General features: G+C 57.3%; 56 protein-coding genes and 1 pseudogene (1 of these 57 only partly in view). 28 read left to right on the top strand and 29 right to left on the bottom strand.

Features of this window, described 5'->3' with window-relative positions; genetic code table 11:
* Positions 1–814, bottom strand: partial view of an MFS transporter gene (locus tag MXF20_RS21500; RefSeq protein WP_325971351.1) — the 5' portion only. It extends 569 nt beyond the left edge of the window; the window shows 814 of its 1383 coding nt (coding positions 1–814); it begins with the start codon at positions 812–814; its stop codon lies off the left edge, out of view.
* Between the two features lie 164 nt (positions 815–978).
* On the opposite strand from MXF20_RS21500, the gene kdgR reads away from it, so the two are divergent.
* Entirely contained in the window at positions 979–1770 is a 792-nt protein-coding gene (gene kdgR / locus MXF20_RS21495; protein ID WP_325971349.1) for a DNA-binding transcriptional regulator KdgR, read from the top strand.
* A 40-nt stretch (positions 1771–1810) separates the two neighbouring features.
* Here kdgR and MXF20_RS21490 read toward each other — a convergent pair whose 3' ends face one another.
* Positions 1811–2047 (bottom strand): YobH family protein, encoded by a 237-nt coding sequence (locus tag MXF20_RS21490; protein WP_325971347.1) that lies wholly within the window; start codon positions 2045–2047, stop codon positions 1811–1813.
* Between the two features lie 218 nt (positions 2048–2265).
* On the opposite strand from MXF20_RS21490, the gene MXF20_RS21485 reads away from it, so the two are divergent.
* The 5 genes from MXF20_RS21485 (at position 2266) to rlmA (ending at position 5412) form a co-directional block, all read left to right on the top strand.
* Positions 2266–2541, top strand: coding sequence for a YebO family protein (locus MXF20_RS21485; RefSeq protein WP_325971345.1), 276 nt, complete (start codon positions 2266–2268; stop codon positions 2539–2541).
* An 18-nt stretch (positions 2542–2559) separates the two neighbouring features.
* Positions 2560–3570: an MBL fold metallo-hydrolase gene (locus MXF20_RS21480; protein ID WP_325971344.1), complete on the top strand. Its 1011-nt coding sequence runs from the start codon at positions 2560–2562 to the stop codon at positions 3568–3570.
* Positions 3571–4098: 528 nt separating this feature from the next.
* Entirely contained in the window at positions 4099–4173 is a 75-nt protein-coding gene (locus tag MXF20_RS21475) for a DUF2627 domain-containing protein (RefSeq protein ID WP_418936869.1), read from the top strand.
* An 83-nt stretch (positions 4174–4256) separates the two neighbouring features.
* A complete protein-coding gene (cspE, locus tag MXF20_RS21470; protein ID WP_021510024.1) occupies positions 4257–4466 on the top strand; it encodes a transcription antiterminator/RNA stability regulator CspE in 210 nt (69 codons plus the stop codon).
* 139 nt (positions 4467–4605) lie between these two features.
* Positions 4606–5412 (top strand): 23S rRNA (guanine(745)-N(1))-methyltransferase, encoded by an 807-nt coding sequence (gene rlmA / locus MXF20_RS21465; RefSeq protein WP_325971343.1) that lies wholly within the window; start codon positions 4606–4608, stop codon positions 5410–5412.
* Here rlmA and MXF20_RS21460 read toward each other — a convergent pair.
* The 4 genes from MXF20_RS21460 to manX all read right to left on the bottom strand — a co-directional run bounded on the left by MXF20_RS21460 (position 5409) and on the right by manX (position 8641).
* On the bottom strand, positions 5409–5867 hold the full coding sequence (locus MXF20_RS21460; protein ID WP_325971342.1) for a DUF986 family protein: 459 nt from the start codon (positions 5865–5867) through the stop codon (positions 5409–5411). The genes rlmA and MXF20_RS21460 overlap by 4 nt on opposite strands.
* Before the next feature lie 93 nt (positions 5868–5960).
* Complete coding sequence (locus MXF20_RS21455; RefSeq protein ID WP_021510027.1) at positions 5961–6806, bottom strand: PTS mannose transporter subunit IID; 846 nt, start codon at positions 6804–6806, stop codon at positions 5961–5963.
* Positions 6807–6820: 14 nt separating this feature from the next.
* Complete coding sequence (locus MXF20_RS21450; RefSeq protein ID WP_325971341.1) at positions 6821–7621, bottom strand: PTS mannose/fructose/sorbose transporter subunit IIC; 801 nt, start codon at positions 7619–7621, stop codon at positions 6821–6823.
* A gap of 57 nt (positions 7622–7678) precedes the next feature.
* The gene (gene manX, locus MXF20_RS21445) at positions 7679–8641 is read right to left on the bottom strand and encodes a PTS mannose transporter subunit IIAB (protein ID WP_325971340.1); all 963 of its coding nucleotides are present in this window, start codon (positions 8639–8641) and stop codon (positions 7679–7681) included.
* A gap of 509 nt (positions 8642–9150) precedes the next feature.
* Between manX and MXF20_RS21440 the strand changes: the two genes are divergently transcribed.
* Complete coding sequence (locus MXF20_RS21440) at positions 9151–10719, top strand: TerC family protein (RefSeq protein WP_325971339.1); 1569 nt, start codon at positions 9151–9153, stop codon at positions 10717–10719.
* A 12-nt stretch (positions 10720–10731) separates the two neighbouring features.
* Here MXF20_RS21440 and MXF20_RS21435 read toward each other — a convergent pair whose 3' ends face one another.
* The 4 genes from MXF20_RS21435 to pabB form a co-directional block, all read right to left on the bottom strand.
* Positions 10732–12294, bottom strand: a complete 1563-nt coding sequence (locus MXF20_RS21435; protein WP_325971338.1) for an EAL domain-containing protein — start codon at positions 12292–12294, stop codon at positions 10732–10734.
* 234 nt (positions 12295–12528) lie between these two features.
* Complete coding sequence (gene sdaA, locus MXF20_RS21430) at positions 12529–13893, bottom strand: L-serine ammonia-lyase (RefSeq protein ID WP_325971337.1); 1365 nt, start codon at positions 13891–13893, stop codon at positions 12529–12531.
* Between the two features lie 189 nt (positions 13894–14082).
* Positions 14083–14652 carry a CoA pyrophosphatase gene (locus MXF20_RS21425; protein ID WP_325971336.1) on the bottom strand — a complete coding sequence of 190 codons (570 nt, stop codon included), beginning with the start codon at positions 14650–14652 and terminating at the stop codon, positions 14083–14085.
* 1 nt (position 14653) lies between these two features.
* Positions 14654–16009 carry an aminodeoxychorismate synthase component 1 gene (pabB, locus tag MXF20_RS21420; RefSeq protein WP_325971436.1) on the bottom strand — a complete coding sequence of 452 codons (1356 nt, stop codon included), beginning with the start codon at positions 16007–16009 and terminating at the stop codon, positions 14654–14656.
* Positions 16010–16124: 115 nt separating this feature from the next.
* Between pabB and MXF20_RS21415 the strand changes: the two genes are divergently transcribed.
* Complete coding sequence (locus MXF20_RS21415) at positions 16125–16310, top strand: YoaH family protein (RefSeq protein ID WP_325971334.1); 186 nt, start codon at positions 16125–16127, stop codon at positions 16308–16310.
* 13 nt (positions 16311–16323) lie between these two features.
* Here MXF20_RS21415 and MXF20_RS21410 read toward each other — a convergent pair whose 3' ends face one another.
* On the bottom strand, positions 16324–16668 hold the full coding sequence (locus MXF20_RS21410; RefSeq protein ID WP_325971333.1) for a RidA family protein: 345 nt from the start codon (positions 16666–16668) through the stop codon (positions 16324–16326).
* 125 nt (positions 16669–16793) lie between these two features.
* On the opposite strand from MXF20_RS21410, the gene MXF20_RS21405 reads away from it, so the two are divergent.
* The 5 genes from MXF20_RS21405 (at position 16794) to rnd (ending at position 23221) form a co-directional block, all read left to right on the top strand.
* Positions 16794–18704 carry an ATP-dependent DNA helicase gene (locus MXF20_RS21405; protein WP_325971332.1) on the top strand — a complete coding sequence of 637 codons (1911 nt, stop codon included), beginning with the start codon at positions 16794–16796 and terminating at the stop codon, positions 18702–18704.
* 52 nt (positions 18705–18756) lie between these two features.
* Positions 18757–19458: a tRNA (adenosine(37)-N6)-threonylcarbamoyltransferase complex dimerization subunit type 1 TsaB gene (tsaB, locus tag MXF20_RS21400; RefSeq protein ID WP_325971331.1), complete on the top strand. Its 702-nt coding sequence runs from the start codon at positions 18757–18759 to the stop codon at positions 19456–19458.
* A gap of 60 nt (positions 19459–19518) precedes the next feature.
* The gene (locus tag MXF20_RS21395) at positions 19519–20112 is read left to right on the top strand and encodes a Slp family lipoprotein (protein WP_325971330.1); all 594 of its coding nucleotides are present in this window, start codon (positions 19519–19521) and stop codon (positions 20110–20112) included.
* Between the two features lie 208 nt (positions 20113–20320).
* Positions 20321–21994: a long-chain-fatty-acid--CoA ligase FadD gene (gene fadD / locus MXF20_RS21390; RefSeq protein WP_325971329.1), complete on the top strand. Its 1674-nt coding sequence runs from the start codon at positions 20321–20323 to the stop codon at positions 21992–21994.
* 105 nt (positions 21995–22099) lie between these two features.
* Entirely contained in the window at positions 22100–23221 is a 1122-nt protein-coding gene (gene rnd / locus MXF20_RS21385) for a ribonuclease D (protein ID WP_325971328.1), read from the top strand.
* A gap of 55 nt (positions 23222–23276) precedes the next feature.
* On the opposite strand, the gene minE is transcribed toward rnd, so the two are convergent.
* From minE to minC, 3 genes are read right to left on the bottom strand one after another with little or no spacing between them, the layout of a single operon-like run.
* The gene (gene minE, locus MXF20_RS21380) at positions 23277–23546 is read right to left on the bottom strand and encodes a cell division topological specificity factor MinE (protein WP_010616394.1); all 270 of its coding nucleotides are present in this window, start codon (positions 23544–23546) and stop codon (positions 23277–23279) included.
* 3 nt (positions 23547–23549) lie between these two features.
* On the bottom strand, positions 23550–24362 hold the full coding sequence (gene minD, locus MXF20_RS21375) for a septum site-determining protein MinD (protein WP_136546488.1): 813 nt from the start codon (positions 24360–24362) through the stop codon (positions 23550–23552).
* 33 nt (positions 24363–24395) lie between these two features.
* On the bottom strand, positions 24396–25103 hold the full coding sequence (gene minC / locus MXF20_RS21370; protein WP_325971326.1) for a septum site-determining protein MinC: 708 nt from the start codon (positions 25101–25103) through the stop codon (positions 24396–24398).
* A 154-nt stretch (positions 25104–25257) separates the two neighbouring features.
* On the opposite strand from minC, the gene MXF20_RS21365 reads away from it, so the two are divergent.
* The 3 genes from MXF20_RS21365 (at position 25258) to MXF20_RS21355 (ending at position 26973) form a co-directional block, all read left to right on the top strand.
* Positions 25258–25533 carry a YcgL domain-containing protein gene (locus MXF20_RS21365; protein WP_325971325.1) on the top strand — a complete coding sequence of 92 codons (276 nt, stop codon included), beginning with the start codon at positions 25258–25260 and terminating at the stop codon, positions 25531–25533.
* Positions 25534–25801: 268 nt separating this feature from the next.
* Positions 25802–26461, top strand: a complete 660-nt coding sequence (locus tag MXF20_RS21360) for a fumarylacetoacetate hydrolase family protein (RefSeq protein WP_021510045.1) — start codon at positions 25802–25804, stop codon at positions 26459–26461.
* Between the two features lie 65 nt (positions 26462–26526).
* Positions 26527–26973 carry a YcgN family cysteine cluster protein gene (locus MXF20_RS21355; RefSeq protein ID WP_325971324.1) on the top strand — a complete coding sequence of 149 codons (447 nt, stop codon included), beginning with the start codon at positions 26527–26529 and terminating at the stop codon, positions 26971–26973.
* 57 nt (positions 26974–27030) lie between these two features.
* Here MXF20_RS21355 and dsbB read toward each other — a convergent pair whose 3' ends face one another.
* A complete protein-coding gene (gene dsbB, locus MXF20_RS21350; protein ID WP_325971323.1) occupies positions 27031–27561 on the bottom strand; it encodes a disulfide bond formation protein DsbB in 531 nt (176 codons plus the stop codon).
* 309 nt (positions 27562–27870) lie between these two features.
* On the opposite strand from dsbB, the gene fadR reads away from it, so the two are divergent.
* Positions 27871–28590 carry a fatty acid metabolism transcriptional regulator FadR gene (gene fadR / locus MXF20_RS21345; RefSeq protein ID WP_325971322.1) on the top strand — a complete coding sequence of 240 codons (720 nt, stop codon included), beginning with the start codon at positions 27871–27873 and terminating at the stop codon, positions 28588–28590.
* Positions 28591–28911: 321 nt separating this feature from the next.
* Here fadR and MXF20_RS21340 read toward each other — a convergent pair whose 3' ends face one another.
* Complete coding sequence (locus MXF20_RS21340) at positions 28912–30447, bottom strand: SpoVR family protein (RefSeq protein WP_325971320.1); 1536 nt, start codon at positions 30445–30447, stop codon at positions 28912–28914.
* Between the two features lie 259 nt (positions 30448–30706).
* On the opposite strand from MXF20_RS21340, the gene MXF20_RS21335 reads away from it, so the two are divergent.
* The 3 genes from MXF20_RS21335 to dadX all read left to right on the top strand — a co-directional run bounded on the left by MXF20_RS21335 (position 30707) and on the right by dadX (position 33340).
* Complete coding sequence (locus MXF20_RS21335; RefSeq protein ID WP_325971319.1) at positions 30707–30856, top strand: hypothetical protein; 150 nt, start codon at positions 30707–30709, stop codon at positions 30854–30856.
* 90 nt (positions 30857–30946) lie between these two features.
* Positions 30947–32248, top strand: coding sequence for a D-amino acid dehydrogenase (locus MXF20_RS21330; protein ID WP_325971318.1), 1302 nt, complete (start codon positions 30947–30949; stop codon positions 32246–32248).
* A gap of 21 nt (positions 32249–32269) precedes the next feature.
* Entirely contained in the window at positions 32270–33340 is a 1071-nt protein-coding gene (dadX, locus tag MXF20_RS21325; protein WP_325971316.1) for a catabolic alanine racemase DadX, read from the top strand.
* Here dadX and MXF20_RS21320 read toward each other — a convergent pair.
* From MXF20_RS21320 to yeaG, 6 genes are all read right to left on the bottom strand, one after another.
* Entirely contained in the window at positions 33333–34526 is a 1194-nt protein-coding gene (locus MXF20_RS21320; protein ID WP_325971315.1) for a multidrug effflux MFS transporter, read from the bottom strand. The genes dadX and MXF20_RS21320 overlap by 8 nt on opposite strands.
* A 120-nt stretch (positions 34527–34646) precedes the next feature.
* Complete coding sequence (gene wbaP / locus MXF20_RS21315) at positions 34647–36113, bottom strand: undecaprenyl-phosphate galactose phosphotransferase WbaP (protein WP_325971314.1); 1467 nt, start codon at positions 36111–36113, stop codon at positions 34647–34649.
* A 378-nt stretch (positions 36114–36491) separates the two neighbouring features.
* Entirely contained in the window at positions 36492–36725 is a 234-nt protein-coding gene (locus MXF20_RS21310; RefSeq protein ID WP_325971434.1) for a DUF1480 family protein, read from the bottom strand.
* 75 nt (positions 36726–36800) lie between these two features.
* Positions 36801–38528, bottom strand: coding sequence for a potassium/proton antiporter (locus MXF20_RS21305; protein ID WP_325971312.1), 1728 nt, complete (start codon positions 38526–38528; stop codon positions 36801–36803).
* Positions 38529–38759: 231 nt separating this feature from the next.
* Positions 38760–40034: a YeaH/YhbH family protein gene (locus MXF20_RS21300; protein ID WP_058757723.1), complete on the bottom strand. Its 1275-nt coding sequence runs from the start codon at positions 40032–40034 to the stop codon at positions 38760–38762.
* A 90-nt stretch (positions 40035–40124) separates the two neighbouring features.
* Positions 40125–42059 carry a protein kinase YeaG gene (yeaG, locus tag MXF20_RS21295; RefSeq protein WP_325971311.1) on the bottom strand — a complete coding sequence of 645 codons (1935 nt, stop codon included), beginning with the start codon at positions 42057–42059 and terminating at the stop codon, positions 40125–40127.
* A 409-nt stretch (positions 42060–42468) separates the two neighbouring features.
* Between yeaG and MXF20_RS21290 the strand changes: the two genes are divergently transcribed.
* Positions 42469–43218, top strand: a complete 750-nt coding sequence (locus MXF20_RS21290; RefSeq protein ID WP_325971310.1) for a MipA/OmpV family protein — start codon at positions 42469–42471, stop codon at positions 43216–43218.
* Between the two features lie 83 nt (positions 43219–43301).
* On the top strand, positions 43302–44150 hold the full coding sequence (locus MXF20_RS21285; protein WP_325971309.1) for an aldo/keto reductase: 849 nt from the start codon (positions 43302–43304) through the stop codon (positions 44148–44150).
* 24 nt (positions 44151–44174) lie between these two features.
* Here MXF20_RS21285 and MXF20_RS21280 read toward each other — a convergent pair whose 3' ends face one another.
* Positions 44175–45050: a D-hexose-6-phosphate mutarotase gene (locus MXF20_RS21280; protein ID WP_325971308.1), complete on the bottom strand. Its 876-nt coding sequence runs from the start codon at positions 45048–45050 to the stop codon at positions 44175–44177.
* A gap of 74 nt (positions 45051–45124) precedes the next feature.
* Positions 45125–46123, bottom strand: coding sequence for a glyceraldehyde-3-phosphate dehydrogenase (gene gapA / locus MXF20_RS21275; protein ID WP_325971307.1), 999 nt, complete (start codon positions 46121–46123; stop codon positions 45125–45127).
* 338 nt (positions 46124–46461) lie between these two features.
* Between gapA and msrB the strand changes: the two genes are divergently transcribed.
* The gene (msrB, locus tag MXF20_RS21270; protein ID WP_325971306.1) at positions 46462–46872 is read left to right on the top strand and encodes a peptide-methionine (R)-S-oxide reductase MsrB; all 411 of its coding nucleotides are present in this window, start codon (positions 46462–46464) and stop codon (positions 46870–46872) included.
* A gap of 2 nt (positions 46873–46874) precedes the next feature.
* Positions 46875–47156 (top strand): YeaC family protein, encoded by a 282-nt coding sequence (locus tag MXF20_RS21265; RefSeq protein ID WP_325971304.1) that lies wholly within the window; start codon positions 46875–46877, stop codon positions 47154–47156.
* 35 nt (positions 47157–47191) lie between these two features.
* On the opposite strand, the gene pncA is transcribed toward MXF20_RS21265, so the two are convergent.
* From pncA to sppA, 3 genes are all read right to left on the bottom strand, one after another.
* Positions 47192–47800 carry a bifunctional nicotinamidase/pyrazinamidase gene (gene pncA / locus MXF20_RS21260; RefSeq protein WP_325971302.1) on the bottom strand — a complete coding sequence of 203 codons (609 nt, stop codon included), beginning with the start codon at positions 47798–47800 and terminating at the stop codon, positions 47192–47194.
* Positions 47801–47816: 16 nt separating this feature from the next.
* On the bottom strand, positions 47817–48830 hold the full coding sequence (gene ansA / locus MXF20_RS21255; protein WP_325971300.1) for an asparaginase: 1014 nt from the start codon (positions 48828–48830) through the stop codon (positions 47817–47819).
* An 85-nt stretch (positions 48831–48915) separates the two neighbouring features.
* Positions 48916–50772 (bottom strand): signal peptide peptidase SppA, encoded by a 1857-nt coding sequence (gene sppA / locus MXF20_RS21250; protein ID WP_325971299.1) that lies wholly within the window; start codon positions 50770–50772, stop codon positions 48916–48918.
* 171 nt (positions 50773–50943) lie between these two features.
* Between sppA and MXF20_RS21245 the strand changes: the two genes are divergently transcribed.
* From MXF20_RS21245 to MXF20_RS21230, 4 genes are all read left to right on the top strand, one after another.
* Entirely contained in the window at positions 50944–51495 is a 552-nt protein-coding gene (locus MXF20_RS21245; protein ID WP_325971297.1) for an NAD(P)H nitroreductase, read from the top strand.
* Between the two features lie 153 nt (positions 51496–51648).
* Positions 51649–52692: a selenide, water dikinase SelD gene (gene selD / locus MXF20_RS21240; RefSeq protein ID WP_325971295.1), complete on the top strand. Its 1044-nt coding sequence runs from the start codon at positions 51649–51651 to the stop codon at positions 52690–52692.
* 21 nt (positions 52693–52713) lie between these two features.
* Positions 52714–54636 (top strand): DNA topoisomerase III, encoded by a 1923-nt coding sequence (locus MXF20_RS21235; RefSeq protein ID WP_325971293.1) that lies wholly within the window; start codon positions 52714–52716, stop codon positions 54634–54636.
* Complete coding sequence (locus MXF20_RS21230) at positions 54636–54932, top strand: YnjH family protein (protein WP_325971292.1); 297 nt, start codon at positions 54636–54638, stop codon at positions 54930–54932. The genes MXF20_RS21235 and MXF20_RS21230 overlap by 1 nt, the downstream gene beginning before the upstream one ends.
* 33 nt (positions 54933–54965) lie before the next feature.
* Here the strand turns inward: MXF20_RS21230 and xthA are convergent, their stop codons facing one another.
* Positions 54966–55772, bottom strand: coding sequence for an exodeoxyribonuclease III (xthA, locus tag MXF20_RS21225; protein WP_325971291.1), 807 nt, complete (start codon positions 55770–55772; stop codon positions 54966–54968).
* A gap of 393 nt (positions 55773–56165) precedes the next feature.
* A pseudogene (locus tag MXF20_RS21220) lies at positions 56166–56271 on the bottom strand (IS110 family transposase); the annotation flags it as partial.

The following is a 56271-nucleotide window of genomic DNA, read 5'->3' as shown; positions in this document are numbered from 1 at the left end:
AAAACACCGGAATGCGCAGCAAATCCACCGGCAGTAGCGGCACCGGCATCGCCAGCTGACGCCGTACAAACACCACGCCGACCAGCAGCAGCGCCAGCAGCATCCCCGCAATCACCCAGCCATTTTCCCCCTGCGCGAAGCCGGTCAGCGCCGAAATCAGCAGGCCGAAAAACAGCGCATTCATGATGGCGCTCGGCACATCAAATTTCTGCTGCTTCGCTTTCTGGGTGTTATCCGGCAGGAAGCGCAGCGCCAGCCACAGCGCCACCACACCCAGCGGCACGTTAATCAGAAACAGCCATTGCCAGCTGGCAATCGACAGGATCGCCGCCGCCACCGTCGGACCGGCAGCGCTGGAGACGGCCACGATCAGCGAGTTGATCGCCATGCCGCGTCCCAGGAAGCGCTGCGGGTAAATGATACGGATTAGCGCCGTGTTGACGCTCATCAGCGCCGCACCGCCGAAGCCCTGCAGCACGCGCGCCACGGTAAGCATATTCAGCGACGAGGAGAGGGCGCAGAACAGCGAGGTGAACACAAACAGCACCAGCCCGACCTGATAGACGCGCCGGTAGCCGAACATATCGCCCAGAAACGACAACGACAGCAGCGAAATCACGATAGCGATTTGGTAGGCGTTGACGATCCAGATCGATTCCGCCGGGCTGGCGTTCAGCTCACGCGCAATGGTGGGCAGCGCTACGTTGGCAATTGCGCCGTCCAGCACCGCCATCATGATGCCAAGCGCAATGGTAATTATTGCGCCGTAGCGCTGTGGAACGGGTAATCCATCCTGAGACACGGTAGGAGACATAGGCAGGGAGAAGTGAAGTAAGTGAATATCATCATGCTAATCAATTTTCTGTCTGAAATCACCGCATTGATGGACAAAAATTACGAGTGGATGTGTCGTTGCCGCCGTCCGGCGGAAACGCCTATACTGGCGTTTTTTGCAATAGCGTTGAAAGGAAGTACAGCATGGCGAGCCGCGATAACGATAAACAGCCGGATGCCGTTTCATCGGTAACGAAAGTGTTTGGCATTTTGCAGGCGCTGGGTGAAGAGCGCGATCACGGTATCACCGAATTATCGCAGCGGGTCATGATGTCGAAAAGCACGGTTTACCGCTTTCTGCAGACCATGAAATCGCTCGGCTATGTGGCGCAGGAAGGCGAGAGCGAAAAATATTCGCTGACACTCAAGCTGTTTGAACTCGGTGCGCACGCGCTGCAGAACGTGGATCTGATTCGCAGCGCTGACGTCGAGATGCGTGAGCTGTCGCGTCTGACCAAAGAGACCATTCACCTCGGCGCGCTGGAAGAAGACAGCATCATCTATATCCATAAAATTGACTCGTTGTATAACCTGCGCATGTATTCGCGCATCGGCCGCCGCAATCCGCTGCACAGTACCGCCATTGGCAAAGTGCTGCTGGCGTGGCGTGAGCGCAGGGAAGTGCACGATATTTTGCGTGAGGTCGAGTTCCGTCGCAGCACCGCCAACACCATCGTCAGCGCACAGGCGCTGTTGCCGGTGCTCGATCAGGTCAGGCTGCAGGGTTTTGGCGAAGATAACGAAGAGCAGGAGGCGGGCATACGCTGTCTGGCGGTGCCGGTATTTGATCGCTTCGGCGTGGTGATTGCCGGACTCAGTCTCTCTTTCCCGACGATACGTTTTTCGGAAGCGGCGAAACAGGAACATGTGGCGATGCTTCATCGTGCGGCGCGCAGGTTATCTGAGCAGCTGGGCTATCACGACTATCCGTTCTGAACGCTCACGGGCTGCTGCCAGCCCGTGAGAAGAAACGCACTTAATTGTCGACCACTTCGCCGCTTTTCTTCAGCAACGGGCAATCGGTGACGCCGACGATGCCGCTGTCGGTATGCAGATACTGAGCGGTAATCACTCCACGCGCGGTCAGGTAACTACACTGTAAACCCAGCCCCGCGGCATTTTTATTGCTGCCGGTTAACACGCCGTAACCGGTAAACAGCATGGCCAGCCATACCACGGCCAGCACCATGACCGCACGAATCAGTAGTTTCATTTTTATCTCCTTGTGATACATAACGCAGCTGTTCCCGCGATGCTGCGAACTCTATAGTAGCAGCATGCCTCGCTTTTCTCGCCGGATCGATCAGAGATAACTGAAAGCGGTGCGCAGGCGGGATAATCTGCTTTATCTCCGCAACCATATCTTTTCCGCACGCAACGAGTAGAATCAGCGGCGATGTACCTGAATGATGTTTGAGGATTGATGCAGTTATGAACGAATTAGCCGCCAGTACCGGTCCGCTGTTTAACTATGGCGTGCTGGCCATCATTGTGATCGTGGCCTTTATTGCCTGGTTTTTTGTCAACCGGGCCAGCGTGCGCGCCAGTGAACAGCTTCAGCTGCTGGAAGCGCTGCTGGAAGAACAAAAGAAACAGAACGCGCTGCTGCGCCGTATTGCTGAGGCGCAACCTGTGGTTGAAAAAGCGCAGGATGCGCAGGACGCCACGGATAAGCGCGACTTCATTCGCCTGATCCCGGAACGTTAAGTCCACAACGGAGAGGCCATGGCCTGGCAAAATCCCTGGTATGACGCTGCGCTGGCGCATCATACGCCGCACGGTTTTCGTAATCCGGAAGAGGAGCTCCGTCAGCCGGGCGATTTACAGCGCTGGCGGCGCGAGCGCAAGCAGCAGAACTTGCCGCAGCCTCCGCAATCCGGCTATGCGGCATTCACCGCCAGCTGGTGCCAGCAGGCTGATCTGAGTGGCGACGATGATCGTATCTGGTGGCTGGGCCATGCCGCGCTGCTGCTGCGCCTCAATCAGCGCTATATTTTAATCGACCCGGCACTTTCGACGCGCGCCTCGCCGCTGCCTTTTGCCGGGCCGCAACGTAAAACTCCGGCGCCGCTCAGCGTGGCACAGCTGCCGCATCTTGATTATGTGCTGATCTCGCATAACCATTACGATCATCTGGATCGGCCCACGGTGAAACGCATCGCCCGCCGCTTTCCTGCCGCGCAGTTTCTGGTACCGCTGGGGATGGCCAACTGGTGCCGCCGGCGTGGCGTGCGCTCCGTCACCGAACTGGACTGGTGGCAGCAGGTGCAACTGGGCGGCATCAGCTTCACAGCCGTTCCCGCGCGCCACTGGAGCATGCGCACCTTTTGGGATCGCAACCGGTCGCTGTGGTGCGGCTGGGTAGTGCGGAATGAGAATCTCAATTTCTGGTTCTCCGGGGATAGCGGCTACAGCGATAATTTGTGTGCCATCGCCCGGCGGCTCGGTCCGTTTAATCTTGCCGCGTTACCCATTGGCGCCTATGCACCAAAATGGTTCATGCGCGGTCAGCATATGGATCCGGAGCAGGCGGTGCAGCTGTGGCAGCAGATTGGCCGGCCGCTGACGGTCCCCATCCACTGGGGCGTGTTCGAGCTGGCCGATGAATCCCTGGACGATCCGCCGGCGGTGCTGGCGCTGGCGCTGCAGCAGGCTGACGAGGTAAACGCCGCGTTTGCGCCGTGGCGAATTGGCGAAAGCCGCAGCCTGATGAATATTGATTCGGACTTATCCTAAGCCATTTTTGTTAAATGCCAGCGGCTTCCGCGCTTTTTTAACAGGTAATTGTTGAGTGTTTAGAAAAAAATGAGATAAATGCCAGCATGCAGCCTGCCTATATTTGGGGCAACGGTGATTATATTTTCCTGATTTTGGTGCAAAACTATTTTTAACTTGTACTGCTGCGAATTTATTGTACAAGATTTGAGCGCCGGGCAGATATGTTGCACATTGCACGACGGGCAGTGAAATAGCTTATCTGTGCCATATTAATGCAATATTTTTTGCCTAAACTTATTCGGTTTAAATGCGAGAAAAACAGTGTTTGCCGCTGCGCTTGACGAAACGTGAGTCTGGGGCTAACTATACTGACGCATAAACTTTTTTGCACATGCTGAGGCGTTGCTGTCACTAACGTTATCCCCCTTTCGGCGTCGGTTTCAGGTAATTATGTGCGGCAGGTCGATCACTGTTTAAAAATGGCTTGCCATTAATTAGCGGATATGTGATAACGATTCGTGGGTCAAACGAGGTACAGTTCTGTTTATGTATGGCATCTTCAGTAAAGAAGTTACGAGTAAAGACGTTGTCGTTGAATACCGCTTCCTTGCCGAACCTTAAATTAGTGCCTCATTCAGTAATGTCTCTGGTTTCTCTGTAAGACTGCCTGCGGGCAATATAAACACTCTAAGGAATTTGCAAAAATGGCAAAAATTAAAGGTCAGGTTAAGTGGTTCAACGAGTCTAAAGGTTTTGGTTTTATTACCCCAGCTGACGGCAGCAAAGATGTGTTCGTACACTTCTCTGCTATCCAGGGCAACGGTTTTAAAACCCTGGCCGAAGGTCAACAAGTTGAGTTTGAAATTCAGGACGGCCAGAAAGGCCCGGCAGCCGTTAACGTTACTGCTATCTGATTTCGCGCTCAGGCTCGGTGTCATGCACCGCTGAAACGAATCCTAAAGCCCTGCTCATTGAGCGGGGCTTTTCTTTATCCTTTCTGTTACCGGATGATCAGGGTAAACTGCGCCGCGAATCGCTAACCCGGAGTTATCTATGTCGTTGATTTGCCCGCTTTGCCACCTCGCTTTGCAGCTGCACGCCAGCAGTTATCGCTGTGCGTCCGGTCACCAGTTCGATCGGGCCAAAGAAGGGTACGTCAACCTGCTACCGGTGCAGCATAAAGGCTCGCGTGAACCGGGCGACAGCGCAGAGATGCTGCAGGCGCGCCGTGCTTTTCTTGAGGCCGGACACTATCAGCCGCTGCGCGATCGGGTGGCACAACGCCTTGCTCAGTTGCTGACGACGCAGCCGGCGCAGCTGCTGGATATCGGTTGTGGCGAGGGCTATTACACCGCCGCACTGGCCGCCGCGTTGCCCGACAGCCAGCTGTACGGTCTGGATGTGGCCAAAGCCGCAGTGCGCATGGCGGCGAAGCGCTATCGCTCGGTCAACTTCTGTGTCGCTTCCAGCCAGCGCCTGCCGTTTGCCGACGACTCACTGGACGCTGTCGTGCGTATTTATGCGCCCTGTAACGAGCAGGAGCTGAGCCGTGTGATCAAGCCCGGCGGCTATCTGCTGACGGTGACGCCGGGGCCGCACCATCTGCAGCAGTTTAAGGCGTTGATCTATCGCGAAGTGCAGCTGCATACGGCGGAAGAGAAAAGCTATGCGGGATTTGTGCAGATCGATCAGCAAAACCTTAATTACGCGATGACGCTGAGCGGGGCGGAAGCGGTGAGCCTGCTACAGATGACGCCGTTTGCCTGGCGCGCACGGGAAGACGTGTGGCAGCAGCTGGCATCGCGCGTCACCTTTAGCTGTGACGCGGATTTCACCCTGACGCTGTGGCAGCGCGCTTAACGCACATCGACCAGCGTGTGATAAATTTTCTCCAGGTCGTCAAGCTGTTTCACTGCAATCAACAGGCGACGCTGCTCCAGCTGCATCACCAGAATGCCATCTTCTGACAGGTTCATACTTTGTATCCGCCGGTAGTCGATCCATACGCTGGCAAAGAACAGCCCATCATTTTTCATCAGCAGCCGCGGGCTGCGCACCCAGAACAGCCAGATGGCCATAAAGCACAGCACCATCAGTAAGGTAGTGGTGAGCTGCGGGCCGTGATGGCTGACGTTGTTCCACAGCAGAATCAGCAGCAGCACGATGAAAATGCCACTGTCGATTTTATGGCGGCGGCGCAGGCTGACGCGCAGCCGGGTCGGGCCGTTACGGCGCGGCAGGATCAGATCATCATAGATCACGAACAGCGCGAGCGCGGCGATCAGCAGGGCAATCAGGGCGTCAGTCAATGACATACGGGGTTATTCCTCAACCGAAGTGACCTCAGCGTGGGCGCTCAGGTCACGCCGTTCAAAAAAACGCCGGGAGTCTGACTCCCGGCGGTGAGATTACAGACCGAGCAGGCCGATCCAGTAACCAAAGATACCGATGGCGAAGAAGCCGACGATAATCCACAGCGCGTTGACTTTGCGGCGCAGCAGCCACATACAACCGAAGGTCAGCAGCAGGGGAATCAGCCCCGGCATCAGCTGGTCGAGAATCGACTGCACGGTGGTGACGGTGGTTTTACCGGTCTGGTCGGTGATGCGGGACACCACCAGCGGCACGTTAACGTGCGTCCACTTGTTGACCAGCGCCCCCATGACAAACAGCCCGAGTATTGATGCCCCCTCGGTGAGTTTTTGCAGGAAGCCGCCGCCCATATCGCTGACGATGTCCACCCCTTTGCGATAGCCATAGGCCACGCCGTAGTAGCGGGTCAGCATGCGCGCAATGTTAAACAGGAAGAAGAACAGCAGCGGACCGAGCAGGCTACCGCTCATCGCGATACCGGCACCCAGCGCGGCAAATACCGGACGCACCGTCCCCCAGAAAATCGGGTCGCCCACGCCCGCCAGCGGTCCCATCAGGCCCACTTTGATCCCGTTAATGGCACCGTCATCAATTGCTGCACCGTTGGCGCGCTGCTCTTCCATCGCCATGGTGACGCCGAGTACCGGTGCCGCCACATAAGGATGGGTGTTAAAGAACTCCAGGTGACGCTTGATCGCCTGCTTGCGCTCGTCGTTGTTTTCCGGGTACAGGCGACGGATCACCGGCACCATTGAGAAGCAGAAGCCCAGCGCCTGCATGCGTTCAAAGTTCCACGAACCCTGAAACAGGTTGGAGCGCAGAAACACACCGCGCACGTCACCGGGGGTGAGTTTCTTTGGAGTATTGGTTGTATCTACCATGATGTCACCTGTTCCTAGTCGAGTTCGTTGTCGAGGTCGTTGTTAGCCGGACCTGCCGTAGCAGCGCCTGCAACGCGGTTATATTTTGGCGCCAGCTGGATGTACAGCACGGCCATTACCACGCCAATCACGCCCAGCGCCACCAGGTTGAAGTTGGTGAAGGCGGCGGTGACAAAGCCAAGATAGAAGAACGGCATCAGATAACCGGCACGCATCATGTTGATGACCATCGCGTAACCGACCACCACGATCATGCCGCCGGCGATGTTCAGGCCGTTGGTGACCACTTCCGGAATGGAACTCAGCAGGCTGTGTACCGCGCTGGTACCGACCGAAACCGCCACAATCAGCGCTGGGATAGCAATACGCATCGCCTGCAGCAGCAGGGCAGAGACGTGAATCCACGAAATCGCCGTCAGGTTGCCTTTCTCAGCAGCTTTATCCGCTGCGTGCTGGAACGCCACGGTGATGGTACGCACGATGATGGTTAACACCTGACCGGCTGCCGCCAGCGGAATGGCCAGCGCGATACCGGCACCGACGCTTTGCCCGCCGGCAATCACCAGAATGGTGGAGATGATGGAAGCCAGCGCCGCATCCGGCGCGACGGCCGCACCGATGTTCATCCAGCCCAGCGCGATCATCTCCAGCGTACCGCCGATGATGATGCCGGTTTTCATATCACCCAGCACGGCACCAATCAGCGTACAGGCCACTAATGGCCGGTGGAACTGAAACTCATCGAGTATCGATCCCATCCCGGCAATACAGGCCACAATAAATATCAACACAATTTGTAGCGAGGTTATTTCCATTGCATTTCTCCTCAGCAAGGTCAGAACAATTCGCCCGCACGTGCAGGCAAAGGCGAATCAGGGATTGACCTTCGCAATCAGGTCCATCATTTTCAGTTTCGGATCGTTGGAGACTTTACGCACTTCCAGTTCGATACCGCGCTCATTCAGCTTGCGGAAGGCAGCAATGTCCTTCTCATCCACCGACACTGCGTTATTGACCTGCGTTTTCCCCTGACGGAAGGCCATACCGCCGATGTTCACCGACTTGATATCCACGCCTTGCTCAACCACGCGTTCGACATCGGTCGGATTGGTAAACAGCAGCATCACGCGATCGGAACCGTACTTCGGGTTGTTCCACACGCGAATCATCTTGGCGATGTCGACCACATGGGCGGTCACGCCCGGCGGCGCCACCTGAGTCAGCAGCGTGCGGCGTACATGATCGTTGGCCACCTCATCACTGACGACGATAATGCGCGTGACGTTGGTCTCTTTGGTCCAGCGAGTTGCCACCTGGCCGTGAATCAGGCGGTCATCGATACGTGCCAGGCCAATTTTCATGTGCTCACCCGGCGCCAGCGGTTTCTGTGGCTGGGCAGGGGCTTTCGCGGCTGGGGCGGGCGCGGCCGGCGCGGCGGATTCCGTTTTGAGCGCTTTGACGCCCTCACGGCCAGCCTCGACGGCAATGTGGATCAGTTCTTCCAGCGACGGATCGTCATCGCGCCCCATCAGGGTTTCCACCAGCATCGGGATGTTAACCCCGGCGATCACGTCATAGCCCGCTTTGTCTACGACGATGCGGCTGGCGGCGTTAAACGGGCTGCCGCCCCAGGTGTCTACCAGAAACAGCACGCCTTTCGACGTGTCGAGCCTGGCCAGCTGCGCCTGATATTTTTCAATGAGCGTTTCTGCATTTTCGCCGGGTACGAAATCAATCCATCCGACATTTTCCTGCTCGCCCAACAGCATTTCCGCTGTTTTTAGCAGCTGTTCTGCCGCCCAGCCATGTGTACCAATTACAAGCGCAATGGTCACTTGCTACCTCCGTTCGCATGAGAGTTCCTGGCGATTGCCGGGAATCATTGAGAATTACCGTTGTTATTTTCGATGGATCGCCTGGGACAAAATTAAGAAAGTCATCAGGAAAAGGCCCAAAACATTCCGCGATACAGCAGTAAGGTCGCGATTTATTTTAGTGAGCGAAAAAATAAATTATGTGATGTTGGTCCGCTATTCAGAGCGTACCGGCTGCCATTGGCATATTTATGGCAGTTTCTTGCGCTGGCGCAGTTATTTGTAAATGTAAGAAAATTTTTTGACGTTATTGATGTAACTGATACATTAGCTTTCTGTTTATTACTCAGGAGTATCGGGCTTTAGCTCACCTTTATGGACCGTCACCGACGTCGCTTCACTAGTTTCCCGCGCCAGGCTGCGCGCACCCTAACACCTGCCGGTGTTGCCCCTCTCGTTAACGCACTCTCGTCTCGCCTCGTGGCGCAGGCTCAATCGCGTTCGCCCTTACGTTGTGCAAGGAGTCATTGATGGAATTTCTCTTCGACCCCTCAATCTGGGCGGGTTTACTGACGCTGATAGTGCTGGAGATTGTGCTCGGCATCGACAACCTGGTGTTTATCGCCATCCTCGCCGACAAGCTGCCGCCAAAACAGCGCGATAAAGCGCGCCTGATTGGTCTGTCGCTGGCGCTGGTGATGCGCCTCGGCCTGTTGTCGCTGATTTCGTGGATGGTGACACTGACGCGCCCCCTGTTCAGCGTAGGCGAATTCAGCTTTTCCGGACGGGATTTAATTCTGCTGGTAGGCGGTTTGTTCCTGTTGTTTAAAGCCACCATGGAACTGCACGAACGGCTGGAAAACCGCGGCATGGAGCATCAGGGCAATAAATCCTATGCCAGCTTCTGGGCGGTGGTAACGCAGATTGTGGTGCTGGATGCGGTGTTCTCGCTGGACGCAGTCATAACCGCCGTGGGGATGGTGAACCATCTGCCGGTAATGATGACAGCGGTGGTGATTGCGATGGGCGTGATGCTGCTGGCCTCGAAACCGCTGACCCGCTTTGTCAACGCGCATCCAACGGTGGTGGTGCTGTGCCTCAGCTTCCTGCTGATGATCGGCCTGTCGCTGGTGGCAGAAGGTTTTGGTTTCCATATTCCGAAGGGCTACCTGTACGCGGCGATTGGCTTCTCAATCCTAATCGAGCTGTTTAACCAGATTGCGCGCCGTAACTTTATCCGTCATCAGGCGCATCGTCCGATGCGTGAACGCACCGCCGAAGCGATTCTGCGTCTGATGGGCGGTCGCCAGCGCAACCAGCCGGCGAACAATGAAGAAGCCGCGCTGACGGAAGCGATGCCGCAGGAAGCGTTTAAAGACGAAGAGCGCTACATGATCAACGGTGTGCTGACGCTGTCGCAGCGTTCGATTCGCAGCATCATGACGCCGCGCGGTGATATCTCATGGGTTGACGTGTCGCGTCCGCTGGATGAGATCCGCATTCAGCTGCTGGATACGCCGCACAGCCTGTTCCCGGTGTGCCGTGGCGAGCTGGATGAGATCATTGGCGTGGTGCGCGCGAAAGAGCTGCTGGTGGCGCTGGAGCACGGCATGGATGTGGCGACGTTTGCTGCCAACACGCCGCCGATCGTGGTACCGGAAACGCTGGATCCGATCAACCTGCTGGGCGTGCTGCGCCGTGCCAAGGGCAGCTTTGTCATCGTCACTAACGAATTCGGCATGGTACAGGGTTTGATTACCCCGCTGGACGTGCTGGAAGCGATTGCCGGTGAATTCCCGGACGAAGACGAGACGCCGGACGTGGTGGCGGATGGCGACGGCTGGCTGGTGAAGGGCGGCACCGATCTGCACTCGCTGCAGCAGTTGCTGGACCATCACGATCTGGTCGACCCCGACGAAGATCACGCGTCGCTGGCTGGCCTGCTGATTGAGCAGAAAGGGCAGCTGCCGCTGCCAGGCGAGATCATCGATCTGCCTCCGCTGCACTTCCAGATTATCGAAGCCACGGATTACCGTATCGATCTGGTGCGTGTCACCAAAGACAAGCCGCACCACGACGAGGAAGAGGACAACGGCTGACGTCGTCCGGCATCAGGCGCTCAGCTGCGCCTGATGCTGCGCCAGCCATTGCGGGAAGTCCTCAATCGGCATCGGGCGCGCATAGTAATACCCCTGCAGATGATCCACGCCGCGCTCGCGCAGATAATGCGCCTGCTCGGCGGTTTCCACGCCTTCCGCCACCAGCGCGATATTCAGTCGCTGCGCCAGTGAAATCACCATATCCGTGACCGTCGCGTTGATCGCATCGGTGCCAATCGCGGCGGTGAAGATCTTATCGATTTTCAGCACGTCCGGCTTGAGGTCTTTCAGATAGGCCAGCGAGCTGTGGCCGGTGCCAAAGTCGTCAATGGCCAGCCGGACGCCAATCTCATGCAGCTGCGCCACCACTGTCTGGTCGATAACCGGCAGCGCATCGCGCTCGGTGAGCTCGACCACCAGTTTCGGCAGCGGATTGGCCGGCCACCAGTAGCGCTGCAAGTCGTCGACAATCAGGCGATCGTGGAAATGGCTGGCCGCCACGTTGATGGCGATATGGAAAGCAGGGCACTGCGGCAGATTGGGTAACTCCTCCACCACTCTGGCAATCACAAAGCGCGTCAGCGGGGCAATCAGGTTCTGGCGCTCGGCCAGCGGAATAAACACGTCCGGCGCAATCCAGCCCTGGCGCGGGTTGTGCCAGCGCAGCAGCAGTTCGATGCCATCGCAGTCACCGCTGCGGGCGTTAATCAGTGGCTGGCAGTAAACCATGAATTCGTTGGCGGTGATGCCATAGCTGATTTGCCAGCTCAGGCTCATGCGGTTGGCGGTCGCCAGCCAGACGATATAGCCCAGCAGCAGGCTCAGCAGCACCGCCAGCGGCAGCTGCGAGGGCAGCGTATTGAGCGCCAGTCGCGCCGGTGATGGGCCGTAGAGCGTAATGCTGTACGGGTAGCGCAGCGACGCCTGATCGTAGGCCACTTCGTCGTCGGATGGCACGGTATGCTCGATCAGCGGATTGCCGTATTCCAGACTTTGTCCTCCCACATTGAAAATCGCGCGCTCCACCCACGGCAGCTGCGGCTCCAGCAGGTAGTTGGTCATCAGTTCGATGTTGATGATCTGCAGCAGGCCATCCTGGTTATCCAGCGACCGGGGCGTCCACAGCAGCAGCACCGGTGAACCTTTCAGTAGATAGTCGTCGGTGGACAGCATCATGCGCTGGTTGTTGATCGCCAACTGCGGATAGGTCTGGCTGAAAGAGATGTTGCGCGGCCCGTAGATGCTGGAACAGTAGATGGTATCGTCCTGCACCAGTAGCACGGTACGCACAGTTTGCAGCGCGGCGATCTTCTCAATCAGCGGATAGCGCACCTGCGCGCACGGCACGCCCACCAGACCCAGCGTGTTGTTGGCGGAGACGTCGAGCGGCGAAAACATGCGATCAAAACGTTCGATCGCGCGGGTAGCAAAATTCAGTGACTGCTGCTCAATGCGTGATTTCTCTTCGATGTAGCGAAAAGTCAGCGTAAGGATGAGAACCAGCGACGCGATCACCAACGCAATAAGCAGGCGCTTACGGCGGAATTGACCCACAAATTGCTGGGGAAGGAGCATCAGTTACCACCTTGCTAAGACAAAGAATGAGGCCAAATTAACGTGAAGGTTATCGGCATGGCGGCGGCCAAATTTAGCGCGGCTGGCGAAAAAAAGCGGCACTAAAAAATCGCGCGACCCTGAGAGGTCGCGCGCAAAAATAATGTATCTGGTTTGATCACGCCGAGGTAGAGCCCGGTGCAGAAATAGTGTCCGATCGCTGCAATTGTCAGCAGCGAAGCGCGAAGCTGGCAATCAGTCGCACTGCACTTTGATCGCCAGGCCACCGCGCGAAGTTTCACGGTATTTGGCGTTCATGTCTTTGCCGGTCTCGTACATGGTTTCGATCACCTTATCCAGCGATACGCGCGGCTCGCTGGTACGGCGCAGCGCCATACGCGCGGCGTTGATCGCTTTCACCGAAGCAATGGCGTTGCGCTCAATACACGGCACCTGCACCTGACCGGCGACCGGATCGCAGGTCAGTCCAAGGTTGTGTTCCATGCCGATTTCAGCGGCCACGCACACCTGCTCCGGACTGGCACCCAGCAGCTCGGCCAGCCCGGCGGCGGCCATGGAGCAGGCCACGCCGACTTCGCCCTGGCAGCCGACTTCGGCGCCGGAAATCGACGCGTTCATTTTGTACAGCACGCCAATCGCGCCCGAGGCAAGGAAGTAGCGGATAAAGATATCTGGCGTCACGGTTTCGATGAAGTGATCGTAATACGCCAGCACCGCCGGCACGATGCCGCAGGCGCCGTTAGTCGGCGCGGTGACCACACGGCCACCGGCTGCGTTTTCTTCATTCACCGCCAGCGCGAACATATTGACCCAGTCGATGACGTTCATCGGATCGTTAGAGTGTTTGGTCGACGACACCAGCAGACGACGCAGCGAGGCCGCACGACGCGGCACGCGCAGTGGCCCCGGCAGCACGCCTTCGGTATTCAGGCCGCGATCGATACACGCCTGCATGGTTTGCCAGATGTTGCCGAAATAAGCGTAAATTTCGTCCCGGCTGTGCAGCGCCAGCTCGTTTTTCATCACCAGCCCGGAAAGCGACATGCCGGTATCGCGGCAGTGGCTGAGTAATTCTCTGGCCGAATGGAACGGATAGGGTACGGCGACCTCGTCCAGCACCGACTGCCCAAAGTGCGCTTCGTCGACAATAAAACCGCCGCCAATCGAGTAATAGGTTTTGCGCTCAACCAGACGGTCGCCGGCAAACGCGTACAGGGTCATGCCGTTTTCATGCAGCGACAGGTTCTCGCTGCGGAACACCATTCCGCCGTCACGCGGAAAATCGACCTCGCGCGCGCCCTGCGCCAGCAGCAGACGCTCGCGCGTTTCCACATCCCTGATAAAGGCCGGAATGCTGTCGATATCAACGCTGGCAGGCTCAAAGCCGGCCAGCCCCATGATGATGGCGATGTCGGTGTGGTGGCCTTTACCGGTGAGCGACAGCGAGCCGTAGACGTCAACCGCCACGCGGGTCACATCCTGCAGTTTGCCCTGCTCGATCAGCAGATCAACAAACTGCTTGCCGGCCTTCATCGGGCCGACGGTATGCGAACTGGACGGGCCGATGCCCACTTTGAACATGTCAAAAACACTTATCACCGGTGATGCTCCTCACAAATCTTCTTTTGACGGCGCAGGCCGTTATTGCGGCTAATAGTAATCGCCAGCGGGCGGCAGCGAGCAGCTTTTCGCATGAAATAAACTAATTATAAACCACAGAAATAGTTATCCATCCCGCAGGGTGTGAAGCGGATCAATTTTTGCGGCAGGATGAAACGGTACGGGGGATCAGGACAGGGCGATCTGCTGGCCGAGCGCGCGCAGGATGCCGGCGGTCATGCCCCAGATAAAATAATCTTCATACCAGGACAGCCACACCTGGTGCTGACGATGACCGCGACGCAGCGTCAGTCCGCTGTAGCGGCCCAGCCGCAGCGCTTCGCCAAGCGGCATGGAAAAGGCGCTTTCAACTTCATCCGGGTTGAGCTGCAGCGGCAGGTGCGGCGGAATGACGCCGACCACCGGCGTGACGGCGAAACCGGTGCTGCTGGTGACCGGCGGTAACACGCCGACCACCCGGACATGCTGCGGCGCGATGCCGACTTCTTCCTGCGCTTCCCGCAGCGCGGTGGCGATCAGCGACTCGTCGCTGGCGTCCATCATGCCGCCGGGAAACGCCACCTGGCCGGCGTGTTTACGCAGCAGCGACGAGCGGCGGGTCAGCAACAGTTCCGGCTGGTGGCCATCAATCACCGGCACCAGCACCGCGGCGCGGCGTCCGCTGATCACGCTGTGCGTGCCGGTCAGCGGCGGCTGCAATACAAAGCGACTGAGAAACTGCTGCAGCGTCAGCTCCATGTTACGCCTCGTCACGCAGGCAGGGCAGAATACGGTTGAGCTTGTGCAGCGTCTCCTGATATTCCGCTTCGGCATCGCTGTCGGCGACCAAACCGCCACCCGCCGCACAGTACAGCTGCTGGTTTTCGGCGATCAGCGTGCGGATAGTGATGCTGCTGTCCATGCGGCCGCACAGGCTGATGTAGCCAATACTGCCGCACCACGCATTGCGCCGCTGCGGTTCGAGTTCCTCGATGATTTCCATGGCGCGGATCTTGGGCGCACCGGTAATGGAGCCGCCAGGGAAACAGGCGCGCAGCAAATCGGTCGCGCAGAGCGCGTCCGGCAATCTGGCGCGCACCGTGCTCACCAGGTGATGCACCGCCGGGAACGGCTCCACCACGAAAAGTTCCGGTACGCTGACGCTGCCCGGCTCGGCGACGCGGCCAATATCATTACGCAGCAGGTCCACAATCATCAGGTTTTCCGCGCGATCTTTTTCGGCGCTGGCCAGTTTCTCCGCCTGTAACCGATCGGCCTGCGGATCGGCCAGACGCGGCAGCGTGCCTTTAATCGGGCGGGTTTCAATCTGCTGCTGCTGCAGCGAGAGAAAACGCTCCGGCGACAGGCTCAGCAACGCACTGTGCGGCAGGCGGATAAAGGCGCTGAACGGCGCACGGTTGGCGCGATTGAGCCGCAGAAACGCCTGCCACTCATCGCCGCGATAGCTGGCCTGGAAGCGCTGCGCCAGATTCACCTGATAGCAGTCGCCCGCCTGAATATAGGCCTGCACCGCATCGAAGCGCTCGGCGTACTGCGCATAGCTCATGTTAGCGTGCCAGTCGCTGGTCAGGGCAAAGGGTTTGGGCTGCGGCACCGCCAGCGCCTGCAGCCACTGCCAGCGCTGCTCCGCGTCGTGCAGGGCAATCAGCGTGAGCGTCTGGCGGTGATGATCGGCAATCAGCGCCCAGTCATAAATGCCCACCGCCATGTCCGGCGTGTGTAAATCCTGCTGCGCGCGCTGCGGCAGGGTTTCAAAACGGCGACCCAGATCGTAACCAAACAGGCCCAGCGCGCCGCCCTGGAACGGCAAATCGGCATCAAATGCCGGCTGAATGCCGAGCGCGTCCAGCTGCTGCTGCACCAGCTGCAGCGGATCCGCGGCGGAATGGCTGATGCGGGTGCCGTCGTCGATGGCGGTGCTGTCACCGCGCGTGGTCAGCGTGACCCGCGGATCGGCGGTGAGAATATCAAAGCGGTTATCCGCGTGTTCGGCCTGGCCGGAGGTCAGCAGCATTGCCCACGGACGGTGCGCCAGCGTGGAAAAACGGTGTAACAGCGTATCGGGCGTATACTGTAGCGAGAGGGTTTTCACGATCGTCAGGATAAATCAGTTCAGCAGGCAGGCGCGTAGCCTGGCATATTTTTTTGCTGCTGGCACCTGTTTGTTCAGCGTGGAATAATGCGTCCCCGAAATTTACCAGGAGTGAACCATGTTTGCAGGTCTTCCGGCTTTATCGCATGAACAGCAGCAACAGGCAGTGGAACGTATTCAGGAACTGATGGCTGGCGGCATGTCCAGCGGCCAGGCGATTGCGCAGGTGGCGCAGGAGATTCGCCAGAACCATCAGGGTGAAGCGATTCGGGCGCGCTTCGAAGAGGACGAAGACGACGAATAGCGCCCGATGGGCGTTATAACGCGGCGATGATTTTGATTTCCACTTTATAACGTGGATTCATCAGGCCGGCCTGCACCGTGCAGCGTACCGGCGCATTACCCGGTGAGACCCACGCATCCCAGGCGCGGTTCATCGCGGCAAAATCCGCTTTGTCCACCAGGAAAATGGTGGCATCCAGAATCTTGCTTTTGTCCGAGCCCACGCGCGTCAGGATGCGGTCGATCACCGCCAGCGCGTTGGCGGTCTGCGCTTCCGCATCGTCATCCAGATTTTCCGGCACGCTGGTGTAATACACGGTCTGGTCATGTACAACCGCTTCAGACATGCGGTGCTCCACATCAATACGCGTAATGGTCATGCTGTTCTCCTTTATTTTAGCTGCGCTAGCCTGCCATATCCGATGGGCGGCTGTCATCTGTTGTGGTCGCCTGCCGCGAATCCTGACATAATTACAGGTGTTTTAAGAGCAACCGGTGAGGATGTGTGGCAGACGATTTTGCAGCGGACGGCGCGTTAGCGCAGGCGATTCCCGGCTTTAAGCCGCGCGCAGCGCAGCGCGAAATGGCGCAGGCAGTGAGTGAGGCGGTGCAGCAGGCGGGCGAGCTGGTGGTCGAGGCCGGCACCGGCACCGGTAAAACCTATGCATATCTGGCGCCAGCGCTGCGGGCGAAGAAAAAAGTCATCGTTTCCACCGGGTCCAAAGCGTTGCAGGATCAGCTGTATAACCGCGATCTGCCGACCATCGCCCGCGCTCTGGCATTCAGCGGTAAAACCGCGCTGCTGAAAGGGCGCTCCAACTATCTGTGTCTTGAACGGCTCGAGCAGCAGAATCAGACCGGCGGCGACCTCAGCGTGCAGGCGCTCGGCGACCTGATTAACGTGCGCAGCTGGTCATCGGAAACCATTGATGGCGACGTCAGCAGCTGCGCCGGCGTTGCGGAAGACAGCCCGGTCTGGCCTTACGTTACCAGCACCAACGATAACTGCCTCGGCAGCGATTGCCCGCTGTATAAAGATTGCTTCGTGGTGAAGGCGCGCAAAAAAGCGATGGATGCCGACGTGGTGGTGGTGAACCATCACCTTTTTCTCGCCGATCTGGTGGTGAAAGAGGGCGGATTTGGCGAGCTGATCCCGGAAGCCGACGTGATGATCTTCGACGAAGCGCACCAGCTGCCGGATATTGCCAGCCAGTACTTTGGTCAGCAGCTGTCGAGCCGGCAACTGCAGGATCTCGCCAAAGACATTATCCTTGCCTACCGCACCGAGGTGCGCGATGTGCAGCAGCTGCAGAAATCCGCCGACCGGCTGGCGCAGTGTGCACAGGATTTCCGCCTGACGCTGGGCGAGCCCGGTTTTCGTGGCAATCTGCGTGACCTGCTCAGCGACAACAACATCATGCGCATGTTTACGCTGCTGGATGATGCGCTGGAGCTGTGTTACGACGTGATTAAGCTGTCGCTGGGCCGTTCCGCGCTGCTGGACGCCGCCTTTGAGCGTGCCGCGCTGTATCGCACCCGGCTCAAGCGGCTGCGTGCGATTGACGAACCGGGCTTCAGCTACTGGTACGAATGCAGCAGCCGGCATTTCACGCTGGCCCTGACGCCGCTGTCGGTCGCGGAGCGCTTCCGCGAAGTGATGGACGGGCGCAAAGCGGCGTGGGTGTTTACCTCGGCGACGCTGGCGGTCAACGAGCAGATGAGCCATTTTGCCAGCCGGCTCGGCGTTGATGATGCCCGTACGCTGATCCTCGAAAGCCCGTTTGATTATGCGCAGCAGGCGTTGCTGTGTGTGCCGCGCAACATGCCGGAACCCAATCATCCTGGCGGTGCGCGTCAGCTGGCGCGCATGATGAAACCGCTGATTGAAGCCAACAAAGGGCGCTGTTTCTTCCTGTGCACCTCGCACAAAATGATGCGCGAGCTGGCTGCGGAGTTCCGCGCTTCCATGACCCTGCCGGTGCTGTTGCAGGGCGAAACCAGCAAAGGCCAGCTGCTTAAACAGTTTCTCGATGCCGGCAACGCACTGCTGGTGGCGACCAGCAGCTTCTGGGAAGGCGTCGACGTGCGCGGCGATGCGCTGTCGCTGGTGATCATCGATAAACTGCCATTTACCTCGCCGGAAGATCCGTTGCTGAAAGCGCGCATGGAGGATTGCCGTCTGCGCGGCGGCGATCCGTTCAACGACGTGCAGCTGCCGGATGCAGTGATCACCCTCAAGCAGGGCGTCGGCCGTCTGATTCGCGATACCGACGACCGTGGTGTGCTGGTGATTTGTGACCAGCGGCTGGTGTCGCGTCCCTATGGCGGGCTGTTCCTGAATAGCCTGCCGCCGACGCCGCGCACCCGCGATTTACAGCGCGCGATTGATTTTGTGCGTCCGCCAGAGCAGCACTAATTTGTGCCAGGCTGTGGTAAGATGCGCGCCATTTTGATTCTCTGAGGTTGTTATGTCCGCCCGAATTTTAGCCCTGGACACCGCGACAGAAGCCTGTTCTGCCGCGCTGCTGAATCAGCAGCAGATCGATGCCCGCTTTGAAATCGCGCCCCGCGATCATACCCAACGTATTCTGCCGCTGGTGCAGGAAGTGCTGCAGGCACAGCAGCTGGCGCTGAGCGCGCTGGACGCGCTGGCGTTTGGCCGCGGCCCTGGCAGCTTTACCGGCGTGCGTATTGGCATTGGTATCGCGCAGGGCCTGGCGCTGGGCGCTGACCTGCCGATGATCGGCGTGTCATCGCTGGCCACCATGGCGCAGGGTGCCTGGCGTTTAACCGGCGCAACGCGCGTGCTGGCGGCAATTGATGCGCGCATGGGTGAAGTTTACTGGGCAGAATATCAGCGTGATGAGCAGGGCGAGTGGCAGGGCGCGGAGAGCGAAGCCGTGCTGAAACCGGAAGCCGCACAGGCGCGCATCGCGCAGCTGAGCGGCGAGTGGGCCACTGTCGGTACCGGCTGGGCGGCTTATCCGCAGCTGCTGGCGACCGTGACCGGCGCGCAACTGCTGACCACCGCGGTTACGCTGCCTGCCGCCGAAGACATGCTGCCGCTGGCGCTCAGCGCCTGGCAGCGCGGCGACAGCGTGGCGGTGGAAAACGCCGAGCCGGTTTATCTGCGCAATGAAGTGGCCTGGAAAAAGTTGCCGGGACGCTAAGCGGCCACGCAACTTATTATTGCGCCTTCAGTCTAACGGAGAAATAACAGGAGAAGTGCTATGCCAATTAGTCGTCAAGGGATGTCTGGCGCTCTGTTAGCCTGTGCGCTGTTGCTCAGCGGCTGCGTGTCGGTGCCGGATGCCATTAAAGGGAGTTCTCAGCTTCCACAGCAGGATTTATTACGCGTGATGAATGCGCCGCAGCTGTATGTCGGCCAGGAGTCGCGTTTCGGCGGCAAGGTCGTGAAGGTCACTAACCTGAACGGCCTGACCCGGCTGGAAATCGCCACTCAGCCGCTGGATGACAGCGCGCGACCGCGCCTCGGTGCGGCCTCGATTGGGCGCATTTATGCCGACATACACGGTTTTGTCGATCCGATTGACCTCAATAATCAGTACGTCACGGTGCTCGGCAACATCAAAGGCACCGAGAAAGGGGAAATTGGCAAGGCCAGCTACAACTTTGTGGTGATTGATGTGCGCGGTTATCAGCGCTGGCATCTGACTCAGCAGGTGATGACGCCGCCACAGCCGATCGATCCATGGATCTGGTACGGGCCGTCGCGCCGTCATCCCGGCTATTGGGGACCGAACCCTTACTGGGGCATGAACACCGGCGGTCCGGCACAGGTGGAAACCATTCTCACCGAATAGTCATTAACCGCTTTTTTTACGGCCCGGTCGCGGTGCTCGCGAACGGGCCTTTTTATTGGGCGCGCAACCGATGCGTGAAATTTAGTGATGAGCCTCGCAACCTGAAAATGCCGGAACAGGCAAACTGGTACAATCAGTTAAAATATTGTTAACAACACTGATTGCAGAGGCGGCGATGGCTACGCAACAAGAATATCGGGGTGAATCTTTGAACAAGGTTTGGCTGAAACGCTATCCGCCAGATGTACCAGCGGAAATTAACGCAGACCGTTATCCCTCTTTGGTCGATCTTTTCGAACACGCAGCGCAACGTTATGCCGATCAGGTGGCTTTCATTAACATGGGCCAGCCGATGACCTACCGTCAGCTGGAGCAGCAGAGCCGTGCCTTTGCGGCCTGGCTGCAGCAGGGTTTAGGCTTGCAGCAGGGGGATCGCGTCGCGCTGATGATGCCGAATCTGCTGCAGTATCCGGTGGCGCTGTTTGGCGTCCTGCGCGCGGGCATGGTGGTAGTGAACGTTAACCCGTTGTACACGCCGCGCGAGCTTAAGCATCAGCTTAACGACAGCGGGGCCAGCGCGATTGTCATCGTCTCCAACTTTGCCCATACGCTGGAAAAAGTGGTCGCGGAAACGCCGGTGAAGCACGTGATGCTGACGCGCATGGGCGATCAGCTGGCGCCGGTGAAAGCCACGCTGGTGAATTTCGTGGTTAAATACGTGAAGAAGCTGGTACCGAAGTACCATCTGCCAGGGGCGGTACCGTTCCGCCATGCGCTGCAGCAGGGCGAGCAGATGCGCTATCACCGTCCTGTGATCAATAATCAGGATCTGGCGTTTCTGCAATACACCGGCGGTACCACCGGCGTGGCGAAAGGCGCGATGCTGACCCACGGCAATATGCAGGCGAATCTGGAGCAGACCAAAGCCACCTACGGTAAGTTGCTGCGTCCTGGCCAGGAGCAGGTGGTGACCGCGCTGCCGCTTTATCACATCTTTGCCCTGACGGTGAACTGTCTATTGTTTCTCGACCTCGGCGGTACCAACCTGCTGATTACCAATCCGCGCGATATTCCCGGCTTCGTTAAAGAGCTGAGTAAATTCCCTTTTACCGCCATCACCGGTGTCAACACGCTGTTTAACGCCCTGCTGAACGATGCCAATTTTAACCAGCTGGATTTCTCCACGCTGCGTCTGTCAGCCGGCGGCGGCATGGCAGTGCAGAAAGCGGTGGCCGAGCGCTGGGAGAAACTCACCGGGCACTATCTGCTGGAGGGCTACGGACTGACCGAATGCTCACCGCTGGTGTCGGTTAACCCGTATGATATTACCTGCCACACCGGCAGCATTGGATTGCCGGTTCCCTCAACCGATGTGCGCATTGTTGATGATGAGGATCGCGACGTGCCACCGGGCGAACCGGGCGAGCTGTGTATTCGCGGGCCGCAGGTGATGACGGGCTACTGGCAGCGGCCGGAAGCCAGCGAGGAAGTGCTGAAAAATGGCTGGCTGCATACCGGTGATATTGTTACCGTGGACGCCGAAGGGTTTATCCGCATCGTCGATCGTAAGAAAGACATGATTCTGGTGTCCGGCTTTAACGTGTATCCTAACGAGATTGAAGATGTGCTGATGCAGCACGCCAAAGTGCGCGAAGCCGCGGCGATTGGCGTGCCGAGCGATCTCTCAGGCGAAGCGGTGAAAGTGTGCATCGTGAAAAAAGATCCGTCACTGACGAAAGAGGAAGTGCTGGATCATTGTCGCCGTCAGCTCACCGGCTATAAAGTGCCGAAGATTATCGAGTTTCGTGATGAGCTGCCGAAGACCAACGTTGGCAAAATTTTACGTCGCGAATTGCGTGACGAGGCGAAGCGCGAAGCTTAGCAACAGCTTGCGTTTTGCGCTCAGGTTAACGCCGGCACCGTCCGGCGTTTTTATTGCTTTTAACATGGAGCGCTGTGCGAGGTTTGCCGCAGCGAGAAAGAAAACGTGAATTACACCCTGATCGACCAAAATGACCAGTTGGCCGCCGTATGCCAGCAGGCCCGTCAGCATCGCGCCGTGGCGCTGGATACCGAATTCGTGCGCACCCGCACTTACTATCCGCAGCTCGGTCTGATCCAGCTGTTTGATGGCGAGCAACTGGTTCTGATCGATCCATTAACCATCAGCGACTGGGCGCCGTTTGTTGCGCTGCTGCAGGATCGTCAGCTGACTAAATTCCTGCACGCCGGCGGTGAAGATCTCGAAGTGTTTTTGCATCGCTTCGGCTGCCTGCCGGAGCCGATGATTGATACGCAGATCCTGGCGGCTTTCGCTGGCCAGCCGCTGTCGTGGGGCTTTGCCGCGATGGTCAATCATTTCAACCAGATTGAGCTGGATAAGAGCGAAGCGCGTACCGACTGGCTGGCGCGTCCGCTTACCGAGCGGCAGTGCCAGTACGCTGCGGCGGATGTGGCTTATCTGCTGCCGATCGCCCATCAGCTGGTGGCGCAAACCGAAGCCGCAGGCAACATGGCGGCGGCGCTGAGTGAATGCGCTACGCTGTGCCAGCGTCGTCTCGACGTGCTGCAGCCGGAAGAAGCGTGGCGCGATATCACCAATGCGTGGCAGCTGCGTCCGCGTCAGCTGGCCGTGCTGCAGCGGCTGGCGGCGTGGCGTCTCAATCTTGCGCGGCAGAAAGACATGGCGGTAAATTTTGTGGTGCGCGAAGAGAATCTGTGGAAAGTGGCGCGCTTTATGCCGGGCAGCCTCGGCGAGCTGGATCACCTAGGTCTGAACGGTCACGAAATCCGCTTCCACGGCAAAGCGCTGGTGGCGATGGTGGCAGAAGCGCAGGCGCTGGATGAAGCGGCATTACCGCCGCCGTTGCCCAATCTGATTGACCATGCGCATTACAAGCAGGCCTTTAAAGCGATTAAAGCGCTGGTACAGCAGGTGAGTGAGCAGACCGGTTACAGTCAGGAACTGCTGGCATCGCGTCGCCAGATTAACCAGGTGCTGAGCGTGCACTGGGGACTGAAAAGCGCCACGCGTCCGCCGGAATTGCTGGCAGGCTGGCGGGGTGAGGTGTTAAAAGCCGGTATCGACGAGATTTTACAGACGCTGTAAGCGGAACGTTTTCCCCTGCGCAACCACGCAGGGGAAAATCAGGAACCCGCTACAATCATTTAGGAACGTCTTCCGTCTCCGGCAGCGTCACGTTGAGCTCGAGGATGGAGATATCATCCCCTTTCTGATCCAGCTGCACCGTGACCATGTCCGGGTCAATTTTCACGTATTTACAGATCACTTCCAAAATATCGCGCTTCAGCTGCGGCAGATAGTGGGGCTCACTGTCGCCCCTTCTGCGTTCAGCCACGATAATCTGCAGCCTTTCCTTGGCTATATTGGCTGTGTTCTTCTTACGGGATAAAAAGAAATCAAGTAATGCCATTGGTTATCCCCCGAACAGGCGTTTCAGGAAACCCTTCTTCTCTTCTTCAATAAAGCGGAAGGGGCGTTCTTCGCCAAGCAGGCGATCTACGGTATCAGCGTAAGCTTTACCGGCGTCAGAGTTTGCGTCGAGGATCACTGGCTCACCCTGGTTAGACGCGCGCAGTACCGACTGATCTTCCGGAATGACACCGACCAGTGGAATGCGTAGAATTTCCAGCACGTCTTCCATGCTCAGCATGTCGCCGCGCGTTACGCGTCCCGGATTGTAGCGGGTCAGTAACAGGTGCTCTTTTACCGGCTCTTCGCTGTTTTCAGCGCGACGCGATTTCGAGGAGATGATGCCAAGAATACGGTCTGAGTCGCGCACGGAAGAGACTTCCGGGTTAGTGGTGATGATGGCTTCATCGGCAAAGTACAGCGCCATCAGCGCACCGGTTTCGATACCGGCCGGCGAGTCGCAGACGATAAAATCAAATTCCATTGCCGCCAGGTCGTTCAGCACTTTTTCCACGCCTTCGCGGGTCAGGGCATCTTTATCACGCGTCTGTGAGGCGGGCAGAATGTAAAGCTGCTCGGTGCGTTTGTCGCGGATCAGCGCCTGGTTCAGCGTGGCATCGCCCTGGATAACGTTGACGAAGTCATACACCACGCGGCGTTCACAGCCCATGATCAGGTCGAGGTTACGCAGACCGATATCGAAATCGATCACCACGGTTTTTTTGCCTTTCTGCGCTAACCCTGTGGCGATGGCCGCGCTTGACGTGGTCTTGCCAACGCCCCCTTTACCCGATGTAACTACAATGATGCGTGCCATAAATGTTGATTTCCTTAACGAAAGAAAAGGGGCCTAATTAAGTGTCTGGATGGTGAGCGCGCCCTCTTTAAGGCACAGGCGCGCGGCTTTACCAAAGAATTCCGCCGGGATCTGGTCCATGATCCAGTACTCGCCGGCGATGGAGACCAACTCTGCTGACAGGTTGGTGCAAAAAATCTGGCAGTCGCGATCGCCGCTGGCACCGGCCAGCGCACGGCCGCGCATCATGCCGTAAATATGAATGTTGCCGTCCGCCACCAGTTCGGCACCGGCGCTGACGCTGCTGGTAACGATCAGGTCGGCGTTGCGCGCGTAAATCTGCTGGCCGGAGCGCACCGGCGTATTGATAATGCGCGTTTTGCTGGCCGGTTCGCTGACCGCTGGCGCGATCGCTTCTGGCTCCGGCGCGGGCGACTCCGCACGTTTGCGGTTCTCTTTACCCTCTGACAGCACCGGCAGGCCAGCGCGGGCAATCATCTTTTTCAGGGCTTCATCTTTGCAGCCGCTTACGCCAACAATGCGTAATCCGGTGGCGCTAACGGCCTGCTGCATCTGCTTCCAGTTGATGTCACCGTTCAGGGCTGACACATTCAGCACCACCGGCGCGTTGTGCAGAAAAGCCGGGGCCTGGTCGATTTTGTCCTGCAGCGCCTGACGAATCACCTCGGGTTGCGAATGGTGCAGATGAACAACTGACAGGGTAAAACTGCTGCCCTTGAATTCGATTGGCGATTGCGACATCTGTCCTGACTCAGTCCTGTTTTCACGACCCTGAAGTGAACGCCGATAAAATCGTCATTAACACTGCCGGGTCAATATTCGAAGTTCTGCAAGCATGTTATAGTTACTGCTATATTCAGGCAAGTGACGCCCTTAGTTAATTCGAGTAAAAAATATGTTTTGTGTGATCTATAGAAGCCCGCAACGCGACCAGACTTATCTGTATGTAGAAAAAAAAGACGATTTTTCGCGCGTGCCGGAAGAGCTGCTGCGCGGCTTTGGTAAACCGCAGCTGGCGATGGTGCTGTCGCTCGAGCAGCGTGACAAGCTGGCCAACGCCGACATCAATAAAGTGAAGCAGGGTTTACGCGAGCAGGGTTATTATTTGCAGATCCCGCCGCCGGTTGAAAGTCTGCTCAACATTCATCTTGAACAGGGTAAAAAAGTTTAATTCAGATTCATCTGTAAAAATATAGCCTGTAAATATAATCAGTGCTTCGGCATTAATTTAATTGCTCACCTTAACCCATTATTGTGAGCAATAATCGCCGTCTTTAGCGTCGGACGTGATGAATGATTAACGGCTTTGACCCTTTCCGCCACGTCCGCCGCGATAAACCCGCTAATATAGTGCTCAGCAGCCTGCCACGTTCCGGCGGCTGATGAGCCATCTTTGCCAGCCCGGCTGGCAGCAAACACAACTCAAGCAGGGGATTAGCATGTATCAGCATCGTAACTGGCAGGGCGCGCTGTTGGATTATCCGGTCAGCAAAGTGGTGTGCGTCGGCAGCAACTATGCAAAGCACATTAAAGAGATGGGCAGCGCTACACCAAGCGAGCCGGTGGTGTTTATCAAACCTGAAACCGCGGTGTGCGATTTGCGCCAGCCGCTGTCAATCCCGGCCAGCTTCGGTGAGGTGCATCATGAAGTAGAGCTGGCGGTACTGATTGGCGCCACCCTGAAGCAGGCCAGTGAAGAGCACGTGGCGAAGGCAATTGCCGGTTATGGCGTGGCGCTGGATTTGACGCTGCGCGACCTGCAGGCCGGGTTCAAGAAAGCCGGTCAGCCATGGGAGCGCGCCAAGAGTTTCGATAACTCCTGTCCGCTCTCCGGATTTATTCCGGCTGCGGAGTTCAGCGTCGACCCGCAGGACGCCGAACTGAAGCTGGTGATCAACGGCGAGGTACGTCAGCACGGCACCACGGCAGACATGATCCACAAAATTCTGCCGCTGATTGCTTATATGAGCCAGTACTTTACGCTGCGCGCCGGTGACGTGGTGCTGACCGGGACGCCTGAAGGCGTGGGTCCGCTGCGCTCCGGCGATAAACTGGAAGTATCGCTGGCCGGTCACGGTATCAGCACCCGCGTGCTGTAATACTTGCATCACCGCACCTGAAGCTTTATAAGGTGCGGTCTTGTTGCTCAACCCGGACCGCTATCATGACCGAACAACCCTTCTGGCAGACCAAACGCCTTGACCAAATGAACGACGCAGAGTGGGAATCGCTGTGCGACGGCTGTGGACAGTGCTGTCTGAATAAGTTGCAGGATGCGGATACCGATGAAATCTACTTCACCAACGTCGCCTGTAATCAGCTGAACATTAAGACCTGTCAGTGCCGCAATTATGAGCGCCGCTTCGAGTATGAAGAGGATTGCATCAAGCTGACGCGTGAGAATCTCACCACCTTTAACTGGCTGCCGCGCACCTGCGCTTATCGTTTGTTAGGTGAGGGCAAAACGCTGCCGGCGTGGCATCCGCTGATTGCCGGGTCGAAGAAAGCGATGCATGCTCAGCGTATCTCGGTGCGATACATTGCGGTGCGCGAGAGTGAAGTGCGCGACTGGGAAGAACACATTATTGACCGGCCGGATCGTAACGGCTGATAACGCAACAGGCAGCCGCGGCTGCCTGTTTTGTCTGTGACGTATTGAGTTCGGGTCTTAGCGACCAAACAGATCGCGACGCTTCGCTTTGAACGGTTGCGCAATCAATACCAGAATGCCCACCAGCAGATACGCGGCAAAAATCACGATCATCCACTGCGGCATGCTCCAGGTCAGGAAGGTCCAGCCGCGTTCGGCGCAGTCACCGCTGGCGACAAACACCGCCGGCAGCCACTTATCCAGCGGCAGCCAGCCCGGGAAACGCGCCGCAAAGTCGCAGGTGACAAACGGGTTGGGATGCAGCTGAATCATGGTGTGTTCGTAAGAGAGCCGCACCCCTTCATAGGCGCTGTAGAGCCAGATGGCGATAGCTGCCCAGCGCAGCGGCGTTTTAGGGGCAATCGCGCCAACCAGACCGGCACCCATGACGCCAAACAACGCACAACGCTCATAAATACACATTACGCAGGGTTGCAGTCCCATCACGTGCTGAAAGAACAGCGCAACCAGTTCAAAAACCAGGGCGGTCAGGGCCATTAATAACCAGGCACCGCGTCCGCGTGAGCATTGATTCAAGTATCGCAACATATTGCTTTTCCCGTAGCCGTTAATGCATCGCAGTGTAAACCAAAAGCGTACCCGTGCCAGCCAGGCAGCAGAGAAAAATCATGTATAAAAATGACTTATCCCTGATCCACGCCAAAAAATCGCGGGTTTTAGCACACGGCATCAAAAGCGCCGCAAAGCGCGCAGCGTAACCCGCCACGTTTTTCCGCTTGTCGCTGCTGAATTTTGCGCCAGCGCGCGCTTTTAATCCGCTGGCAGGCTATTTCCGCTATGACCCCTCTGGTATGATGAGTGGCATTACGACAAAGAAAGCAATGAGAAATAAATGCTATGGTGATTAAGGCACAGAGCCCTGCAGGATTCGCTGAAGAGTACATAATTGAAAGCATCTGGAACAGCCGTTTTCCGCCGGGATCAATTCTTCCTGCCGAACGTGAGCTTTCTGAACTGATCGGCGTGACCCGTACCACCTTGCGTGAAGTGCTGCAGCGGCTGGCACGTGACGGCTGGCTGACCATTCAGCACGGTAAACCCACCCGCGTTAACGATTTCTGGGAAACGTCTGGCCTCAATATCCTCGAAACACTCGCCCGTCTCGATCACGACAGCGTGCCGCAGTTGATTGATAATCTGTTGTCGGTGCGCACCAATATCGCGTCGATCTTTATCAGTCGCGCGCTGCGCCATCATCCTGATAAGGCGCGTGAAGTGCTGGAGAGTGCGCTGAGCGAGGAAGATCAGGCTGAAGCCTATACCGAGCTGGATTACCGCGTCTTCCGCGGTCTGGCGTTCGCGTCCGGCAACCCGATTTACGGCCTGATTCTCAACGGTCTGAAAGGGCTTTACACCCGCGTGGGCCGCCACTACTTTTCAAATCCAGAAGCGCGTGAACTGGCGCGCAGCTTCTATCGCCAGCTGGCGGACCTGTGTGACAAACAGCCGACGCAGGATCAGATTGTCGACAGCGTGCGTAACTACGGCCGCCGCAGCGGCGAAATCTGGCACAGTATGCAGAAGACCATGCCGGATGATTTGAGCAGTAAGCGCTAACGGTGCACTGACGTTTTGCGGGTCTGTCCCGGACATCCAGTATCCGCTGCTGCCGGGCTGCTCCTCGCGCCGCTTACGCGGTACCTTCGGCATTCACGATGCGCCTGACGGACCGGCCAGTATCGGTCTTCCTGACCGGCCCGGCCTGATTCCCGCCTCCACGCGGGAATCTCCTGGCGCAACGTAAACGCCTCAGCGCTGCGAATAGCCCGCTGCATCAGCGGATACTGACTGTCTGTGAAGATTGTGCAGGATTAACAGTGAAGGGAATGAAATATAACGCAGGATGATAATGCTCGTCCCTGAGCATTTGGATTCAATTCAAAGCGCCGGTCCGCGCGCCGGACAACGATCCAGCAACTCTACGCTACCATCTTCGTTCTGCTGTTCCAGATTGACATCAAATCCCCACAGCCGGTGCACATGCTTCAGCACATCGCGACGGCTTTTATCCAGCGGGGCACGCTGCTGCGGCACGTAACGCAGCGTCAGCGAACGATCGCCGCGCAGGTCAACGTTGTATACCTGAATATTCGGCTCCAGATTACTCAGATTGTACTGGGCTGACAGCTGCTGACGAATGGCGCGATAGCCGGCCTCATCATGGATCGCTGCAATTTCCAGGAAGTTATTACGATCGTCGTCCATCACCGTAAACAGACGGAAATCGCGCATCACTTTGGGCGACAGGAACTGGCTGATGAAACTCTCGTCTTTAAATTCGCGCATGGCGAAATGCAGCGTCTTCAGCCAGTCGGAACCGGCGATGTCCGGGAACCAGTAACGGTCTTCCTCAGTTGGCGACTGACAGATACGCTTGATGTCCTGGAACATGGCAAAGCCCAGCGCATACGGGTTGATGCCGTTGTACCACTGGCTGTTATACGGCGGCTGATATACCACATTGGTATGGCTGTGCAGGAACTCCATCATAAAGCGTTCCGACACTTTGCCCTCATCGTACAGATGGTTGAGGATGGTGTAATGCCAGAAGGTCGCCCAGCCTTCGTTCATCACCTGGGTCTGTTTCTGCGGGTAAAAATACTGGCTGACTTTACGCACGATGCGCAGCACCTCGCGCTGCCACGACTCCAGCAGCGGGGCGTTCTTCTCCATAAAGTAGAGCAGGTTTTCCTGCGGTTCAGAGGGATAGCGCGCCGCTTCTACCTGAGTGAACTCTTTCTCTTTGCGTGGCAGGGTGCGCCACAGCGTATTGACCTGACTCTGCAGATACTCTTCCCGGCTTTTCTGCCGCGCTTTCTCTTCCTGCAGCGAAATCTTTTGCGGACGCTTATAGCGATCGACGCCGTAATTCATCAGCGCATGGCAGGAGTCCAGCAGCCGCTCAACCTCTTCCACGCCATAGCGCTCTTCACAGTCGGAGATGTAATTCCGTGCAAACAGCAGATAGTCAACAATCGAACTGGCATCGGTCCAGCTGCGGAACAGATAGTTATTTTTGAAGAACGAGTTATGGCCGTAGCAGGCGTGCGCCATCACCAGCGCCTGCATGGTCATGGTGTTCTCTTCCATCAGATACGCGATGCAGGGATTGGAGTTAATGACGATTTCGTACGCCAGACCCTGCTGACCATGTTTGTAGCGCTGCTCGGTCTCGATGAACTTCTTACCGAATGACCAGTGCGCGTAGTTGATCGGCATACCCACACTGGAGTACGCATCCATCATCTGTTCGGAGGTGATTACTTCGATTTGGTGCGGATAGGTATCAAGCCCGTAGCTTTTCGCCACGCGGTCGATTTCAGCCAGATACACATCCAGCAGTTCAAAGGTCCAGTCAGGACCGTCACTGAGTCGTTTGCTGCTGCGGGTTGGCTCGTCAAACATTGTCGTCATAGCGCACCTCTGTTTTGCAAGCGGCAGGCGACGGATTGTCACCTGTCACGATCGTTTAAGGCTTCATCCTGAGAAAGACAGCCCAAAAAACCTGAGCGAACACTTCAATGATAGTCCACTGTCGCTTATCCACTGCGGGAACTCAATCGAATTCTTTTGGTACAAAATCATCAAAATAGCCCTGCTTTAGCGGCTAATAAGGATAAGTTTTATTTTATGGCTAAATAGCAGGATTAAATCCTGTTTATAAGAGCGTGCTATGACTGCGGCGCTTTCTCCTGAAAAAAGAGAAAAGCACTGCCTTTCGCATAATAATTTGCTGATTAACGCATTTAAGGCACAAAAAACTCTGATTTTAGCGCGGGCGCATGATTTCAGTGTGCAGTTAAGTGAAAAACATGTGAAATGAAAGGGTCGAATGTAATATCAATTCAGCCTGCTGGTTATGCTAAACCAGAAGGTGATACCAGTTAATTATGCTTTTCACGGTGAGGGGCTTATGCGCGTAGTCATTCTGGGTAGTGGTGTCGTTGGAGTAGCCAGTGCGTGGTACCTGGCGCAGGCGGGGCACGAAGTCACGGTGATCGACCGCCAGCCCGGCGCGGCGCTGGAGACCAGCGCGGGCAACGCAGGGCAGATATCGCCCGGCTATGCCGCACCCTGGGCAGCACCGGGTGTACCGCTTAAGGCGGTGAAGTGGATGTTTCAGAAACATGCGCCGCTGGCGGTGCGACTCGACGGCAGCAAATTCCAGCTGGAGTGGATGTGGAACATGCTGCGCAACTGCGACATGCGTCACTACCAGGAAAACAAAGGCCGCATGGTGCGTATTGCGGAATACAGCCGCGACTGCCTGAAGGCGCTGCGCGCCAGCACCGGTATCGCCTATGAAGGCCGGCAGGGCGGCACATTGCAGCTGTTCCGCACCCAGCAACAGTTCGACAGCGCCAGCAAAGACATCGCGGTGCTGCGCGAGGCGGGCGTGCCTTATGAGCTGCTGGAGGCACATCAGCTGCACAGCGTGGAGCCGGCGCTGGCCAGCACCGCACACAAGCTCACCGGTGGTTTGCGTCTGCCGAATGATGAAACCGGAGACTGCCAGCTGTTTACCCAGCGACTGGCAGCGATGGCTGCCGCAGCCGGCGTTACTTTCCGTTATGACACGTCGGTGGATCAGCTGTTGCGCGAAGGTAACCGCATCTATGGCGTGAAATGTGGCGATGAGGTGATTAAAGCCGATGCCTATGTCGTGGCATTTGGCTCTTACTCTACCGCGCTGCTGAAAGACATCGTGTCGATTCCAGTTTACCCGCTTAAAGGCTATTCCCTGACCATCCCAATCAAAGATCCGCAGGGCGCACCGGTCTCGACCATTCTCGATGAAACCTACAAAGTGGCGGTGACGCGCTTCGACGATCGCATTCGCGTCGGCGGCATGGCGGAAATCGTTGGTTTTAACACCAAACTGTTGCCGGCACGACGTGAAACGCTGGAGATGGTGGTCCGCGATCTCTATCCTGAGGGCGGGTATGTTGAACAGGCTACGTTCTGGACCGGACTGCGCCCGATGACGCCGGACGGCACGCCGATAGTTGGGCGCACGCCGCTGACCAATCTCTGGCTGAACACCGGGCACGGTACGTTGGGCTGGACGATGGCCTGTGGTTCCGGCCAGCTACTGGCCGATCTGATTTCGGGGCGTAAACCGGCTATCGCCGCCGACGACCTGTCGGTGCTGCGTTATCTGCCGGGCTTTGCAGCCCCGGCTTCGCCGCTGCGTAACGCCAGCGCGACGCGCTGACACTTCAGGGAGAGTAAAAACATGTCACGTCCTACGGGTGCCACCATTAATCAACAGGCGCTGCGCCACAATCTGGCGATTGTGCGTCAGGCGGCACCGCATGCGCGCGTCTGGTCGGTGGTCAAGGCCAATGCTTACGGTCACGGCATTGCCCGCGTGTGGCACAGCCTGGCAGAGACCGATGGTTTCGCGCTGCTGAATATGGAAGAGGCGATTCTGCTGCGCGAGCAGGGCTGGAAAAAGCCGATTCTGTTACTGGAAGGTTTCTTCCACGCCGATGACCTGGCGCTGATCGATCGCTATCGCCTGACCACCAGCGTGCACAGTAACTGGCAGATCCAGGCGCTGGCGAAGGCGCAGCTGTCGGCGCCGGTGGATGTTTATCTGAAGATCAACAGCGGCATGAACCGTCTTGGCTTTCGTCCGGAACAGGCGCATGCGGCCTGGCACAAGCTGCGCGCGTTGCCCAACGTAGGTGAAATGACGCTGATGGCGCACTTTGCCGATGCGGAAAACCCGCAGGGACTGGTGGAACCGATGCAGCGCGTCGAGCAGGCGGCGGAAGGGCTGAACTGTCCGCGCTCGCTCGCCAACTCGGCAACGACGCTGTGGCACCCGCAGGCGCATTTTGACTGGGTGCGTCCCGGCATTATTCTTTACGGTGCATCACCGAGCGGCGACTGGCAGGATATCGCCAGTACCGGCCTGCAGCCGGTAATGACGCTGAGCAGTGAAATCATTGGCGTGCAGCAGCTCAGCGCCGGTGAAGGCGTTGGCTACGGTTATCGCTACCATGCTGCCGCGCCACAGCGTATCGGTATCGTTGCCTGCGGCTATGCTGACGGCTATCCGCGCCACGCACCGACCGGTACGCCAGTCAGCGTTGATGGCATCCGCACGCAAACCCTCGGGGCGATCTCGATGGACATGATGATGATTGACCTTGAACCGTGTCCGCAGGCCGGCATTGGCTCGCGCGTGGAACTGTGGGGCAACGAGGTGAAAATTGATGAGGTGGCGAAGGCCGCCGGAACGGTAGGCTACGAGCTGATGTGTGCACTCGCGCCGCGCGTCCCGGTGACGCTTAGTTAAGCGCGGTGACGGTACCGCGTATGTTCTTACTGCAGCGCCAGGCGATCAGTGCCAGCGCTGCACCCACCAGCATCATCAGCGCTAACGCAGACTTCTCTGCCACCGGCAGCGCCACCATCGCCAGGCTGCCGCCCGCGCCGCCTGCCATCTGAATAAATCCCTGTAGCGCCGCCGCCACGCCCGCCTGTTGCTGATACGGCTCCAGTGCATAGCTGGTGGCCGGACCCACGGTGAAGGCCAGGCCAGCCACCGAAATCGCCACCGGAATCATGTACAGCGACCAGTGCGTCTGCCAGGCCGCGGGCAGCAGCGTCATCCCCGCCACCAGCAGCAGCGCACCGAGCAGCATGGTGACAAACCCCATGGCGAGACAAAACGGGCGGCCCGCTTTACGAATGGTTTTATTGACGAAGGCACTCACCAGCATGATCCAGAAGCCGTTGGCGCCAAAGGCAAAGGAAAACTGTAACGGCGTCAGGCCACCTTCGGTCATCAGCACGTGCGGTGCCAGCGAGACATAGGTCAGCACCATTCCGAGCGCGCCGGCGTTGGCAAAGGCGAAGGCGAGAAAACGCGGCTGTCGCGCGATGGCAGCATACTGTGCCAGCGGCAGCCCTTTGACGCGCAGCGTGTCCGCCGGACGCGTTTCCGGCAGCGCGACCAGAACAATGACGCCAATCACCAGCGCATAGCCGCACAGGAACCAGAAGGGCGCACGCCAGCCATAGGCTTCCGCCAGGATACCGCCCAGCAGCGGTGCCAGCGCCGGCACAATATTCAGCGCGCCGTTGAGAAAGCCATAGGCCCGCGCCGCGGCATCGCCGCTCAGCCGATCGCGTACACCGCTAAACGCCACGACCGCGCTGCAACACACCGCGCAACCCTGAATCAGGCGCGCCAGGAAAAACACCGGCCAGACGGTGGCGGTCGCGGCTACTGCGCTGCCGAGGATGTAGAGCGCGAGGCCGATCAGCGCGATCGGCTTACGGCCAAAATTGTCCACCAGCGGACCGGTAACCAGCTGGCCGATGCCCATCACCAGCAAAAACAGCGGAATGGTGATCTGAATCAGACTGACCGGGCTGTTAAGACCGTCGGCGATTTGCGGCAGCGTCGGGAGGTAAAGATCGATGCCCAGCGGTGCCAGCAGCACCAGGCTCAAGAGGAGTAGGGTAAACTTTTGCATTACGAACCAGAAACGTCCTGTTAAACAGGCGAGAAGGGTAAAGAGTCTGCAGGCAAAAAGAAAGGGCTAAAACGAAAAGGCGATGTCTGCCGGCACGGCGCAGACATCGCGTCGAGGGTATCAGTAGGCGCCGTCGCGGCGCAGCACCACGCCAGCGGTTTTGAACAGAATGGCGATGTCGGTCCACAGCGCCCAGTTCTTCACGTACCAGGAGTCAAAGTAGACGCGCGTATCGTAATCGATGTCGTTACGTCCGCTGACCTGCCACAGGCCGGTCATGCCCGGTTTGGCCATCAGATAGTAGTCGACATCACCGGCGTAGCGCTCCAGCTCGGCTTCAATCACCGGACGCGGTCCCACCAGGCTCATTTCGCCGCGAATCACGTTCCACAGCTGCGGCAATTCGTCCAGGCTGGTTTTCCGCAGGAAGCCGCCGATTTTGGTGATGCGCGGATCGTTCTTCAGTTTGAAATCACGATCCCATTCGGCGCGCGCCTCGGCACTGGTAGCCAGCAGATTCTGCAGCACTTCCTGCGAGTTGGTCACCATCGAACGGAACTTCAGGCACTTGAACTTCGCGCCATCCTGACCGACGCGCTCGTGACCGTAAATAGCGTTACCGCCGTCGCGCTTCACCATCCAGCACAGCAGACCGAACACCGGCGCAAGGAACAGCAGCAGCAGCGAGGCCACCACAATGTCGAAGGTGCGCTTGAGGAAACGCGAAGAGCGCTTCGCCAGGTTATTGCTGACGCGCAGAATCATCACTTCATGGCTGAAGATAAACGACATATCAGTGCCATACAGCGGCACACCGCGCAGCGTCGGGATAACCGAAATCGAGCGGCATTTCATCTTGGACAGAAACTTCAGCCATTTATCGCGCACCACCTGCTGCTCAAATTCGGTGGCGACGATAAATTGCGTGTTGTCACGGTCCATGGTTTGCCAGTTGATATCTTTCCAGGTGATCACCGGCACGCCGTTGACGCTCTCCTGATGATGCTCATCGTCCAGCGAGATAAACGCCTGCACGTTATAGCCGAGGATCTCCTCGCTCTGCAGCGCCGCGTAGGCTTCCATGGCGTTTTTACCGGAGCCGATGATAATCGTCTCTTTCTGCCACTGGCCGGCACGATTGATGGCGCGCTTCACGCCGGCACGCATCAGCGGCAGCAGCAGCAGGGCGTAGGTCCAGCTGAACACCCACACCATGCGCGAGAAGTCCCATTTAGAAAAGGCAATCAGCGCCAGATCCAGCAGCGAGAACACAAACAGCGTTTTGACAATTTCCTTCAGCTCAAACCAGAAGGGCTTGCGGTAGGTGTAATGACGCATGCGCACCCAGAACCATGCGGTGCACAGCACCGACAGACCTAACTGGGCGACGAAACGGTATTCAATTTGCTGCGGTGGAATAAAACTGTCCAGTTCTCCCCAAATACCCTGGACGGTCGCCGCGGATAAAAATAAGGCCAGATTCAGTGCAATTAAATCGGAAAAGCTTAGTGCGACTTTCGCGATAAGATTTTTACGCAGTCCGCTCCACGAGCGGGTTGCATCGTTCATTACCAATGTACTTGCCATAAAACCTGCTCTCTTTTCTTAAGTAAAAGATGGCCTGACCAGAATCAAGTACGCGCTCAGGAGTTGTCCGCTGAAAGCAGAAATAAAATAAGTTTCAGCGAGATATGAGTCAGTGCTGCCATAAGCGCTGCATGGAAAGGGCCGTTTGAGACGTGATTTACGTCACGAAAAGCTGCAGCAACGTTTAAGAGTATGCAGGAGTTATTTGACAGAGTTAATATGGAAAGAGTCTGAAAAAACAATATTTGATTAAAGCTTTGTTACCCTAATCTGTTGAAATTGAATATTAAAAGGAAAAGGAGCGGTGAAATAACTGATCATTTTAAGACTACTTTTCGGAATGACCGCCAGTCAAAACGAATGGCGGTAAGGGAAATATCAGGCCGGTTTTTTCAATACCCAGCGGTCTTGCTGCTTGTCATAGTGTCCGATTTGCAGATCGACAGGTTCGCCATCAATCAACGCCGGTACGCTGGTCTCGTGATCCCAGCCGTCGAGCTGATAACTCAGGCCGGGGTTGGTATGGCAGGGGATGCCGACGGTATCCAGCTTCTCCACATCTATTACTGCATCGACGATCTCATAACGACCAATCTTCACCACGTGTCCCATCATCTTCTCCCGTTTGCTGGGTGGAATAGTGATCATAGACGCTGACACGCAGTTTACGAGCGATACGGCCTCGGATTATTCCTTCTCTTCCCGCACGCGCACGCCGATTTTCACGATCTGGTTATCCTCTTTTTCCGCTACCGTCCACGTCAGCTGGTTCCACTCCACCTGGTCACCGACCACGGGCGTGCTGCCAAGCAGGCCCATAATCAGCTGACCGAGCGACTGCTGATCGTTGGTCTCTTCATCAAGCTCCAGGCCGTAAATCTGCGCCACATCGCGCAGGCGCGCGTCGGCATCGAGGATAAAGTCGCCGAAGAAGCGCTGATCCAGCGCCACCGGCGGCGTCTGGCTGAACATTTTGCCGAGTGCCGGCAGGTCGCGCTCACGGCCGATAACGCACAGCACGTCGCCTTCTTTCAGGCGGGTATTGCCGTTGGGGTGCATCAGCGCGTTGTCGCGGAACAGGGCGGCAATGCGCGTTTCTCGCGGCATTTGCAAATCGCGCAGCGCCGCACCGACGCACCATTTGTCGGCGCTGAGCTGGTAAACGAACTGCTCCCACGGATTTTCCGGATGGATATCCAGCCCGACGCGGCTGATCGGCGACGCGGTCGGCGGTACCACGACTTTGGCACGTTTGGCGGCATAGCCCAGCGAGGTGCCCTGCAGCATCAGCGACACCAGTACCACGAAGAAGGCGATGTTAAAGTAGAGTTTGGCGTTCTCCAATCCGGCCATCATCGGGAACACCGCGAGGATGATCGGCACCGCACCGCGCAATCCAACCCAGCTGATAAAAATGCGTTCGCGTCCGGTAAAGCCTTTGAACGGCAGCAATCCCACCAGAATCGACAGCGGCCGCGCCACCAGAATCAGCCACAGCGAGAGAATCATCGCCGGCAGCGCGATATGCCACAGATCGGACGGCGTCACCAGCAGGCCAAGCACGATGAACATGCCAATCTGGCTCAGCCACGCCATCCCGTCGAAAGTCTGCAGAATCCCGTGGCGGTTACGAATGGGCGTGTTACCGAGCAGGTAGCCACACAGATAAACCGCCAGAATGCCGCTGCCTTCCATCACCGTGGTCAGCGCGAAGACGATAATGCCGCCGCTCAGGGCCAGCAGCGGATAAAGCCCCTGCGCCAGGCTGATGCGGTTGATCAGCTGCTGCAGCGCCCAGCCGCCGCCGAGACCGAGCACAATGCCAAGACCAAACTGCTGCACCAGATGCACCACAAACATCCAGCTCAGGCCGCTTTGCCCCTGCTGGATCATGTCGATTAACGTGATGGTCAGAAACACGGCCATTGGATCATTACTGCCGGATTCGATCTCCAGCGTGGAGCTGACGCGCTCGTTGAGGCCTTTGTCGCCCAGCAGTGAAAACACTGCAGCGGCGTCGGTGGAACCGATTATGGCGCCAATCAGAAAGCCCTGCATCAGGTCGAGCTTAAACAGCCAGGCGGCAGCCAGCCCGGTGAGGCCGGCGGTAATCATCACGCCAACGGTGGCCAGCGACAGCGCCGGACCGAGCGCCACCTTAAACGAGCTGGCTTTGGTGCGCATGCCGCCGTCGAGCAGAATAATCGCCAGCGCCAGGTTGGACACCAGATAAGCCACCGGATAGTTATCAAAGGCGATACCGCCGATGCCGTCTACGCCGGTCAGCATGCCCAGCGCCAGGAAGATCACCAGAATCGGGATGCCGAGGCGCGAGGAAAACGAGCTCAGCAGAATACTTGCTGCAACCAGCACGGAACCAATAATGAACAAACTGTAAATCATGCTGGCATTCAACGGCGTTCTCCTGCGGCGGGGCATAAAAAAGCAAATTGCGGGCAATTCACACAGACAAGGTGAAAAGATAATGCCTTATCAATAGCTTGTCAGCGCTTAATTGTACATTTTTTCATTCTGTGGCGCGCTATCCCATAGAAGGTTAAATTTGTACAGAAAAACAGCAGGGTTTTCAGAGGGGTTAAGCCGGGCGGGATAAAGAAAAAGCCGGTCGGTGACCGGCTGGTAAACTCAGGCTTCAGCAACCTGCTTGTGGAAAAGTTCACGAAATACCGGGTAGATGTCTTCCGGCTCGCGGATGTGCTGAATGGCAAAGTTATCAAACATCGCCTGCAGGTGCTCATACTCACGCCACAGGGTTTGATGCGCCCGCCGGGTAATCTCGATATAGCTGTAGTAACGCACCACCGGCAGAATGTGTTTCGCCAGAATCTCATGACACAGCGGCGAATCGTCCGCCCAGTTATCGCCGTCCGACGCCTGCGCCGCGTAAATATTCCACTGTGACGGGTCATAACGCTCTTTCACCACTTCGTCCATCAGCTTAAGCGCACTGGAGACGATAGTGCCGCCGGTCTCCTGCGAATAGAAGAACTCCTGTTCATCGACCTCTTTCGCCTGCGTATGGTGACGGATGTACACCACATCGACGTTTTTGTAGGTCCGGCTAAGGAACAGATAAAGCAGAATATAGAAGCGTTTCGCCATATCCTTGGTGGCCTGGTCCATCGAGCCGGAAACGTCCATTAAGCAGAACATCACCGCCTGGCTGGACGGTTCCGGGCGCTTCTCGAAATTTTTGTAGCGCAGGTCAAAGGTGTCGATGAACGGGACGCGCTCAATGCGCGCGCGCAGTTCGGCGATCTCTTTACGCAGCCGTTCTTCTTCCAGCAGCTGCGCCGGTTCGCTGTTTTCCACCTCGCTCAGCGTGGCTTCCAGCTCATGCAGCATGCGGCGTTTACCTGCGGTCATGGCCGTTCGCCGCGCCAGCGAGTTTTGTAGCGAGCGCACCACGCTGATGTTGGCCGGCACGCCATTCGAGGTGAAGCCGGCGCGGTGCGTTTTGTACTCATTAAGCTGCCGATGCTGATTTTTGCGCAGGTTGGGCAGCGCTAAATCTTCAAACAGCAGGTCGAGGTACTCATCCTTCGAAATCTGAAAGACAAACTCGTCCTGGCCTTCACCGTCCTGGCTGGCATTGCCCTGACCGCTGCCGCCGCCACCGCCGCCCTGTGGGCGCTCAATGCGGTCGTTCTGCACAAAATGGTCGTTCCCCGGATGCACGCGATGACGACTGCCGCCGCGCCCCTGATGGAAAATCGGCTCGTTGATGTCGTCGATAGGAATCGACACCGATTCGCCACTCTCCACGTCGGTAACCGAACGCTTATTAATGGCCTCGGAGATCGACTGCTTGATTTGCGACTTGTAACGGCGCAGAAAGCGTTGCCGGTTGACAGCGCTTTTGTTTTTGCCGTTCAGACGCCGATCGATGAAATAGGCCATAAATTCCCCCAAACTACGGTGCAAGCCAGGCCGGAACGGGTCCGGCCTCCTCAGGCGGCATGCAACTGCCGCGTAGCTTACCGCTGTCAATTATGACGATTTGCGCACGCGCAGATACCATTCGCACAGCAGACGCACCTGCTTGCGGGTATAGCCTTTCTCCATCATGCGATCGACAAAATCGTCGTGTTTTTTCTGCTCATCCGTGGACGTTTTGGTGTTGAACGAAATCACCGGCAGCAGCTCCTCGGTGTTGGAGAACATTTTCTTCTCAATCACCGTGCGCAGTTTCTCGTAGCTGGTCCAGTTTGGATTGCGTCCGTTATTCTGCGCCCGTGCACGCAGCACAAAGTTGACGATCTCGTTACGGAAGTCTTTCGGATTACTGATCCCGGCCGGCTTCTCAATTTTTTCCAGCTCGGCATTGAGCGATTCCCGATCGAACAGCTGCCCGGTATCCGGATCGCGGTACTCCTGATCCTGAATCCAGAAATCTGCATAAGTGACATAGCGGTCAAAGATGTTCTGACCATACTCCGAATAGGATTCGAGGTAGGCGGTCTGAATCTCTTTGCCAATGAACTCCGCGTATTTCGGGATCAGGTAGCCTTTCAGGTGCTCCAGATACTTCTCGGCCTGATCCTGCGGGAACTGCTCGCGCTCAATCTGCTGCTCCAGCACGTAGAACAGGTGCACCGGGTTTGCCGCCACTTCGGCGTGGTCGAAGTTAAACACGCGCGACAGGATTTTGAACGCGAAGCGGGTCGACAGGCCGTTCATGCCTTCATCTACACCAGCGTAATCGTGATACTCCTGCCACGACTTGGCTTTGGGATCGGTATCTTTCAGGCTTTCACCGTCGTAGACGCGCATTTTCGAGTAGATGCTGGAGTTTTCCGGCTCTTTCAGACGCGACAGTATTGAGAAGCGCGCCAGCGTTTCCAGGGTGCCCGGTGCGCAGGGCGCGGTGGTCAGCTCACTGTGGTTAAGCAGTTTCTCATAGATTTTAATCTCCTCAGATACGCGCAGGCAGTAAGGCACCTTCACAATGTACACACGGTCTAGGAAAGCTTCGTTGTTCTTGTTGTTGCGGAAGGTCACCCATTCGGATTCGTTAGAGTGCGCCAGGATAATGCCGTTGAACGGCAGAGCGGAAATCCCCTCGGTGCCGTTATAGTTACCTTCCTGAGTCGCGGTCAGCAACGGATGCAGCACTTTGATGGGTGCTTTAAACATCTCCACGAATTCCATGATGCCCTGGTTGGCGCGGCACAGCGCACCGGAATAACCGTAGGCATCCGGATCGTTCTGTGCGTGGTTCTCCAGCTTGCGGATATCCACTTTACCCACCAGCGCCGAAATATCCTGGTTGTTTTCATCACCCGGTTCGGTTTTGGCGATAGCCAGCTGTTCCAGAATCGATGGCCACACTTTCACCACTTTGAAACGGGTAATATCACCGCCAAAGTCATGCAGCCGTTTTGCCGCCCACGGCGACATGATGGTGCCGAGATAGCGCCGCGGTACGCCATACTCTTTTTCCAGAATGTTGGCGTCTTCCTGCGGGTTAAACAGGCACAGCGGATGGTCGTTGACCGGGCTGCGTTCACCGTCGGCACTCAGCACGTAGATTGGCACACGCTGCATCAGCGCTTTAAGCCGTTCGGCCAGGGAGGATTTACCGCCGCCCACCGGACCGAGCAGGTACAGAATCTGTTTCTTCTCTTCTAACCCCTGCGCGGCGTGTTTCAGGTAAGAGACGATTTGCTCAATCGCTTCCTCCATACCATAAAACTCTTCAAAGGCCGGGTAGCGTCCAATGACGCGGTTGGAGAAGATACGGGAAAGGCGAGGCTCCTGGGCAGTATCGACCATTACTGGCTCACCGATGGCCATTAAAAGTCGTTCTGCCGCGTTGGCGTATGCACTGCGATCCTGCTTACAAATAGCGAGGAACTCCTGCAGAGTGAACTCTTCGTCCTTGGCAGCTTCATAACGCTGACGATAGTGATCGAATATATTCATAGCGATGCCCGTCCTTTCGTTTTTAGCACAGGTAAAGGAGCGTAATAAGATGCTCTTGCAGCTCCCGGAAGATATTCTTTATTGAGTACAGCAACCCTTATGCCAACCTGACGATTTTTTATCGGGATACACAATTCTTATGGTTACTCTGCTCGTACAAAAAATTCTCGTCTTACTTTTACTGTAGAAGGCAATCAGAAAAATTGCTCCGTCTTTTCTCCTTATTTAGCGATATATCAATAACAAAGTCTCATAAGCGCTAAGGCCGTCACGCCCGTGCGGTGGCAGGTGTGCTGCGACTCAGACGCCTCTGACAGGATAAAAAGCAAATCAACATTAAAAGTTAAACCAGTGGCAAAATTTGGTTAGACTCTGCGTGTGATTGTTATATTAATGGAATGAATAAATTGTGAACCAATTCAAACTTAAAGCGCTTGCTCTGGTGTGTCCTTGCTATTTTGCGGCGTTCAGCACTTACGCCGAACCCGTATCGCTCGGGGCTTCGGTTATTTATGCTGAGTCACCATACCGCGGGGGTCAGGACCGATATCTGCCGATTCCGGTCATCAATTATGAAGGGGAAAATTTCTGGTTCCGCAGCCTGCAGGGCGGCTATTACCTGTGGAAAGACCCGCAGAATCAGCTGTCATTAACGCTGCTCGGCTCGCCGCAGCAGTACGATCCAAAAGATAACGACCTGGGCGATATGAAAGGGCTGGATAAGCGCCGTATGACGCTGATGGCCGGGGCAACCTATCGTCACACCGCTGACTGGGGCATTGTGCGTACCGCGCTGCTGGGCGATGTGCTGAATAACAGCAACGGCATGATCTGGGATCTGACCTATCTTTACCGCTTTGACTTTGGCGCGTTCAGCCTGACGCCGGGCATTGGTGCGATGTGGAACAGTGCCAACCAAAACCGCTACTACTATGGCGTTTCCGGCCATGAAAGCGCGCGCACTGGCATTGACCGCTATCATCCGGACGACAGCTGGTCGCCTTACGTCGAGATGAACGCCAGCTACGCGATCAGCGACAGCTGGAATGCCAGCCTGTCAGGTCGTTATACCCGCTTCGCCAGCGAGATTAAAGACAGTCCGATGGTGGATAAAGACGGGCAGTTTACGCTGTGGACCGGCGTCAGCTATAGCTTCTGATGATCCCGTTGACGCCTCATAATGAGGCGTTTTTATTACCTTGCACCAACATGGCGCCCGAAAATGGCGCAGCAGGAGGTGAAATGAAGACCATTCAGTTTAACGATGATGCGCCACTGCCCGCGATGGGTCAGGGCACCTGGTACATGGGTGAAAATCCGACGCAGCGTGCGCAGGAAGTGGCTGCGCTGCAGGCCGGACTGGACGCCGGGCTAAAACTGATCGATACCGCTGAGATGTATGCAGAGGGCGGGGCAGAAGAGGTGGTTGGCGCAGCGCTGCGCGGGCGGCGCGATCAGGCCTGGCTGGTGTCAAAAGTCTACCCGTGGAACGCCGGCGAGGTCGATGCCGTTGACGCCTGTGAGCGCAGCCTGCGCCGTCTGCAAACCGATTATCTCGATCTCTACCTGTTGCACTGGCGCGGCAATGTGCCGCTGGAAGAGACGATTCGCGCGATGCAAACGCTACAGCAGCAGGGCAAAATCCGTCACTGGGGCGTGTCCAATTTTGACAGCGACGATCTGCAAGAGTTATGGAGCGAAGCCGGCGGCATGGGCTGTGCCACCAATCAGGTTCTTTATCATCTGGCGTCGCGCGGGATCGAATACGACGTACTGCCGCTCTGTCAGCAGCACCATACGCCGATCATGGCCTATTGTCCGCTGGCGCAGGCCGGGCGACTACGTCAGGCGCTGTTTGACGATGCGACATTGCAGCAGATTGCACAACAGAAGGGCATCAGCATCGCACAGCTGCTGCTGTGCTGGGTGATTCGTCTGCCGGGCGTGATGGCTATTCCTAAGGCGGGCAGCGTGGCGCACGTGCAGGAAAATGCGGCGGCGTTGAATATCACGTTAAGCAGCGATGAACTGGCGCTGCTCGATCGTGCCTTTCCGCCGCCGCAGCATAAACTGCCGCTGGACGTGGTGTAAACGGCGCGGGCGCGCCGTTCAGCATTACTTATTGCTGATTCTCAGCGTGACGCCAAGGCGGGCAGGGGTTTCTCCGGCACTTTTCATCGGCTTGTTGATACGCGCCGTCTCCACGCACACCATCGTTTTATAACCATCGTTAGGCATATCAGCCATGCTGCACGACAGCGCCGGGCCCGGGTTCCACGTGACAACGTCACTTTGGTAGTGATGATAGACTTCAATCTGGCGCTTGCCGGCGCGGTCGTGAATCACGCTGCAGTCTTCCGCGGCCGTGTGAATGCGATCAACCCGATCGGGATAGGTTTGTTTACCGTCTGGCGCGCTGCCGATGGCATTGTCCTGCACTTTGTCGATGTAGCTGTTGCCGAGGCCGCTGACTTCCACCTGCGCAATGTCCGCCACCTGAAAATAGCTGTGCAGTGCTGCCGTAGCCTCGTAATCGCCCCAGGCTTCCAGTTCAATCTCACAATGTTCTGCAATGCGGAAGCGCGCCAGCAGCGTGAAATCGTGCGGCCACAGTTTTTTGGTCTGCGCATTACTTTCCAGAGTGAAGGTGAGCATGACAGCATCTTCGTTTTCATCATGTGCCGTCAGCGTCCATGGCTGATTGCGGGCAAAACCGTGCGCCGGCTCGCCAGCCGGACCAAACCACGGCCAGCATATCGGCACGCCACCGCGAATGGCTTTGCCGCTGACGAACGGCGTCTTGTCGCTGAGCCAGATCGCGGGCTGCTGACCGGCCGGCTGCCATGCCAGCAGGTGCGCGCCCTGCAGCGCAATGGCGGCGCGCACTTTCGGATGGCTGATCACCAGAATCGGCAATTCACCCATCTGACGCTGCGACAGGTAAGGGGTGATCTGCGCCACCACGGGCAAGGTAAAAAGCGAGTTTTGCATTGTCAGACCTTCTCTCATCCAATCGAAAAAAAAGGGGCGACCGAAGTCACCCCTTGTCTGTTTAGCCGGTTAGCTTACTTAGCAGCAACCAGTGCAATCAGATCCAGAACCTTGTTGGAGTAACCGGTTTCGTTATCGTACCAGGAAACCAGTTTCACAAAGTTGTCGTTCAGAGCGATACCGGCTTTCGCGTCGAACACCGAAGTCAGGGTTTCGCCGTTGAAGTCGGTAGAAACTACGTCGTCTTCGATGTAGCCCAGCACGTCTTTCATGTCACCTTCAGCAGCGGCTTTGATTGCTGCACAGATGTCTTTGTAAGACGCTGGTTTTTCCAGACGTACAGTCAGGTCAACCACAGACACGTTTGGCGTTGGTACGCGGAATGCCATACCGGTCAGTTTGCCGTTCAGCTCTGGCAGAACTTTACCAACTGCTTTCGCTGCGCCAGTAGAAGATGGGATGATGTTCTGTGCTGCACCGCGGCCGCCGCGCCAGTCTTTGTGAGACGGGCCATCAACGGTTTTCTGGGTTGCGGTGGTCGCGTGTACGGTGGTCATCAGGCCTTCAACGATACCGAATTTGTCGTTGATCACTTTAGCCAGCGGCGCCAGGCAGTTGGTGGTGCAGGACGCGTTAGACACGATGTCCTGGCCGGCATATTTGTCGAAGTTAGCACCGCGTACGAACATTGGGGTGTCATCTTTAGACGGGCCAGTCAGAACCACTTTCTTCGCGCCGGCAGCGATGTGTTTGCGTGCGGTTTCGTCGGTCAGGAAGATACCGGTTGCTTCAGCAACAACGTCAACGCCCACTTCGTCCCATTTCAGGTTAGCCGGGTCTTTCTCAGCGGTAACACGGATTTTTTTACCGTTAACAATCAGCGCGCCATCTTTCACTTCTACGGTGCCGTCGAAACGACCGTGTGTAGAGTCATACTTCAGCATGTAAGCCATGTAATCGGCGTCGAGCAGGTCGTTGATCGCGACGATTTCGATGTCAGAACGCTGCTGAGCAGCACGGAAAACGATGCGACCGATACGGCCAAAACCGTTGATACCTACTTTGATAGTCATATATTCCACCAGCTATTTGTTAGTGAATAAAAGGTTGGCTGTAAAATTACAAAAACCTTACCAGGCGTCAAGCGGAATCGTGTCAATTGTTGCGACAGGTCAATTCCTACGCCAGGAATAATTGGGTGCGCAAACGCTTGCGCAGCGCCCTTATTGCGCACCTATCTTACGCCTAATGCAGACTAAAAAGGGATGACTGTTGCAAAGGGTGATCGCCATCACAAAATTGCGCAGTGCAGGTCGGGACAAAAGCATCCGCACGAAAAAAGACCCGGAATATGTTGTTCGTTTGTTAGAATACTAGACGATTTTTACAGAATGACACTCCGGAACTCAAAATGGCTAAAGACACCGCACCCGAGGCAAAAATCGCGCAGCTGTCGGAAATGCAGCGCTACGTCACCCAGCATCGCGGAACGGAACCGCCCTTCACTGGCGCGCTGTTGCACAACAAGCAGGAGGGCATTTATCACTGCCTGGTCTGCAACGCACCGCTGTTTCTCTCCGAAACCAAATATGACTCCGGCTGCGGCTGGCCGAGCTTCTATCAGCCTTACAAGGATGATGCCATCCGCTATCTGGAAGATGATTCGCACGGCATGCACCGCGTTGAGATTCGCTGTGGGAGCTGCGACGCACATCTCGGCCACGTCTTCCCGGATGGCCCGCAGCCAACCGGCGAGCGCTATTGCGTCAACTCAGCGTCGCTGAGCTTTACCGACGAGCAGGGCAATCAGCACGAGGGCTGAGCATGAAGCAGGAACTGGAAGCAATGCTGGCGGCGATGACGCCGGAAGTGTATGAGCGTCTCGCCACTGCGGTGGAAACCGGCAAGTGGCCTGACGGCGTGGCGCTGACGCAGGATCAGCGGGATAACTGCCTGCAGCTGGTGATGCTGTGGCAGGCGCGCCATAACGACCAACCGCAGCACATGACCATTGGCAAGGGCGGCGAGATGGTGATGAAGTCGAAAAAACAGCTGAAGGAAGAGTGGGGAATCGAGTCCGACGTGACGCGCATCAACCTGCATTAACAGGCTGCAGGGCTGGTAAGTACCAGCCCTGATTTTCAGATAATGACGGCACCCTGCGCCTGCATCTGCGCGATAGCAATCTCGCTGTCGTCCGGATTGAGATTGACGCCGCGGCAGCCTTCCTGCACCACCTGCACGTTGTATCCCAGCTCCAGCGCATCCAGCACGCTGTACTTCACGCAGTAATCCGTGGCAATGCCCAGCATCACCAGGTCAGTAATGCCGCGTTCACGCAGCCAGCTGTCGAGCTCAGTTTTGCGCCGGTGACCGTTGTCGAAAAAGGCGCTGTAACTGTCGACATCAACATCGCCGCCTTTGTGGAATACCGCATCGATCAGGCTGCGATCCAAATCCGGGTGAAAATCAGCGCCGTGTGAGTGCTGTACGCCGTGATCCGGCCACCAGATTTGCGCCAGGCCGTTGAGTTCACCCAGCGTGTAGACCGGCTCACCAGAGACCGAGGCGAAGCTGCCGTGATTGGCCGGATGCCAGTCCTGCAACGCCACCACGCACTCACCGCGCGCGCGAAATTCCTGAGCATAGCGATTGGCCACCGCAACCGTCTGATCACCTTCACGCACGGCCATCGGGCCGCCGGGGCAAAAATCGTTCTGAATATCGATAATTATCAATGCCCGCTTCATGGGATAGTGCTCCGTATCAGTCTTCGGTCAGTTCGCCACGTAAATTCTGCTGCATTTTGGCACGAATTTCGGCGCTGGTAAGGTCCTGGCTCAACAAAAAGTGCAGTTTAGTCAGGGTGGCTTCGACGGTGAGATCAAAACCACTGATTACGCCGGCATGTTCCAGGGCGTTACCGGTGGCGTAACCGCCCATGTTGACCTTACCGGACATGCACTGCGTCAGGTTAACCACCACGATGCCGCGCTCGCTGGCCTGCTGCAGTTCGGCGAGAAACTCGGCGTTTTGCGGCGCGTTACCTACACCGTAAGAGCGCAGAATCAGCGCTTTCACCGGCTGGCGCAGGAAGTTGCGCACCACATCGGCGGAAATCCCCGGGTAAATCGTCACCACACCGATTGGCTGTGGCGTGATCGGATGCACGCTCAGCTCACCGCTGCCGCGCGGTGCCGGTGGCGTGTTGAGACGGCGAATATGGATGCCCGCTTCGAGCAGCGGCGACAGGTTCGGTGAAGCAAACGCATTAAAACCGTCAGCGTGGGCTTTGGTGGTGCGGTTACCGCGAAACAGCGTGTTATTAAAGAACAGCGCCACTTCATTGATTGGGTAATTGGCAGCAACATACAGCGAGTTCAGCAGGTTCTGCTGGCCGTCTGAACGCAGCTCGGCCAGCGGGATCTGCGACCCGGTGACGATCACCGGCTTGGCCAGGTTCTCCAGCATAAACGACAGCGCGGAGGCGGTGAACGCCATGGTATCGGTGCCGTGCAGAATGACGAAACCGTCGTAGCGGTCATAGTTCTGCTGGATGTCGTCGGCGATTGACTGCCAGTCCTGCGGCGTCATATCCGAGGAGTCAATCAGCGGATGGTATTCGTGGATGGTGAAATCCGGCATTTCCGGACGGTGAAACTCTGGCATCATCGCCAGCTGCTGCTGCAGATGGCCAGAAACCGGAATGTAACCCTGCGCGGAGCGTTGCATACCGATGGTCCCGCCCGTGTAGGCTACATAGATATTTTTCTTTTGCATGAATGGACTCAGACTTGCCGTAAAACGCGCAGTATAAGGGGATTGGCGGGGAAAAGCAGCCCGACCAGCGGCCGGGCTGTAAAGATTAGCGTACGTTGCCGCAGGTCAGGCAGAACGCGTAACGGTTTTGTGGATCGTTGAGATTGTTCAGCAGGCCCGGCTGCGACTGCAGCGCGCCCATCACGTCGCTGACCGGTGCCGGCAGCCACACTTTCAGCGCGGCCGGCAGCACGGCCTGCACCGACGCGTTCATCTGGTTCAGCAGCAGGTCAATCATCCCCGGATCGTCCTGATACCAGCTCAGCTCAGGTTTCGCAACCTTCGCCAGCTCGGCGGCTTTCGCCACTGCATCGTCGAAGTCGCCCAGCGCATCCACCAGACCATTGGCTTTCGCATCGCTGCCGGTCCAGACGTGACCCTGCGCAATGGCGTCGATCTGCTCTGGCGTTTTATGGCGGGACGCCGCGACCAGGCCGACAAAGTTGCGATAACCGTTTTCGATGGTCAGCTGCATCAGCTGCTGCACTTCAGGCGGCAGCGCTTTGGTGGTCGAGACATCCGCCAGCGGCGAGGTGGCGACGCCGTCGCTGTGCACGCCAATGCTGCTCAGGCTATTTTCCACCGTATTGATCACGCCGAAGATGCCGATTGACCCGGTCAGGGTGCTCGGCGCCGCGACGATATAGTCGGCCGGCGTAGAGATCCAGTAGCCGCCCGATGCCGCCATGCCGCCCATAGACACCACCACCGGCTTACCGGCGTCGTGCGCCGCTGCCAGCTCTTCACGGATCGCCTCCGATGCCGTTACGCTGCCGCCCGGGCTGTTGACGCGCAGCACGATGGCTTTGATTTTATCGTCGAGGCGCGCATCGCGGATCTGCGCAGCGGTGGTATCGCCACCGACGTTGCCGGCGCTCTCTTCACCGTCCATGATGGCGCCGCTGGCGAGGATCACCGCAATGTTGCCATCCTGCTGCGTCGGTTGTTTAACGTTGTAGTCATAAATGCTGACGTTGCGGTAGTCATTGCTGGCTTTATCCCAGCCGAAGGTTTTCACCAGCTCGCGATCGGCTGCCGCGCGCGAATCCAGCACATCCACCAGTTTATTGTTCAGGGCATATTTAGCGGTATCACCCTGAACCGCCTGCAGACCGCTGATGAGACCCGCCGCGCCCGGGAACAGCTGCTGCGGCGTGATTTGGCGGTTGGCGGATACCGTGTTGAGGTAGTTCTGCCACAGCTGGCCGACCCAGCGGCCATCGGCATCACGCGCTTCCGGCGACATATCATCGCGCAGGAAAGGTTCCACCGCTGACTTGTAAGTCCCCACGCGGAACACGTGTGAGCTGACTTTCAGCTTATCCAGCAGGGATTTGTAATACAGGCCGTTGGTGGCCAGTCCGTGCAGATCGACCGTGCCCTGCGGTGACAGATACACTTTGGTGGCGTAGCTGGCGAGATAGTATTGCGCCTGGCTGTAGCTGTCGCCGAGGGCAAAAATCGGTTTGCCCGCGTCGCGGAATTCGCGCAGTGCTTTACCCACATACTGCAGCGAAGGTTGATCGCCACCGGCAAAATCACGCAGATCCAGCACCATGCCGGTGATATTTTTGTCGCTCTTTGCCTGGCGAATGGCATCGACCACATCAAACAGCGAATTTTCCTGCAGGCGATCGCTGCTGGCACCCAGCAACTGGCGGCTGATGCGGCTCAGACGATTGCTGACCGACGGTTTGTCCACCAGTACGCCGCTCAAATCCACTTTCAGCGCACCCTGCTGCACCGGTTCGCTGCTGCTGGCGCTGGAAAGCTGCAGCCAGATGCCGACGCCGGCCAGAATTAATACAATCAGGAACAGATTCAGGATAAATTCCCGGATAAAATTCAGCACCCGCCAGCTCCAGCGGAACAGGCCAGCAATAATTCGCCACAATGTGCGCATAAACTCTCCATATTCACGTAGCCAGGGCAGCCGGAGTGCGGTCTGCCCCGATGTCGGGTTCATCCTAAAGAGCAGCGTGCGAAAAGTCAGCAGGAAATCGCGCCAGACTGTTACAAAAGATCGCGCTGTGCCAGGATTAGCCCACGTTTTACTCTTCACGGGAGAATCAAGATGGATGCACTGGACTTACTGGTAAATCGTCGTTCGGCGTCACGTCTGACCGAGCCGGCACCGGCCGGTGACGTGCTGCAAAATATTCTGCATGCCGGCATGCGCGCACCGGATCACGGAACGCTGCAGCCGTGGCGCTTCGTCATCATTGAAAACGAAGGGCGTGAACGCTTCAGTCATCTGCTGGAGCAGGCCGCGCGCGACAGCCAACTGGATGATAAAGCCATCGAAAAGGCCCGGACGTCACCGTTCCGCGCGCCGATGATCATTACCGTGGTGGCGCACTGCGAAGCTTCCGTCAAAGTGCCGCGCTGGGAGCAGGTCGTGTCCGCGGGCTGTGCGGTGATGGCGATGCAGATGGCGGCCGTGGCGCAGGGCTTTAACGGCATCTGGCGCAGCGGTCCGTGGACCGATCATCCGCAGGTGCGCGCCGCCTTTGGCTGCCGCGAGCAGGATGCAATTGTCGGTTTCCTCTATCTCGGTACGCCACAGCTGAAGGCCAATACCACGGTGGTTGCGCCCGACAGCGAGGCGTTTGTCAGTTATTTCTGACAGACAACAGCGGGTTTCTGCGGCAAGGTGAGTGCGCCGGCAGTGATTGCACAGTCGCTGTGCGAAAGATCGCGCTTAACGGCGACAGCGCTTACCAGCGGCGGACAGCCAGGCTAACATAGCCCTCTCTGTTCAGCGCATAAGGAACCCGCCATGAGCGAACCGCTTCGTCTGACGCAATACAGCCACGGCGCTGGCTGCGGCTGTAAAATTTCACCTCAGGTACTCGAAACCATCCTGCACAGTGAACTGACTGCCTTTCACGATCCGCAACTGCTGGTCGGCAACGAAACCCGTGATGATGCCGCGGTTTACGACCTCGGCAACGGTACGGCGGTGGTCAGCACCACCGACTTTTTTATGCCGATCGTGGACGACCCGCACACCTTTGGTCGTATCGCGGCCACCAATGCCATCAGCGATATCTATGCCATGGGCGGCAAACCGATCATGGCGATTGCCATTCTTGGCTGGCCGGTTAATGTGTTGGACGCGAAGGTGGCGCAGCAGGTGATTGAGGGCGGTCGCGCGGCCTGCCAGGCGGCCGGCATCGCGCTGGCGGGCGGGCACTCAATCGATGCGCCGGAACCGATTTTTGGCCTTGCCGTGACCGGCATCGTTGACGTGGCGCGCGTCAAAAAGAACAGCGCTGCGCAGGCCGGTTGCGAACTCTTCCTCACCAAGCCGCTTGGCATCGGTATTCTGACTACCGCAGAGAAAAAAGGGCTGCTGCGTGCGGAGCATCAGACGCTGGCGGCGCAGGTGATGTGCCAGCTCAATAGTGCAGGGGCGGAATTTGCTAAACTGCCCGGCGTCAGCGCCATGACCGATGTCACCGGCTTTGGTCTACTGGGGCACCTGAGCGAAATCTGTCTGGGATCCGGCCTGCGCGCGCAGGTGATGGCCGCGCAGGTACCGCGTCTGCCTGGCGTGGACCAGTACATTGCGGCTGGCGCGGTGCCGGGTGGAACCAGCCGCAACTTCGCCAGCTATGGCGAGCACATATCTGCTATGGATGAGGCCACGCGCGCACTGCTGTGCGATCCGCAAACATCCGGCGGGCTGCTGGTGGCGGTACAGCCTGCGGCCGTGGCGGCGTTTCGCGCGTGCGCCGCACAGGCTGGCGTCGAGGCCACGGCGATCGGCGCGCTGCTGCCGGCCGACCGCGACCATCCACTGATTACTGTAGTCACCTGACGTAAAGGAACGACGCCATTCATGCGTTTGTTTATTGCTGAAAAACCCAGTCTGGCGCGCGCCATCGCCGATGTGTTACCCAAACCGCATCGCCGTGGCGACGGCTATATTGCCTGTGGTAATGACCAGGTTGTGACCTGGTGTGTCGGGCATCTGCTGGAACAGGCGCAGCCTGACCAGTACGACAGCCGCTATGCGCGCTGGAACCTGGCGGATTTACCGATCATTCCGGATAAATGGCGCCTGCAGCCGCGCCCGTCGGTGGCGAAGCAGCTCAAAGTGATTGAGGGTTTACTGCAGCAGGCCAGCGTGGTGGTGCACGCCGGTGACCCGGATCGCGAGGGGCAACTGCTGGTTGATGAGGTGCTGGACTATCTGCAACTGCCGGCCGAAAAGCGTCAGCAGGTGCAGCGCTGCCTGATCAACGACCTCAACCCGTCGGCGGTGGAGCGTGCGGTGAGCCGTTTGCGCGAAAACCGTGAATTCATTCCGCTGTGCGTGTCGGCACTGGCACGGGCGCGCGCCGACTGGCTGTACGGCATCAACATGACGCGCGCCTGGACGCTGCTGGGCCGCAACGCCGGTTACGACGGCGTGCTGTCGGTGGGACGCGTTCAGACGCCGGTGCTGGGGCTGGTGGTGAGGCGCGATGAAGAGATCGAAAACTTTGTGCCGAAGGATTACTTTGAAGTGAAGGCGCACATCGTCACCCCGAAAGAGGAGCGCTTTGTGGCCAGCTGGATCCCCAGCGATGCCTGTGAGCCGTGGCAGGATGAAGAGGGCCGCTTGCTGCATCGTCCGCTGGCCGACCATGTGCTTGAACGCATCAACGGCAAACCGGCGTGGGTGACGGGCTACAACGATAAGCGGGAGTCAGAAACCGCGCCGCTGCCGTTTTCACTCTCCAGCCTGCAAATCGAGGCGGCGAAGCGCTTCGGCCTGAGTGCCCAGACGGTGCTGGACTGCTGTCAGCGGCTGTATGAAACCCATAAGCTGATCACCTATCCGCGCTCGGACAGCCGCTATCTGCCGGATGAGCATTTTGCCGGCCGCCATGCGGTGCTGAACGCCATTCAGGCGCATCAGCCGGATGTGTCACTGCCGGCTGATTTCAATGCCGATCAGAAAAATCGCTGCTGGGATGATAAAAAAGTGGATGCGCACCATGCCATCGTGCCGACGGCGCGCGCCAGCAAGGTGAATCTGAGCGATAACGAAGCCAATATTTACGGCCTGATTGCGCGCCAGTATCTGATGCAGTTTTGTCCCGATGCGGTATTTCGCAAATGCGTTATTGACCTCGATATCGGCGGCGGTAAGTTCGTGGCCAAAGCGCGTTTTCTCGCTGAAGCCGGCTGGCGTGCGCTGCTGGGCAGCAAAGAGCGCGATGAAGAAAACGACGGCACGCCGATGCCGGTGGTAAGCAAAGGTGATGAGCTGCTGTGTGAACGCGGCGAAGTGCTGGCAAAGCAAACCCAGCCGCCGCGTCCGTTCACCGATGCCACGCTGCTGTCAGCCATGACCGGCATTGCCCGCTTTGTGCAGGATAAAGAATTAAAGAAAGTGCTGCGGGCGACCGATGGTTTAGGAACGGAAGCGACGCGCGCCGGCATCATCGAATTGCTGTTCCGCCGTACATTTCTGGTGAAGAAAGGTCGCTATATTCATTCAACCGGGGCGGGCAGGGCGCTGATTCATGCGTTACCTGAGATGGCCGCACGGCCGGATATGACGGCGCACTGGGAGTCGACGCTTACCCGCATCAGTGAAAAAGCCTGTCGCTATGATGAGTTTATGCAGCCGCTGGTCAGTACCTTAATCGGACTGATCGGTGAGGCGCGCCAGAGGCCGTCGCTGCAGGCTTTTCGTGGATTAGCCGCGACCGGAGCGAATAAACGTAGTAAAGGTAAAACGCCCCGGCGCAAAACGAAGGAGACGGAATAATGCGTTACGCAACGCTGTTGCTGAGTGGGCTGCTGCTGTGCAGCCAGGCCGCGCTGGCTAATCGCCAGCCGGAGCCTGCGCGGATGGGCAATACCGACGTGGTGGTGGATATGCCGCCAGAAGTCTGGACGCAGGGGCAGAACCGCCAGCAGAATAACTGCCTGCAGTGCTGTATCTATGAAAACCGCAGCTACTCCGAAGGCGCCGTGGTGAAAGCGGAAGGCGTACTGCTGCAGTGTGCGCGTGACGAAAAAGTGCTGGGCACCAATCCGCTGATGTGGAAAATCATTAAGTAAGATTGCGTGGCGCACCGGCGCCACGCTTTAGCATCACAATTTGAAACTGGACCACACCGGCGCGTGATCTGACGGTTTCTCCATGCTGCGAATATCATAGTCGATGCCGCTGTCAATGCAGCGCGACGCCAGCGGTGGGCTGGCCAGCAGCAGATCGATGCGCAGACCGCGGTTGTCATCGAACCCTTTTGAGCGATAGTCGAACCACGAGAAGCGATCTGCCGTTTCCGGGTTTTTCTCACGCCAGGTATCAACCAGACCCCACTGCATAAGACGATCCATCCACTCGCGCTCCTCCGGCAGGAACGAGCATTTACCGGTGCGCAGCCAGCGCTTACGGTTCTCTTCACCAATACCGATATCCAGATCGGTGCTGCTGATGTTCATATCACCCATGATCAACACCGGTTTGTCGGCCGCCAGCTGCTGCTCAAGATAGCTTTGCAGATCGCGATAGAACTTCTCTTTGGCCGGAAACTTGATGGGGTGGTCGCGGCTTTCTCCCTGCGGGAAGTAACCGTTGATGACGGTGATATCGCCTATCGGGCTAGGAATTTCCGCCATGATCAGACGGCGCTGGGAGTCTTCGCCGTCATCGGGAAAACCACGGCGCACTGCCACCGGCTGCGTCTTTGTCAGGAGCGCCACGCCGTAATGGCCTTTCTGGCCGTGATAAAACACGTTGTAACCGAGCTTGCTGACCTCTTCCAGCGGGAACATATCATCGTGCACTTTGGTTTCCTGCAGGCCGATGACATCCGGTTGATGCTGTTCAACCAGCGCCGCCAGCTGATGAGGACGTGCGCGCAAGCCGTTGATGTTAAAAGAGACAAATTTCATTTCGCTGCCATTTTTTCGTCGCAAAAGGTTGCGGCGATGGTAACCAGGTTTGCGGCAAAAGTCATGACCTGCGTCGTAAGAGCGTGACGATAACAGCGAGAGGCAGCAGGTACAAACCGATCACATGGGTAACACTTGAGTCCGTATCACTGTAGGGTCGCCATTAATGGCGACCTGGCATTGCCTGAATTCAGATGTCAGCTGGAGGAGAAGTACAGCATGAAATGGTGGCGGGAGAAGGATTAGTCGCCGCAAGCGCCTCACCTCATGCGCTGCACCCGGTGCGCATTAATGCGCACCCTACAATCCGGGTGACAACAGGGACGATGAGTGTAGAAACCGGTCACAAAGGTAAGATATCAGCCCGCACCACTGTAGATACCGTCTTGCCGGTTACCTGGCAAGACATATTTCGGCATCGAACGGACGACCCGATTTCAGCACGCCATAAGCCAGCTGCAGCAGCTTCTTCATCGCCGCGCACACCACGACTTTTCCC

The sequence above is a fragment of the Pantoea dispersa genome, from assembly GCF_035783935.1.
Lineage (GTDB): Bacteria > Pseudomonadota > Gammaproteobacteria > Enterobacterales > Enterobacteriaceae > Pantoea > Pantoea dispersa_C.
The sequence above is the reverse complement of the archived record's forward strand: the minus strand, read 5'-3'. Positions and strand labels throughout refer to the sequence as shown.

Excerpts from the sequence above, each read along its gene's own strand:
- minE (WP_010616394.1), bottom strand. The coding sequence starts at position 23,546 with ATGGCATTACTTGATTTCTTTTTATCCCGTAAGAAGAACACAGCCAAT.
- cspE (WP_021510024.1), top strand. The coding sequence starts at position 4,257 with ATGGCAAAAATTAAAGGTCAGGTTAAGTGGTTCAACGAGTCTAAAGGT.
- kdgR (WP_325971349.1), top strand. The coding sequence starts at position 979 with ATGGCGAGCCGCGATAACGATAAACAGCCGGATGCCGTTTCATCGGTA.
- selD (WP_325971295.1), top strand. The coding sequence starts at position 51,649 with ATGAGCGAACCGCTTCGTCTGACGCAATACAGCCACGGCGCTGGCTGC.
- dadX (WP_325971316.1), top strand. The coding sequence starts at position 32,270 with ATGTCACGTCCTACGGGTGCCACCATTAATCAACAGGCGCTGCGCCAC.
- fadR (WP_325971322.1), top strand. The coding sequence starts at position 27,871 with ATGGTGATTAAGGCACAGAGCCCTGCAGGATTCGCTGAAGAGTACATA.
- msrB (WP_325971306.1), top strand. The coding sequence starts at position 46,462 with ATGGCTAAAGACACCGCACCCGAGGCAAAAATCGCGCAGCTGTCGGAA.
- MXF20_RS21415 (WP_325971334.1), top strand. The coding sequence starts at position 16,125 with ATGTTTGCAGGTCTTCCGGCTTTATCGCATGAACAGCAGCAACAGGCA.
- MXF20_RS21360 (WP_021510045.1), top strand. The coding sequence starts at position 25,802 with ATGTATCAGCATCGTAACTGGCAGGGCGCGCTGTTGGATTATCCGGTC.
- MXF20_RS21285 (WP_325971309.1), top strand. The coding sequence starts at position 43,302 with ATGAAGACCATTCAGTTTAACGATGATGCGCCACTGCCCGCGATGGGT.
- MXF20_RS21300 (WP_058757723.1), bottom strand. The coding sequence starts at position 40,034 with ATGGCCTATTTCATCGATCGGCGTCTGAACGGCAAAAACAAAAGCGCT.
- sppA (WP_325971299.1), bottom strand. The coding sequence starts at position 50,772 with ATGCGCACATTGTGGCGAATTATTGCTGGCCTGTTCCGCTGGAGCTGG.
- MXF20_RS21455 (WP_021510027.1), bottom strand. The coding sequence starts at position 6,806 with ATGGTAGATACAACCAATACTCCAAAGAAACTCACCCCCGGTGACGTG.
- MXF20_RS21355 (WP_325971324.1), top strand. The coding sequence starts at position 26,527 with ATGACCGAACAACCCTTCTGGCAGACCAAACGCCTTGACCAAATGAAC.
- MXF20_RS21330 (WP_325971318.1), top strand. The coding sequence starts at position 30,947 with ATGCGCGTAGTCATTCTGGGTAGTGGTGTCGTTGGAGTAGCCAGTGCG.
- MXF20_RS21280 (WP_325971308.1), bottom strand. The coding sequence starts at position 45,050 with ATGCAAAACTCGCTTTTTACCTTGCCCGTGGTGGCGCAGATCACCCCT.
- MXF20_RS21395 (WP_325971330.1), top strand. The coding sequence starts at position 19,519 with ATGCCAATTAGTCGTCAAGGGATGTCTGGCGCTCTGTTAGCCTGTGCG.
- MXF20_RS21490 (WP_325971347.1), bottom strand. The coding sequence starts at position 2,047 with ATGAAACTACTGATTCGTGCGGTCATGGTGCTGGCCGTGGTATGGCTG.
- MXF20_RS21230 (WP_325971292.1), top strand. The coding sequence starts at position 54,636 with ATGCGTTACGCAACGCTGTTGCTGAGTGGGCTGCTGCTGTGCAGCCAG.
- minC (WP_325971326.1), bottom strand. The coding sequence starts at position 25,103 with ATGTCGCAATCGCCAATCGAATTCAAGGGCAGCAGTTTTACCCTGTCA.
- MXF20_RS21410 (WP_325971333.1), bottom strand. The coding sequence starts at position 16,668 with ATGACCATTACGCGTATTGATGTGGAGCACCGCATGTCTGAAGCGGTT.
- MXF20_RS21335 (WP_325971319.1), top strand. The coding sequence starts at position 30,707 with ATGACTGCGGCGCTTTCTCCTGAAAAAAGAGAAAAGCACTGCCTTTCG.
- MXF20_RS21480 (WP_325971344.1), top strand. The coding sequence starts at position 2,560 with ATGGCCTGGCAAAATCCCTGGTATGACGCTGCGCTGGCGCATCATACG.
- wbaP (WP_325971314.1), bottom strand. The coding sequence starts at position 36,113 with ATGGCAAGTACATTGGTAATGAACGATGCAACCCGCTCGTGGAGCGGA.
- xthA (WP_325971291.1), bottom strand. The coding sequence starts at position 55,772 with ATGAAATTTGTCTCTTTTAACATCAACGGCTTGCGCGCACGTCCTCAT.
- yeaG (WP_325971311.1), bottom strand. The coding sequence starts at position 42,059 with ATGAATATATTCGATCACTATCGTCAGCGTTATGAAGCTGCCAAGGAC.
- dsbB (WP_325971323.1), bottom strand. The coding sequence starts at position 27,561 with ATGTTGCGATACTTGAATCAATGCTCACGCGGACGCGGTGCCTGGTTA.
- minD (WP_136546488.1), bottom strand. The coding sequence starts at position 24,362 with ATGGCACGCATCATTGTAGTTACATCGGGTAAAGGGGGCGTTGGCAAG.
- MXF20_RS21340 (WP_325971320.1), bottom strand. The coding sequence starts at position 30,447 with ATGACGACAATGTTTGACGAGCCAACCCGCAGCAGCAAACGACTCAGT.
- pncA (WP_325971302.1), bottom strand. The coding sequence starts at position 47,800 with ATGAAGCGGGCATTGATAATTATCGATATTCAGAACGATTTTTGCCCC.
- rlmA (WP_325971343.1), top strand. The coding sequence starts at position 4,606 with ATGTCGTTGATTTGCCCGCTTTGCCACCTCGCTTTGCAGCTGCACGCC.
- tsaB (WP_325971331.1), top strand. The coding sequence starts at position 18,757 with ATGTCCGCCCGAATTTTAGCCCTGGACACCGCGACAGAAGCCTGTTCT.
- ansA (WP_325971300.1), bottom strand. The coding sequence starts at position 48,830 with ATGCAAAAGAAAAATATCTATGTAGCCTACACGGGCGGGACCATCGGT.
- MXF20_RS21235 (WP_325971293.1), top strand. The coding sequence starts at position 52,714 with ATGCGTTTGTTTATTGCTGAAAAACCCAGTCTGGCGCGCGCCATCGCC.
- MXF20_RS21485 (WP_325971345.1), top strand. The coding sequence starts at position 2,266 with ATGAACGAATTAGCCGCCAGTACCGGTCCGCTGTTTAACTATGGCGTG.
- MXF20_RS21310 (WP_325971434.1), bottom strand. The coding sequence starts at position 36,725 with ATGGGACACGTGGTGAAGATTGGTCGTTATGAGATCGTCGATGCAGTA.
- MXF20_RS21265 (WP_325971304.1), top strand. The coding sequence starts at position 46,875 with ATGAAGCAGGAACTGGAAGCAATGCTGGCGGCGATGACGCCGGAAGTG.
- MXF20_RS21365 (WP_325971325.1), top strand. The coding sequence starts at position 25,258 with ATGTTTTGTGTGATCTATAGAAGCCCGCAACGCGACCAGACTTATCTG.
- gapA (WP_325971307.1), bottom strand. The coding sequence starts at position 46,123 with ATGACTATCAAAGTAGGTATCAACGGTTTTGGCCGTATCGGTCGCATC.
- MXF20_RS21440 (WP_325971339.1), top strand. The coding sequence starts at position 9,151 with ATGGAATTTCTCTTCGACCCCTCAATCTGGGCGGGTTTACTGACGCTG.
- MXF20_RS21245 (WP_325971297.1), top strand. The coding sequence starts at position 50,944 with ATGGATGCACTGGACTTACTGGTAAATCGTCGTTCGGCGTCACGTCTG.
- MXF20_RS21320 (WP_325971315.1), bottom strand. The coding sequence starts at position 34,526 with ATGCAAAAGTTTACCCTACTCCTCTTGAGCCTGGTGCTGCTGGCACCG.
- MXF20_RS21435 (WP_325971338.1), bottom strand. The coding sequence starts at position 12,294 with ATGCTCCTTCCCCAGCAATTTGTGGGTCAATTCCGCCGTAAGCGCCTG.
- MXF20_RS21460 (WP_325971342.1), bottom strand. The coding sequence starts at position 5,867 with ATGTCATTGACTGACGCCCTGATTGCCCTGCTGATCGCCGCGCTCGCG.
- MXF20_RS21425 (WP_325971336.1), bottom strand. The coding sequence starts at position 14,652 with ATGGAGCTGACGCTGCAGCAGTTTCTCAGTCGCTTTGTATTGCAGCCG.
- MXF20_RS21450 (WP_325971341.1), bottom strand. The coding sequence starts at position 7,621 with ATGGAAATAACCTCGCTACAAATTGTGTTGATATTTATTGTGGCCTGT.